The organism is Candidatus Clostridium eludens, assembly GCF_045310515.1.
GTDB lineage: Bacteria > Bacillota > Clostridia > Clostridiales > Clostridiaceae > Clostridium_B > Clostridium_B eludens.
In genome coordinates this window covers 173014-222860 of record NZ_JBJHZX010000002.1, presented here as the reverse complement: position 1 = coordinate 222860, position 49847 = coordinate 173014, and the positions used below count along the sequence as shown (strand labels likewise).

General features: G+C 27.9%; 48 protein-coding genes and 5 pseudogenes (1 of these 53 running past the window's edge). 46 read left to right on the top strand and 7 right to left on the bottom strand.

Features of this window, described 5'->3' with window-relative positions:
• The first annotated feature begins 1176 nt into the window (after positions 1-1176).
• Complete coding sequence (locus ACJDU8_RS02505; protein ID WP_406790568.1) at positions 1177-1563, top strand: metallophosphoesterase; 387 nt, start codon at positions 1177-1179, stop codon at positions 1561-1563.
• A gap of 333 nt (positions 1564-1896) precedes the next feature.
• Positions 1897-2259 carry a hypothetical protein gene (locus ACJDU8_RS02500; RefSeq protein WP_406790567.1) on the top strand — a complete coding sequence of 121 codons (363 nt, stop codon included), beginning with the start codon at positions 1897-1899 and terminating at the stop codon, positions 2257-2259.
• 74 nt (positions 2260-2333) lie between these two features.
• Here the strand turns inward: ACJDU8_RS02500 and ACJDU8_RS02495 are convergent, their stop codons facing one another.
• Positions 2334-2519, bottom strand: coding sequence for a hypothetical protein (locus ACJDU8_RS02495; RefSeq protein WP_406790566.1), 186 nt, complete (start codon positions 2517-2519; stop codon positions 2334-2336).
• Positions 2520-2723: 204 nt separating this feature from the next.
• Positions 2724-2969: a hypothetical protein gene (locus ACJDU8_RS02490; RefSeq protein WP_406790565.1), complete on the bottom strand. Its 246-nt coding sequence runs from the start codon at positions 2967-2969 to the stop codon at positions 2724-2726.
• Positions 2970-3545: 576 nt separating this feature from the next.
• Between ACJDU8_RS02490 and ACJDU8_RS02485 the strand changes: the two genes are divergently transcribed.
• The 4 genes from ACJDU8_RS02485 (at position 3546) to ACJDU8_RS02470 (ending at position 7626) form a co-directional block, all read left to right on the top strand.
• Positions 3546-3734 (top strand): hypothetical protein, encoded by a 189-nt coding sequence (locus tag ACJDU8_RS02485; RefSeq protein ID WP_406790564.1) that lies wholly within the window; start codon positions 3546-3548, stop codon positions 3732-3734.
• 110 nt (positions 3735-3844) lie between these two features.
• Positions 3845-5191, top strand: a complete 1347-nt coding sequence (locus ACJDU8_RS02480) for a radical SAM protein (RefSeq protein ID WP_406790563.1) — start codon at positions 3845-3847, stop codon at positions 5189-5191.
• Positions 5192-5224: 33 nt separating this feature from the next.
• On the top strand, positions 5225-6604 hold the full coding sequence (locus ACJDU8_RS02475; protein WP_406790562.1) for a FibroRumin system radical SAM peptide maturase: 1380 nt from the start codon (positions 5225-5227) through the stop codon (positions 6602-6604).
• Positions 6605-6669: 65 nt separating this feature from the next.
• A complete protein-coding gene (locus ACJDU8_RS02470) occupies positions 6670-7626 on the top strand; it encodes a phosphotransferase (protein ID WP_406790561.1) in 957 nt (318 codons plus the stop codon).
• Between the two features lie 235 nt (positions 7627-7861).
• Here the strand turns inward: ACJDU8_RS02470 and ACJDU8_RS02465 are convergent, their stop codons facing one another.
• Positions 7862-8098 (bottom strand): helix-turn-helix domain-containing protein, encoded by a 237-nt coding sequence (locus tag ACJDU8_RS02465; protein ID WP_406790560.1) that lies wholly within the window; start codon positions 8096-8098, stop codon positions 7862-7864.
• 279 nt (positions 8099-8377) lie between these two features.
• Between ACJDU8_RS02465 and ACJDU8_RS02460 the strand changes: the two genes are divergently transcribed.
• The 25 genes and pseudogenes from ACJDU8_RS02460 to ACJDU8_RS02340 all read left to right on the top strand — a co-directional run bounded on the left by ACJDU8_RS02460 (position 8378) and on the right by ACJDU8_RS02340 (position 36167).
• A complete protein-coding gene (locus ACJDU8_RS02460; protein WP_406790559.1) occupies positions 8378-8827 on the top strand; it encodes a hypothetical protein in 450 nt (149 codons plus the stop codon).
• Between the two features lie 696 nt (positions 8828-9523).
• Complete coding sequence (locus tag ACJDU8_RS02455; protein WP_406790558.1) at positions 9524-9727, top strand: hypothetical protein; 204 nt, start codon at positions 9524-9526, stop codon at positions 9725-9727.
• Positions 9728-10023: 296 nt separating this feature from the next.
• The gene (locus ACJDU8_RS02450) at positions 10024-11175 is read left to right on the top strand and encodes a ParB/RepB/Spo0J family partition protein (RefSeq protein ID WP_406790557.1); all 1152 of its coding nucleotides are present in this window, start codon (positions 10024-10026) and stop codon (positions 11173-11175) included.
• A gap of 3 nt (positions 11176-11178) precedes the next feature.
• The gene (locus ACJDU8_RS02445; protein ID WP_406790556.1) at positions 11179-11628 is read left to right on the top strand and encodes a hypothetical protein; all 450 of its coding nucleotides are present in this window, start codon (positions 11179-11181) and stop codon (positions 11626-11628) included.
• Between the two features lie 36 nt (positions 11629-11664).
• The gene (locus tag ACJDU8_RS02440; RefSeq protein WP_406790555.1) at positions 11665-11862 is read left to right on the top strand and encodes a hypothetical protein; all 198 of its coding nucleotides are present in this window, start codon (positions 11665-11667) and stop codon (positions 11860-11862) included.
• A 16-nt stretch (positions 11863-11878) separates the two neighbouring features.
• Entirely contained in the window at positions 11879-13771 is a 1893-nt protein-coding gene (locus ACJDU8_RS02435) for a hypothetical protein (RefSeq protein WP_406790554.1), read from the top strand.
• A gap of 411 nt (positions 13772-14182) precedes the next feature.
• The gene (locus ACJDU8_RS02430) at positions 14183-16858 is read left to right on the top strand and encodes a hypothetical protein (protein WP_406790553.1); all 2676 of its coding nucleotides are present in this window, start codon (positions 14183-14185) and stop codon (positions 16856-16858) included.
• Between the two features lie 194 nt (positions 16859-17052).
• Positions 17053-17238 (top strand): helix-turn-helix domain-containing protein, encoded by a 186-nt coding sequence (locus tag ACJDU8_RS02425; protein ID WP_406790552.1) that lies wholly within the window; start codon positions 17053-17055, stop codon positions 17236-17238.
• 13 nt (positions 17239-17251) lie between these two features.
• Positions 17252-17497, top strand: a complete 246-nt coding sequence (locus tag ACJDU8_RS02420; protein ID WP_406790551.1) for a hypothetical protein — start codon at positions 17252-17254, stop codon at positions 17495-17497.
• 399 nt (positions 17498-17896) lie between these two features.
• Positions 17897-18811: a hypothetical protein gene (locus tag ACJDU8_RS02415; protein ID WP_406790550.1), complete on the top strand. Its 915-nt coding sequence runs from the start codon at positions 17897-17899 to the stop codon at positions 18809-18811.
• A 26-nt stretch (positions 18812-18837) separates the two neighbouring features.
• Positions 18838-19092 carry an extracellular matrix/biofilm biosynthesis regulator RemA family protein gene (locus ACJDU8_RS02410; RefSeq protein WP_406790549.1) on the top strand — a complete coding sequence of 85 codons (255 nt, stop codon included), beginning with the start codon at positions 18838-18840 and terminating at the stop codon, positions 19090-19092.
• Positions 19093-19679: 587 nt separating this feature from the next.
• Positions 19680-20045 carry a hypothetical protein gene (locus ACJDU8_RS02405; RefSeq protein ID WP_406790548.1) on the top strand — a complete coding sequence of 122 codons (366 nt, stop codon included), beginning with the start codon at positions 19680-19682 and terminating at the stop codon, positions 20043-20045.
• A gap of 2 nt (positions 20046-20047) precedes the next feature.
• On the top strand, positions 20048-21667 hold the full coding sequence (locus ACJDU8_RS02400; protein WP_406790547.1) for an HD domain-containing protein: 1620 nt from the start codon (positions 20048-20050) through the stop codon (positions 21665-21667).
• Between the two features lie 285 nt (positions 21668-21952).
• Positions 21953-22528: a recombinase family protein gene (locus ACJDU8_RS02395; protein ID WP_406790546.1), complete on the top strand. Its 576-nt coding sequence runs from the start codon at positions 21953-21955 to the stop codon at positions 22526-22528.
• Positions 22529-22686: 158 nt separating this feature from the next.
• Entirely contained in the window at positions 22687-23094 is a 408-nt protein-coding gene (locus ACJDU8_RS02390; protein ID WP_406790545.1) for a PBECR3 domain-containing polyvalent protein, read from the top strand.
• 377 nt (positions 23095-23471) lie between these two features.
• Positions 23472-23705 carry a hypothetical protein gene (locus ACJDU8_RS02385; RefSeq protein ID WP_406790544.1) on the top strand — a complete coding sequence of 78 codons (234 nt, stop codon included), beginning with the start codon at positions 23472-23474 and terminating at the stop codon, positions 23703-23705.
• A gap of 195 nt (positions 23706-23900) precedes the next feature.
• A complete protein-coding gene (locus tag ACJDU8_RS02380) occupies positions 23901-29282 on the top strand; it encodes a phage tail domain-containing protein (protein ID WP_406790543.1) in 5382 nt (1793 codons plus the stop codon).
• A gap of 62 nt (positions 29283-29344) precedes the next feature.
• Positions 29345-29494 (top strand): hypothetical protein, encoded by a 150-nt coding sequence (locus ACJDU8_RS02375; protein ID WP_406790542.1) that lies wholly within the window; start codon positions 29345-29347, stop codon positions 29492-29494.
• Positions 29495-29696: 202 nt separating this feature from the next.
• Positions 29697-30308: a hypothetical protein gene (locus ACJDU8_RS02370; RefSeq protein ID WP_406790541.1), complete on the top strand. Its 612-nt coding sequence runs from the start codon at positions 29697-29699 to the stop codon at positions 30306-30308.
• A gap of 104 nt (positions 30309-30412) precedes the next feature.
• Positions 30413-30736 carry a hypothetical protein gene (locus ACJDU8_RS02365; RefSeq protein WP_406790540.1) on the top strand — a complete coding sequence of 108 codons (324 nt, stop codon included), beginning with the start codon at positions 30413-30415 and terminating at the stop codon, positions 30734-30736.
• A 290-nt stretch (positions 30737-31026) separates the two neighbouring features.
• Entirely contained in the window at positions 31027-31635 is a 609-nt protein-coding gene (locus ACJDU8_RS02360) for a hypothetical protein (RefSeq protein WP_406790539.1), read from the top strand.
• A 555-nt stretch (positions 31636-32190) separates the two neighbouring features.
• Entirely contained in the window at positions 32191-33735 is a 1545-nt protein-coding gene (locus ACJDU8_RS02355; RefSeq protein WP_406790538.1) for an MORN repeat-containing protein, read from the top strand.
• Positions 33736-34149: 414 nt separating this feature from the next.
• Entirely contained in the window at positions 34150-34806 is a 657-nt protein-coding gene (locus ACJDU8_RS02350) for a hypothetical protein (RefSeq protein WP_406790537.1), read from the top strand.
• 191 nt (positions 34807-34997) lie between these two features.
• Positions 34998-35168, top strand: a pseudogene (locus tag ACJDU8_RS02345) (YebC/PmpR family DNA-binding transcriptional regulator); the annotation flags it as partial.
• A 327-nt stretch (positions 35169-35495) separates the two neighbouring features.
• Complete coding sequence (locus ACJDU8_RS02340) at positions 35496-36167, top strand: hypothetical protein (RefSeq protein WP_406790536.1); 672 nt, start codon at positions 35496-35498, stop codon at positions 36165-36167.
• 364 nt (positions 36168-36531) lie between these two features.
• Here ACJDU8_RS02340 and ACJDU8_RS02335 read toward each other — a convergent pair whose 3' ends face one another.
• Positions 36532-37320 (bottom strand): hypothetical protein, encoded by a 789-nt coding sequence (locus ACJDU8_RS02335; RefSeq protein ID WP_406790535.1) that lies wholly within the window; start codon positions 37318-37320, stop codon positions 36532-36534.
• A gap of 375 nt (positions 37321-37695) precedes the next feature.
• On the opposite strand from ACJDU8_RS02335, the gene ACJDU8_RS02330 reads away from it, so the two are divergent.
• The 14 genes and pseudogenes from ACJDU8_RS02330 (at position 37696) to ACJDU8_RS02265 (ending at position 46640) form a co-directional block, all read left to right on the top strand.
• The gene (locus ACJDU8_RS02330; RefSeq protein WP_406790534.1) at positions 37696-38241 is read left to right on the top strand and encodes a hypothetical protein; all 546 of its coding nucleotides are present in this window, start codon (positions 37696-37698) and stop codon (positions 38239-38241) included.
• A gap of 91 nt (positions 38242-38332) precedes the next feature.
• Entirely contained in the window at positions 38333-39295 is a 963-nt protein-coding gene (locus ACJDU8_RS02325; protein WP_406790533.1) for a hypothetical protein, read from the top strand.
• A gap of 245 nt (positions 39296-39540) precedes the next feature.
• Positions 39541-39720: pseudogene (locus ACJDU8_RS02320) on the top strand (helix-turn-helix domain-containing protein); the annotation flags it as partial.
• Positions 39721-39856: 136 nt separating this feature from the next.
• Positions 39857-40165, top strand: a pseudogene (locus ACJDU8_RS02315) (IS630 family transposase); the annotation flags it as partial.
• Positions 40166-40315: 150 nt separating this feature from the next.
• Positions 40316-40627, top strand: coding sequence for a type II toxin-antitoxin system prevent-host-death family antitoxin (locus tag ACJDU8_RS02310; protein WP_406790532.1), 312 nt, complete (start codon positions 40316-40318; stop codon positions 40625-40627).
• On the top strand, positions 40627-40839 hold the full coding sequence (locus ACJDU8_RS02305; RefSeq protein WP_406790531.1) for a type II toxin-antitoxin system RelE family toxin: 213 nt from the start codon (positions 40627-40629) through the stop codon (positions 40837-40839). Before ACJDU8_RS02310 ends, ACJDU8_RS02305 begins: the two co-directional genes overlap by 1 nt.
• A 410-nt stretch (positions 40840-41249) precedes the next feature.
• Positions 41250-41513, top strand: a complete 264-nt coding sequence (locus ACJDU8_RS02300) for a type II toxin-antitoxin system HicB family antitoxin (RefSeq protein WP_406790530.1) — start codon at positions 41250-41252, stop codon at positions 41511-41513.
• Between the two features lie 665 nt (positions 41514-42178).
• Positions 42179-43543 carry a hypothetical protein gene (locus ACJDU8_RS02295; protein WP_406790529.1) on the top strand — a complete coding sequence of 455 codons (1365 nt, stop codon included), beginning with the start codon at positions 42179-42181 and terminating at the stop codon, positions 43541-43543.
• Between the two features lie 3 nt (positions 43544-43546).
• Entirely contained in the window at positions 43547-43726 is a 180-nt protein-coding gene (locus tag ACJDU8_RS02290; RefSeq protein WP_406790528.1) for a hypothetical protein, read from the top strand.
• Between the two features lie 411 nt (positions 43727-44137).
• The gene (locus ACJDU8_RS02285) at positions 44138-45079 is read left to right on the top strand and encodes a hypothetical protein (protein ID WP_406790527.1); all 942 of its coding nucleotides are present in this window, start codon (positions 44138-44140) and stop codon (positions 45077-45079) included.
• Between the two features lie 317 nt (positions 45080-45396).
• Positions 45397-45759: pseudogene (locus ACJDU8_RS02280) on the top strand (YebC/PmpR family DNA-binding transcriptional regulator); the annotation flags it as partial.
• A gap of 136 nt (positions 45760-45895) precedes the next feature.
• On the top strand, positions 45896-46240 hold the full coding sequence (locus ACJDU8_RS02275) for a hypothetical protein (protein ID WP_406790526.1): 345 nt from the start codon (positions 45896-45898) through the stop codon (positions 46238-46240).
• Positions 46241-46260: 20 nt separating this feature from the next.
• A pseudogene (locus tag ACJDU8_RS02270) lies at positions 46261-46383 on the top strand (hypothetical protein); the annotation flags it as partial.
• A 50-nt stretch (positions 46384-46433) separates the two neighbouring features.
• Positions 46434-46640: a hypothetical protein gene (locus ACJDU8_RS02265; RefSeq protein ID WP_406790525.1), complete on the top strand. Its 207-nt coding sequence runs from the start codon at positions 46434-46436 to the stop codon at positions 46638-46640.
• A gap of 236 nt (positions 46641-46876) precedes the next feature.
• On the opposite strand, the gene ACJDU8_RS02260 is transcribed toward ACJDU8_RS02265, so the two are convergent.
• Together ACJDU8_RS02260 and ACJDU8_RS02255 are read right to left on the bottom strand one after the other, a co-directional pair.
• A complete protein-coding gene (locus ACJDU8_RS02260) occupies positions 46877-47371 on the bottom strand; it encodes a hypothetical protein (RefSeq protein WP_406790524.1) in 495 nt (164 codons plus the stop codon).
• 387 nt (positions 47372-47758) lie between these two features.
• Positions 47759-48436 carry a hypothetical protein gene (locus ACJDU8_RS02255; RefSeq protein WP_406790523.1) on the bottom strand — a complete coding sequence of 226 codons (678 nt, stop codon included), beginning with the start codon at positions 48434-48436 and terminating at the stop codon, positions 47759-47761.
• A gap of 205 nt (positions 48437-48641) precedes the next feature.
• On the opposite strand from ACJDU8_RS02255, the gene ACJDU8_RS02250 reads away from it, so the two are divergent.
• Entirely contained in the window at positions 48642-49058 is a 417-nt protein-coding gene (locus ACJDU8_RS02250; protein ID WP_406790522.1) for a DEAD/DEAH box helicase family protein, read from the top strand.
• A gap of 567 nt (positions 49059-49625) precedes the next feature.
• On the opposite strand, the gene ACJDU8_RS02245 is transcribed toward ACJDU8_RS02250, so the two are convergent.
• Positions 49626-49847, bottom strand: the end of a protein-coding gene (locus tag ACJDU8_RS02245; RefSeq protein WP_406790521.1) for an AI-2E family transporter. It continues 930 nt past the right edge of the window; 222 of the gene's 1152 nt are visible here — the last part of the coding sequence; the start codon falls outside the window, past its right edge; its stop codon occupies positions 49626-49628.

The following is a 49847-nucleotide window of genomic DNA, read 5'->3' as shown; positions in this document are numbered from 1 at the left end:
TTTCCTACAACGTTATTGCTATTTTTATCATATTCTTCTCCTTTTCATTTTAGCATAAAATTATGTAAATCTAACATGGCTTTTCCCCTTTTTATTATATTTTACTCAGTTTTATTGCACATACTTGATAGCTCAAAGTCTAATCCATAAACAGATAGCAATCAAAGCACCAACATTAAAAGTCTAAATTACCTCCGATAATAATTATTTTGCTTAATCAGATCAGTTTTCAGGTGGAACGTATCCGTATTACTTTAAAATATTTAGTGTTATGTTTAGTTTAAATGCTAGGAAATAAATATACAAGTACCCACATTTTTGTGCCTTAAAAGGAAGGATTTTATGTCAGAGAATAAAGAAAGAGAACTCATTAATGAGAGAAATTGTGAGATGATATATTCTATAGGAATTATTGATGAAAAATAGAGAGCACCAACAATATGAATGCTATGAAAATGACTCTTTCCAATCTCATAAAAGAATTAAGCTATCCTATTTTAGCTAGTGTCGATGAACTAAATAGTATATTGTAAATATTCAGATCAATCCTCAATAGACTAGCTCAGAGGGAACATCTCCTGATGAAATAGGTTCTCAAATAGTATTAATTAAGAATGGTTTTCAATCTGTTGGACGTTATAATAAATATATTTATAAAAATGGAAAAAGGTGTGATAGTATATATTTTGAAAGAATCTTGATTGAATATATGCTGTCAAATAAAGTTAAGACGCATTATTCTTACAAGGTGTCATAAATTTTACTATTTTAAATGGTGTTACTTAACCTTTCTTATTTTTTGCAATAAATATTCATACTGATTTTTAATAAAATGAGAATTTTATCATTGAAAAAAAGTATCTTCTAATTGCATAGGTGATACTTTTTTTATTACCTTCAGTTAAATTGTATATTTTTATTATTTAAAATTTAGTCAAGATAGTTGCTAAGAAATCTTGTAGCTAATCATGAAGTGTAGTAAAATTTCAATAAATGTAAGAAAAATATAAGAGCTGAAAAAATATATATTCATACTGATAATCCAGTTGGTAGATTGAATATGCATCAGATATTAATAGGGGCGCAGAGAAGAGGATTTATAGATATAGATATAGATATTGAGATATATAATTACCCTTTTACTAAAAATAAGTATACTGAAAGGTAGACATAGATATGATTTATGTTACAGGAGATACCCACATACCATTAGATATAGAAAAGTTAGATGAGGATAATTTTAATTCACAGAAAAGTATGACAAAAGAGGATTATGTCATTATATGCGGTGACTTTGGAGGAATTTGGAATAATAGTACTGAGGAGCTAAACTGGCGAAAGTGGCTGGAAAAGAAAAATTTTGCGACTTTATGGATTGATGGCAACCATGAAAATTTTGAATTACTTGATAAATATCCGGTAACTAAATGGAATGGTGGTAAAATACATAGAATTTCTGATAGTGTAATTCATTTAATGCGAGGCCAAGTGTTTAACATAGCTGGGCTTAAATTCTTTGCTATGGGTGGGGGGGGGAATCTATTGACAAATATAATAGAGTAGAAGGGAAAACATGGTGGAAAGAAGAACTACCATCCAAAGATGAATATGAAGAAGCACTAGACAATCTGGATAAAAATAATTGGAACGTTGACTTTGTTATCACTCACACAGTATCGATAGAATTGATGGAACAAATGTGCTGGATTAAAGAGAATAATCCGCTCAATAGTTTTTTTAATATGTTGCAAATAGAATTAAAGTACGGGCATTGGTATTTCGGTCACTTTCATGCGGATATTAATATAGATGATAAGCATACTTTAGTGTATGAGAAAATTATTAGGATAAAGTGAAATTTAAGTATGTTAAAGTATTAGGAGGAAATAGCGATATATGGATTTAAAACAAGATAAAAAAGAAGGATATGAATATAAAACAGCCAAACAAATGAAAGAGTTAGCAGACCAAGAGAATATTAAAGTGCTAGATATTAAAAAAGAGACTGAAAAAACACTAAGAAAAATATTAGATACGATTGAAATAATGGCTGAAAAAGGAGACTATTCTACAAGTTACATGTGCAATAAAGCTGAATCCAGTATTATAGATAGTGTAACTCTAGAACTTCAAAAATTGGGATTTAGAACTGAGTTGGTGGAATTTGGTGGTACTAAAGCAATAAGTATTAAATGGGATTTAGGAGATAATGTTGGAATTAAAATATATGTTAAAGATGAAAAAGAGAATAACAATTAAATATTAATAGAAAAAAGTTAAAAGAGCTATTAACGAGCTATCATTGTTAATAAGCTCTCTTATTTTTTAAGAATTCATATAGCATCAGAGAGATGTCTCTTCATTACTTTCTTTTTAATTATAGGTGTATTGGATACTTCTAGGCTTATTTTAATATTTGATTCTTCATAAATCATTTTAAAACCATTTTTAGGTAGGTCATTAAGATGAGAATGAATCAATTTTTCTAGTTCTTCAAAAATTTCTGTCTTTAGTGACATATGCAACGTCTCCTTTCTAAGTTTGTTTTTTCCTTAAGATTTTTAGATATCATTAAAGATTGTCTCAGAATGTACCATCTTCAAACGCCTGAAGCTCTTCCTTGGATAATCTTGAAGAAGTATATTTTTTTCTGTTTTTTTTGCTGTCAAATTCTCTAAAAAGGTCTTCTTCCATTAATTTATCCATTGCTTTGTTTATGTTAATTATTTTTGTATTCTCTTCTTTATGAATTGTTTTTTTAGATCTATATCTAGTAATTTTGCAACATCACCTAAATCATAAGGAACTTGTCTATCTTTATTTAAGTTATGTATATAATTATTTAATGCATCAAGGTTCGAATGAGAATTAAAGCCTACATAAGCTAACTTTACATTACATTGTTTTTCAAACGTAAAAATAAAATCATGTAATTTCATTTCTCCTAAATTTTCTAAGGTTAATAACATAACTATCAACTACTTCTCTATGTATTGTTAATTTATGTATATTATACCATGCAGTGTAATGTAGTCAACAAATATTCTTCAAAGATGTATTCTGGAACTTGAAAGGATTTATGGAATTAGACATGGTGGAGATAGAAAATCAAATCCGAATAATTCGGACTTGAAAAAACAATCTGATTTGGTTAAAAGACAGGAAGCACAAGTAATATATTATAATATTTAAGATTATTAAATATTGGTAATATATGAAATGGATGAAAGTTAAATGGATAAACTATTGTTGTTTAAATTGGAGAATAAAGCATTAATTTGGAATGTAACAAAAAAGGTAAAAGATATAATTTTGAAGCTGGTGAGATAGGGTATAAGAAATTTATAGAAGTAAAACCAGCGAAGAAACTAAAAGATATTTTTAATAAGGTCTTTATTAATTAAAGTATATGTAATGTTAGGTGTTGAAAATAGTAGGTTTTAAATAGTTGTTATATTTTTATTGTAAAGTTTATTAAGAATAAAAGTGTTGATTCTATGTGAAAAAATTGTTAAAATAAAACAAAAACTAGGAGGTGCATAGTAATGGTAGCGAATAAAAAAATGTATTCAAAAATGTATGGTTCAAATGTCGACTGTATAAGAACAGTAGGTGGAAGATGCGTGGGAAATTGTAGAAAGACAGATGTTAATAGTGACTGTATAAGAACTATAGGTGGAAGATGCGTAGGAAATTGTAGAAAGACAGATGTTAAACCTCAGTCAAGTTGGTAAGTAATATTGCAAAGTGTGCATACGAGTTAGTAGTGGGTCTTTGATGTGGTATTTGCATGTCGAAGACCCTTTGATATGTGAAAAACACATTTTGAAGGGAAGGATATGCAATGTCAATAAAATTAAAATATTTGAATAAAGAATTAAAGGTTAGTAATGAGAAAATTTACGTAGTTCCATCTGATATTGAAACCGTTATTTATAAAGGTTTTCGATTGATTATTTCTCCTAGTAATGGTAATTGGATTGTTATAGAAAATCAATTACAAATGAATATTTTTTTAGATATAGAGTTGGGCTTATCTGTAGGTAAATTAATAGGAAAATATGCTAAAAGTCTTGAAGAATTAAAGAAAGTATTGGTACAAATTGAAGGAAAACATTTTGATGAAATTATTAATATTCAAGAGGAGAGTTTTCCACTACGATTATATTTAACAAATAATTGTAATCTGCGTTGTAAACATTGCTTTATGTATGCATCAAATGAATTGAAAAACGAGTTGTCAACAGATGAAATAAAGAGATTAATAGATAAATGTTATGAGTACGGGAGTGATAAAATTATATTTACAGGTGGAGAGGTTGCATTGAAGGAGGGTTTCATAGAAATTCTTAAATATGCAAAAATTATTGGGATGTATACCCAAGTACTAACAAATGGTACTTTGTGGACAACTCAGATGATAAATGAAGGAGCTAAATATATAGATGATTTGCAGGTAAGTGTAGATGGATATAATGAAATGAGTAATGCAAGAATAAGAGGAAGTGGAGTTTTTGATAAAGCATTGGAAACAGTAGATGAGTTTATTAAGATTGGAGGCTTGTCTGTTTCTGTAAGTGTAACTCCTTTATATGATTTTATTGATGAGTATTATGAAAAATATATAAAATTTGGTCGACAGTTAGTCGAAAAGTATAAAAATGATGATTTTCTTATTATATTTGGAAGAGAATTAATTGATGGACGAGATATTAATGCGTCCGAAGAAAAAAATAGACTTATGGCTGACAGAGTGGATAAGATAGCTGAGGATATTTATCCTAATAATGAATTAACAGCATTTGTGCGTAATCATGAACATAATAGAATTTTCCGTAATTGCGGGTATGGTGCTTTGACAGTAAATTCAAATGGAGATTTTTATTTCTGTGGAAGAGTAAATGATGTAAGAAAATATGGTAATATTAGGCAAGTACCAATTGAACATGTTTTAGAGATACGTAAAAAAGTTAGAGAAATTTCACAGGTTGATAATTTGTTACCATGTAAAAATTGTTTACTTAAATATATTTGTGGAGGAGGATGCAGAGTTACACAGTTTCCACAAATAACGCAATGTGACATTGAAAATATTGATTTTAGTAAAATTAAGGCGAGAGAGTGTTCTCAAAATTATATTAATAATTTTTATAGACTGATGATAGAATCGAATGACTTTTTATTATGGTAAGTAATGTATATAAAGTAGGAGGAAGTACAGTAAATGAGACAGTCTAAATTTGTTAAAATATACAAGGTGGAAGATGATTATGCATATTATCACAGCTTAAGAATGAAGCCGGTGTATTTAAGAAAAAGTGAACATGAAAAATTGCAAGGTATGTTAGAGGGTAGTACAGAATGTGAACTTTCTAAGGAATTGATAGATAGTTTGTGGAAATATAAAATAATAGTTAACAATGAAGATGAGGATGAAAAACTATTAAAAGCAGTAAAAAAATTTTTACCTAAACCATATATTAGTTTAGCTTATTTTGTGTTATCGGAACAGTGTAATTTAGCGTGTAAGTATTGTTTTTTGGGAAATGGAAAAGTTAATGTTAATTCCAAAGTAACGAATTATCCAATGAGTAAAGAAATCGCTGATAAAGCAATTAAGTTTTTTATAACCCAAATACAAATGAATAAAGATTATTTTGATAACGATAAGGAAATTATTTTTTATGGTGGAGAACCATTGATTAATTTTGAAACTTTGAAATATGTAATTGAAAGATGTAAGAAGTATCAAATTAAAGGGGTATTAACTCAGAACTTAAAATTTTCAATGGTTACTAATGGACTATTATTGGATGAATCAAAAATAGATTTTTTAATGAAAAATGATGTAAATGTATCAATATCAATAGATGGCGTTGATGAATATGCAAATTATGGCAGGATAAATAAAAATGGCAAAAATGTTTTTTCACAATTAATTGGTACTTTGGATTTGGTTAAAAATAAAAAAATGCCAATTGGTCTGTCAATTACTTTAACAGAACATACTTTACGCGATGTAAATGCAATATTTAAATTATTAGAGAAATATAGTATTAATCAAATTAGTTTTAATATTTTATATGATACAGAAGAATTTAAAGTTAATAATGATTATTATAATAATGCTACTGATTTTATAATAGAATTTTATAAAAAAGCAAGAGAAATGGGAATTTATGAAGATAGAATAATGAGAAAATTAAAAGCATTTACGGATTCGGAATTATATTTATCTGATTGTGCAGCTACATCGGGAAGTCAAATTGTAATAACACCGGATGGTGCTGTAGGAGTCTGTCATGGTTGTATGGAAAATAGGGATTATTTTATTACAGATGTACATCAAATAAATGTAAATTTGTCAATTGATAAAGTTTTTAATGAGTGGAGCCAATTAAGTCCAATAAACAATCAAGAATGTATTAGCTGTGAGGCATTAGGAATTTGTGGAGGAGGATGTCCTATTAATGCAATGAAAACTGCAAAAGTTAAAAGTATACATTTGGTTGATAGAAAGTTTTGTATTCATTCTAAAAAGATACTAGAGTTTATGATAAATGATTTGTATAGGATACTTATATCAGAGAATTCTATGATATGAATGAATTTTAATATTAAAAGTAATTTCAAATAATATAAGCTATTCTTATGCAAGGGTGGTGACATATGGATAACATGCTTGAAGAAACTTTGGAATTATATGACATGCAAAATGCTCAAGTTAAATTCATACGTTTTAGTGAAAATTTAATTTTTAAAGTAATCTATAATAATATGTCTTATGTTGCAAGAATACATAAATATGGTGAGGGTATAGACTTTTCCATATTTGGGGATGATATGCATTCAATAAAATTATTAGAGGCAGAAATGAAAATTTTAAATATATTTAGGAATGAATTGAGTTTCTATATTTCATCTGATAATAGGAGTATGGTAAAATATTGCGATGTTATACAAAAACCCATAAGCAATAAGTATGGTAAATTTGTTTCCATGTTAAGTAATGGAGTCCCTGTAACGATGTTATCATGGATAAATGGGATTGATTTTGGGCAAGAGAATATAGGGGATGTTGATTTGTTTAATATTGGAGTATTAGTAGGAAGAATGCATATAATATCCCGAAATAGATTAAAGAATTTAAAACTCTATAGAAAAAGTTATGATGCATCTATGGTGGAAAAATTATTATATTATATGCATAAAGGTTTGGAGAATAGTTCATATTCTGATGAACAGTATAAAAGTATGGAAGAAGCTGCAAGAGAGGTTCAACTTAGAATGAAAGAACTGGATTTAGCGGGTAATTCTTATGGAATAATTCATTCGGACTTAACTAGAACTAATCTAGTGAAAAACAATAATTGTATTGTACCTATAGATTTTTGTTTAAGTGCATATGGCTATTATTATCATGATTTAGGTACATTATTTTTGGATTTTTATGAAGAAGAACAACAAAAATTTATTATTCAAGGCTATGAAAGCATAACTAGAGAAAAGATAAATTATAGATATATTGAGACTTTCGAAGTATATCAAACATTACTTTATTTAGCAGCTAATGCTAGTAATTTTCCTGATATATCATGGCTACCAAATAAAATTTTTAAACAATAAGTTAGTATGTCTTACAATAAGAGCTGAAGATAACCAACATAAAAAGGCCACTGCATCATATAAAGTTTATGTCAAAAGTTACATCAAAAGAGCTTTATAATAAAAAAAGCAGCAGGATTAAAATTAAAGTGGTTCCCATGCCAAGGACATTTAAAAAAGACCCTACAAAATAGGTGGTTAAAAATAGTATTTCATACGTTTTTTTAACTGTCTATTTTATAGAGTCTTTTTTAAATTAGTCCTCTGCCTTTTCTTCATTATCCACATAATCAATTATATCACTAAATTTTAAATTTCTATCTAACTGTTTAAAAGCCTTATATAGGGCTTCTAACTGACTTAACTCTATTCTTTTAGCCTTTTCGTAGTAGAAACTACTTATGGTTGCAGGTCTTATGCCCGTTTCTGATGCTAGCCATGCCTGATTTTTTTTATATTTTCCCAGTAAATTACTTATATATATTTTAACCATTGAAAGTTCACTCCTATAAATAATAATGACTTCTTATACGGTATATTATACCGTATATTGCTGGCAAATCAACAGTCTCCGTAACAAAATTACCTCTATAGTAATAAAAATTGCTTGATTTATTACCGTAGTAGTAATATAATTATACTACAAGTAATAATATTACGCTTCAAAAATAAGAAAGCATCAAACCTAAAGGTAGGTACTTCATTTCTTAATTAAAATATAATACTTTTAAGTAGGGAAAACCAATACCATAGCGCATAGGAGGGGATATTAATGTCAATAAAAACGATAGAAAAAGTAATATTAGAAGACTATAAAAGAGGAGCTTCGGAAGAAAATGAAAAAGGATTAGATTATGAAATAATTGAAAGGGTTATTGAAGAAACATTAATACATAAAATTACATTGGAAGAACTTTTGGACAAAGTGAACCAGATAGCAAATAGTGACCATGGAACAATAGTGGCTGAAGTTATAGGAGTCCTTACAACTCCGGCAGTAATTTATGAGGATTTCAAGGCTGTTATTAGCCAAAAAGAAGTGGAAGACGGTGTGGAAGAAAGCTTTATTTTATTAGACTATACTGAAGAAGTGGGAAATTTAGAGTTTGATACTTTAGCAGCTAAAGGGGTTGTATGGGACAAGTGGGGTGAGTATTTTTTGATTAAGTTTCTGGAAGATAATATAGAGATTATGTTGAGCTACCATGATTATAAATTTTAACCATAACATACTATATTATGCATGTATGTAATTATTAAGAATGGACTGAAAACAACACAAATAAACGCAGATATATTAGAAATCTAAAAATAAACTCTTATAACTCCGTTACGTGGATAAAGTCATATTTTACAGTACAAAATAAACATGGTATTATTTGCATGGGATTAATTTGGCCATTAATCCTACTGCATATATTTTAGAATATGTTAAATATTAATAAATTTTATGTATTATAAATACCTTAATTTAATATATCATAAACAAAAAATAAAGTCAAATATTATGTTGCATTCGGCTGTATGCCCTATGGTTAGGCTATTTGTTGAGGTTACAACTGAAGAAAAAGGAGAAGAAATATATGAAAAAGGCTTAAAAAAAGAAAAAATAAAATGACAATTTCATAAATATGAGAGTCAGGAGGAATTAGTATGGTGTTATTGCATTTTACCGGTTTTCAGGAATTTTTTGAAACATTAGGAATAATGCTGGTCATAACTTTAGTATTAATTTTGTTAAGCAAAGTAATAGATAGTAGGACAAGCTAATAAATTAATATTTGGAGAATCTTATAAATAGTACAAGCCCTATTGGGCATACAAGTTTAGTAGAAGATATTATAAAGCAAAATGAACTGAATGAATTAAGTAAATTCATGTTCTAGCAATTAGGAAAGATTAATGGAGGGAAAAGATTATGAGGAAAATAGTGGTAAATGACATTAGAATAAAGCAAATAGGGGGTAATCCTTTTGAAATAAGGGCAGATGCAAAGGATGTGCTTGTATGGATAAAGTGTGTAAAGGACAAAGCACACCCATCTTATTTAATTACTCCCTATGATTTTACTCATGGAAAGAGATGTCCTTTATGCGAAGGAAGAGAGGTAATCAAAATATGAATAATATAATAGAGAAAAATAGAACTAGATTAAAAAACATAAAAAGAATGATGTAATCTTATGGAAACCCAATTTTGATTATAATAGCGTGACTAATGAAGAAACTTTAGTTAAGAACCGGAATAAATTATATTGTTACGAAGATGGATATTCTAAAGTATGAATTTATATTTATGTGGAAAGTAAAATAATTGATGGCTGTTAGAGATATATTTTTAGTCAACCTTTATTTATATAAAGTATATCTCTTATTTCATCTTTCTTAATAAAAATTAAAAAGGAGTGATAAGAAAAATATGCAAATGATTGAAGTGTCAAAATTAAAACCGCATCTTCGGAATCAAGAATTTTTCGATGATATTGAAGGTGAACAGTATGAAAAATTTAAAAAATCTATACAGGAGGATGGAATTATAACTCCTCTAATCGTAGCCCCTGATATGACTATAATTAGCGGGCATCAGAGACTGAAGGCCTCTAAGGACTTAGGCATTGAATTAGTACCTGTAATTATTAGAGAAGATTTAATTGATGAAAGTGAAAAATTAAAAAAACTTTTAGCAACTAATTTTGGAAGACTGAAGAATAGTCCAGTTAAACAGGGTAAGGTATATGAAGAATATGAGAGGTTATGTGGGGTGAGACAGGGAAGTATGAATTCAAAAGGTTTTAATGTGGGCGACAAATTGTCGCTGACACAAGAACAAATAGCCAAGGAATTAGGAACAGATGTAAGAACTATTCAAAGGCTTAAAAAACTCCGAACCTTATCACCGGAACTACAGCAACTTATAGATAATGGGACAGTTAAATATACTACAGCACTAAATGTATGGGCAAAATTATCAAATGAAGAACAACAAAAATTTATAGAGGAATTAGGAAAAGATAAGATTGCCGATATGACAAGAAAACAAACTGAAGAATATTTAAAGCAGAAAGAAGAACTTGAAGAGGAAAACAGTAAAATAAAGCAACTACTAGAGGAAGAAAAAAGCAAAGCTCCTGAAATAGTCCAGGTAGATAACACGGATTATACTATAGTGGATAAAAACAAAGAATTGGAGAAAAAAATTATTAAATTGGCCAGTGAAAAAAATGAACTGGAAATAGACTTGGATTTAATGACTAAAAAAGCAGATGCATTTGAACAAGATTCATTGGACTATAAAAAAATGAAAGAAGATATTACATATTTAACAAAACAAAAAGATGACTTAGGCAGGCAAATACAAGCAATAACAGATATCTCAGGATTAGTAGTTGAGATAGATGATTTAATAAAAAGTAAACTGGCACCGGTAAGATATTCAAGGTCGTTATTAGAAGCTAAAAATGATGATATAGTAATGAGAAATCTTACTGAAATAGTAGATGTTATAGAAGGATGGTGTTATGAAATGAAACAATACATACCAAATAAAATAAATTATGTGGAGGTAAAATAGTTAGTGGAAAATGCAAAAGAAAGGGAGTTTGTAATAAGAGGTTGGAATAAAGAAATTATAAAACTAACGGAAGAGGAACTTATGTTTCTTATAGATGTTACTGTAGAAGAGGAGTACTCATATATAAAAGAAAGAGAAGAAAAAATGCAAGGTTCTGCTAAAGAATATTTGATAAACATATTACAAAGCATATACATACACCATACCCATAAGGATGAACGGATAAAAAGATTATGTTTAATAGCTAAAAGTTTGTACATTAAAATAGATAACATAACAAATGAGGATGCGTTTTATATTATAAGGGAAATATGTATGTCGAAATCTTTTATACATAAGTTTGGATTGCTAGATTCCTTCTGGCAGGAAAACGAAGTAACAGAAATAAAAAATGAAGGAATAGAAACTGTGTCAAGGGCACGACATTTAAAGCTCTTAGAGTTGTCTATTTAGAACTAATAAAAATGAAGTATGTGAATGGAGGAAGTTATGGGAAGAAAAAAGATAATTATTAAGGGAGATGTATTTGTAGCTAAGACTAAAAGATTGTGCAAATATTTAACAGATAAAGGCTTTAAGATGAAGAGAGAAGATGTGGATGATTTAAATCCTAATTATAATGTATATATATTCAATAACTCAGCAGCAGTAAGGCAAGCTGTTGCTGAATACTTCCTAAAACAATGAGTTAGGAGGTAAATTATTGGTAACGAATAAAACAGAAAAATTAGAAGAGATAATAAACAAAAAAGATAAAGATTTAATGGAAATGGTGAATTATATATCAAACCCATTTATTGCACTTCGTAGTAAATATAAATTCAAGGTTTTTAGTCTTGAAACTTCACGTGGAAAAACAATAGGAACTGCTTATGCCATAGCTAAAGCTATTAAAGGTGGAAGTCAAATAAAATACGTATTTACTACACATACATTAGAGGAGTGCAGTAGGGTAGCAGAACTGATAAATCGAGAAGCAGGAGATAACATGGCCGTGCATTATAGTCCATCTCAAAGTAAACCTAGTGCAATAGCCAGTAATGACTTCTATGAATGTGCTAAGAAACAAGTATTAATAGTATCTCATGCAACTTATTTACATCTATGCCTTCCAAAGAATGAGTTCCATAAAGGTTATCAGAAGTATGTCAAAGAAAATTTTAACTTTCTAATAATTGATGAAGAAATAAATGCAGTAATAAATAACCTGTGTAGCTATAGTGATTATACATATAAAAATATATTAAAACTAATTGAATTTATTGATCATGTTAAAATATTGGACTTATTTGAAAAGTTATGTGAACAACCAAAGAGAACTATAAAATTTTATGAAGGCAGAGAGGATTTAAAAAATAAAATTATTGTGGCTGAAGAATTAGGTACAGGGAATATATTTACAGGTGAAGAATACAGTAAGCTCATAGATTTAATTACTTCTATTGATAATGAGATTATAAATGATTACAACGTAGACAATAAAACGGATATTACTAAAAATGACATTATTGAAGAGATTGAAAAAATAAATATATTATATAAAAATATAGCATTTGACAGAGTATTGTACTGGGATAAAACATTATACAGTTGTAATTTTGACTTTAAATTTCTAATGTTAGATAATAATGTAATATTAGATGCTTCAGCCAATTTCAATACATTATATACAATAGGTAAAATATTTGACGTTGTTAAATCTAAAAGAATTATAGACCACTCAAGGTGCCGTCTTATTTGGTATAACATGAATACATCTAAAAGTGCTAAGAAGAAAAGTAGCGATAACAACCAATTAACAGAATGGAGAAAATTTATTGTTGATGACATTAAGAAAAAAGCTAGAAAAGGTAGTAAGGTATTAATAATAACATATAAAGCTGAGTGTGATGCTTTAGATAAAAGATTTTTAGATGATGAATTTAAAGAGTATTTTAAAGAATATGGTTTTCTTAATTTTTTAAACATGAGGGGAGTAGATAAGTATGCTGAATATGAAGAGTGTTTTATCGTTCATACTCACCGATTCGCTTTCCCCATATATGTTTTGATGTATATGTATTATGAAAAAATAGACAATCCTTATGGTATTAATATGACCTGTGGCAAATACAGAGGAAATAATACTTTTGGTTTTGAGGATGGCATTCTTGATAGCTTATTGCTAAGTGATGAGATATCTTCACTATACCAAGCTTGTAAGCGAATATGCAGGATAAAACAACCTGTTGGAAATTTTCATATTTATCATAACAATTTAGAGGTTATAAAGCAAATACAAAAGGAACTATTAAATATAAAAGTGATTCCAGATAAAGACAATCCCAAAATGAAACTTACTGATAAGTTTTATTTTATAATAGATAAAATTCGTGAAGGAGCCTATAGTGAGTATAGAATTGTTGATGAAAAAACAGGTAAAAAAAAGAAGGCTGTTAAAAGAGGTAAGAAAAACTATTATGAAGTCCATAAGAAATTATTCTATGAGGTATTGGGTATAGATAATACACATTTTTCAAGGGATATCAAAAATAAGATTAATAAGAAAGAGCTAGGAGTTAAATTTAAAAATGATATCGTGATGGTGAATTTTTAAAATGGGGGGATTTTTTGAATCACAAAAATCATTAATATTATTTAATTTAATGATGATTTTTATTGCTTAAGGGTCTCCCATCTCTTTATTATATAATATATATAGACCTTGGAGACCCTTAAAGGCATATAATTTGATTTTTTTATTAGAAAAATAAAATGTTTTTGATGTTAAAAAAACCCCCCTTTTCAGATTAAGATAGGATGAGTTGTATAGAAGTAAAACAAAATATAATCATGCGTTTCTTTTGATTCTTTTCTTTTCGCATAGGTCTGTAGCATATTATAGGGATAGTAGGAACGATAGTGACGTACTAACCCTTATGCTATAGAGATGGTGGTAAAAGAAAAGAACATATGTACAATAATTAATAATGGTAATTACACAAAATAAATAAAGTTTGGAGGGACTATGAGAGATACTAACATTTACATAATGAATTTAGAAGCTAAATATATTCTGAAAGCTATGGAAAAAGACAAAGAACAAGGATATAAAACAGAAGGAAAGAAACTTATTCGATTATTTACTGGGAGTTTACCATATTCTTTAGAATCTATAATGTTGGAAGAAGAATTTAATGGCTCTATAGAAAAAAGTGAAAATGACGTGCAATTTACAAAAACACTAATTAATGTTACTTTTAGTGGCAGTTTGAAAGAGGCTGAGGTAGATGAAAATGGTGAGAAAAAGCTGGATGAAGATGGTTATGTAAAGACAAAAACTGTTAAAACAATAAAGGAAGTAAGAAAAGAATCATATAAAAATGGATTTGTAGTTGATGGTATAAAATACGTTTTATATAAAAGAAGCAGTAGTAAAGCAAGAAATGGTTCTGTTTTATTTATTAAGGAAGATATGTATAATACGATGATGGAAAAAACATGGCTAGGACTGAAGTGGGAAGAAAATGAAGAGTGTGATTTAGCAAGCATGAAGGCTTATGAAGCTCTGACTCTCAGTGGGATAGAAGATGTAGTAACCATACCTGTGGAGTCTATTTTTATTGTTAATGATATAAAAAAGAGTTTTACTACTATAGCAAGTAGAACATTTTTGAGTAATGGTAAGTTGGAAACTAGAACTGAAGAAATGGTTAGAAGCAATGATATATTTGATGGAGAATCTTTGTTAGATAGCAGTTTGTTTAAAAATGGAAAAGGTATGATGCTATTAAGACACTCGTTTTTCAAGAGCTGTGCATTTAATACAAACATTCAACAATTTTTTGAAGACAATAAAGATAAAATAAAAGATGCTAAAATTAAAGATATGTTTGGCAGGGAATATGATGTTTCAAAAATAAAATTGATTACAACTCCAAACAGCTTGAAATGGCTTAAATTCAGCTATAAATTTAAAGGTGACAAAGAATGCTATGAATATTGGCTAAATCATATAGATAATAGATTTGGAGTGTGTAAAAGTGAGAAATCTAGCCATTATTACAATTATAATCAGTTATCGTACCAGATGATTAATTCGATGCCGCTTTTTAAAGAGGATATAGAAGAAATTATGAAGGATGAATTAGATTATATAATGCAGCTAAAAAATGATATTCGAGTCTTTAGAAAACATATTTCGCTAAACAATATAAGCTATAGCCGAGATATGATTTCGAATTTGCTTGCAATTAATGATAATATACAATACACAAAAATGTACAAAAACTTTAAAAATGATACTGTTAATAAGTATAAGAATGTGTTAAGAAAAGGAAAAATCAAAATACCAAATACTGATTATGCTGTACTATGTGGGAATCCGTATGAATTACTTCTGCATTCAATAGGAGTAGAAATAACTGAAGAAAATACTTTACATAAAGGCAAAGAGATATATTGTAGTGCTTATAAAAATGGCGAAGAATTAGTTGGTTTTAGAAATCCCAATATTTGCAGTGGAAATGTACTTATAGCTAAAAATATATATAAGAAAGAATTCAAGTATTTTAATTTTACAAAGAATATTGTAATAATTAATTCTGCTGATAATGATATATTTGACAGGCTTCAGGGATGTGACCTTGATAGTGACACAGTGCTGTTGACCGATCATCCTATTATAAAAAAGAGAGCTAAGGAAGTAGAAAATGATGTTACTCCAATAAATAATATTGTATCACAGATTAAAAAAAGACCATACAATGAAATAGAAATGGCAGAAATAGATAATATAATAGCTAACAATGTTATAGGCAGAATTGTGAATCTATCACAGATTCTAAATAGTTACTATTGGGAGACCAAGAAAAATGCTGGAGATAAGGAATTGTTGGACATCCTATATAAAAATATCTCTTTACTGTCCAGTTTGAGTGGAACGGAAATAGATAAGGCAAAAAAGATGGTAGACTTAGGTGAAAGTATAGATGATATTTTAAATAGTATAAGTTTAATAAAATACAAGGGAGAATACATTCTTAAAACAGAAGGAACTGAAGTTAAAATTAAGAAAACTAATTCTAAAAAAGGTAAGATTAAAGGTAAAACAGAAATTAAGGATAAAATGGTGAAACCATATTTTTTTAAATATTGTGCGGAAGGCAAAGAATATTATTTTAGGAAATTCGATACAGGAATGGATTATGTAGAAGATATTCTGGACAAGTTACCTCATGCCAAACATACTAAAACGATACCTATAAAGGATGTGCTATTTGAAAATGATAAGAAAAAGGATGCTAATAGACATCAAATAAGTGCTATAAAACAATTGGTAAAAAATCTAGATACAGAAATAGACAAAGTTAGGTTATCGGAAGAGGATGGAAAGAATATAATTATAAAGAATTTGAAGAATGAAGTAATAGATAAAATCAGGAAAATGAAAGTAACTACAGCTACAGTGATGGCTTTACTTAAAAGAATTTATAAGGAAGAAGCAAAAATCAAGACAAAAGAAGATGAAGAAATAAAAAGATATGGAATGTTATTATTAGGATGCTTATATAAAGCTCAAACGCAGGTAGTTGTTGATTCTTTTAAAATTTTATCTAATAAAATAGAAGTCTTAAAAGAGGATGAAGATGGAGATGTTGTTTTATTTGGTAAGAAATATAAAGGGGTGAAAGCTCAAGAATAGCTTAGTAGGAGGGTTTAGATACTCTCCATATTTTTATTTTCACGCTTAAAAAATTTTTTCGTCAAAAAAATAATAAACTTCTTACGAAATTAATTTTGCCGAAGTTTGGATAATAGGGGATAGAAATTACTATCATCCAATAATATGGTTTGATTTAATTATAAAAATATAATGAGGGAGAGTGAGGCAAATTTATGACAAACGAAAATGTAAAAGAAAGGTTAAAAAATTATTTAAGGGAAAGAGGAGTAAGAAACAATTTTATTGCAGAAAAAGTTGGGTTATCGGATACAACTATTTGTTTATTTTTAAAAGGTAAACGTTTACTATCGGATAAAAAACTGAAACTAATTGAAGATTTAATAAATAAAACGGTTTAGGAGGAAAACCAATATGGGTAATGAAAACAAAATAGAAAAAATAATCTACAATCTACAGGATGAAGATGGCAGGTTGTATGGTCACAACTTTAATGTTACTGATGAACACATTATATATGACGAAAATGAAAATAAAGTAGATTTAAAAGAAATTATTTTTGGAGAAATATATGCAAATGAAATGATACTACATTTAGAAAACGAGGATAGGTATTTACTGGCTTACGAGGGTATAGAGAAGCTTACCGTGTCCTCATAATCGTAGATAAAACATGGATTTTATCAGCTTGAAATACGCAGCAAATGAAAGAATGAGGGAGAAAACGAGAGAATGAAAGGAGAAAATTTATGAAATTACAAGAAAAATTTATAACAAGGAAGGAAGTGGGTAGATGGTAGCTATTAATAATATGCCTACCTTGTAAATTGTGGACTGATAGGTGTTTGCAATTCTTAGGGATGAGAGTTAGCATGTACATATTGATTACAATAAATCGTTGGGACTTCAGTGGAAATACTTAAAATTAAAATAATACATAAAAATAAGTAGATAGAAGGAGATTAAAAATGCTTAATTATAAATACAAAACATAATAGGCAATAGACAGGTGTTTGGTGTAGTAATAATAGCTACATCATTTTTATGCAAAAAAATATAATGTCGAAAGAACTAAAAAATAAATTTCCGGATTGGTGTAAGTTTGAAAAATTAGAGAATAGCAAATATGACTTACTTATGACAGATGATTTAGATTCATGGGCAAGTTGTATAGTTTTAAAGCATTTATTTGGCTTTAAAGTTAAGTATTTTGTTGATTTTAATCAATATTATATGGATTCTAAAGGAAATAAAACTGAATGCCAGCAGGTGTATAAAGTGGATGAAGGTATAGATAACAATTTGATCTGTGTGGATTTTGCTAGTGAAAGTATGTGTCCTGGATTTGATAATCACGTAACTATGTTATCAAGTGAGGATATACCAGATAAAAATAAAAACTCTACCAACATAAATGATATCTATAACATTACTAATGTAAACTATTATGATAAATTCAGTGGAAGCACATTAATCCAGATCATGAGCCTTTACAACATAGATGTTAGTAAGTGGATAGAGGAACAGAAAATGGTTTTATGCTGTATAGATGGATTATACACAGCATTTGATGTATGGAGATGGGATTTTCGTCCTAAGCAACGTGAATATCTAAAGTTATTAGGGTATGAAGAGTTGATTGAACTTATGGAATTTCATGTGGCCAGGAATAGGAAGAGGGATTTTGAGGTACTAAAGAACAAGTATAGGCTGGATTCAAAAATTGAAATAAATATAGATGGCAAGCTTGAAACAGATATAGAACTGGTTGAATTAAGTGATTTATTTGGAATAGATTTATCACTACCTACGGACGGTTTTGGTGAGTTTAAAAGATATGATAAGATATTTAGAAATTTAAATAAGAATCCCATAACAGAAGATGAAGGGCTTTGCACTGATAATGAGAAATTATTCAATTTTGCTGTTACGGGCAAGGATAAAATTATATACTCTAAAAGTAAAGTTAGTTGACATATAGAGAGGAGTGAGGAAATTTTATGAAGATAATAGATATAGGGTTTAACAATCTAGTAGTTGCAGAAGAAATACAATTAATATTATCTGTGGATGGGGTAAGTATTAAAAGAAGAATAGCAGAAGCAAAAAAAAGAGAAATGTTAGTAGATATCACTAAAGGTAGAAATAGAAGAAGTGTAATATTGTTAAAAAGTGGTATTATAGTACTGAGTAGTGTAAATACAAAAACGCTTGTAAGGAGGATACTAAAAGAAGCCAATGAGGTAGGAGCTTAGGTGGAAGGGTAGGTGTGAGAGGGAATAAAAAGTGAGTTTTGAGTGTTTTAATCACATTTGGCTACATAAAATTGTTAAAAAACGCATAATTGAATATTCTGAATAGATATGCACTTGTTTGTGTACATATGATATGTGGCAGTAAATATAAAATAATATGATGAAGCTTACGTTAACTTATGAAAAAATCAACGGAAGGTTGAACTATTGAATATGTATCATACTCTTACTATTTAATCTAATTCATAAAAGCATTTCATAGAAATATATTGTGTAAAAATATATTGAAGTATATAAAAAAAACTATGTAATCGTATTTGATGATTTGATATAATAAAAGAAAAAAATATATACAATGCTTTTTACTTAAAAATTTAAATAAATTTTTTGGTAATTATATAAGAAAAATTAAAGAAAACATCAAGTTTAGGAATCAATAAGGTTGAAGAAGCATAAAATATATTGAGAAAATCTAATATTGAAAAGAATTGAAAGAAATGTTAAAATTATAAGATTACTTAAAAATATTTTTTGGTTGATTTGTTGCGAAAAAATAATATTTTTAAATATAAAATTGGGAGGATGATGTGAGAGTGTGTTTTTATATCGGTATTGAAGATTTAGCGGCTAATGCATTAATTGAAACATTAAAAAAAGGTAAAAAACGTTTTTTAACTTATAATGAAATCGAAAATTATGGTTCCAGAGTAATTCAATTTTTAAATAGAAATGGAGAAAAGGCTATACTAATTTTATCAAGAGAAAGTACAAATGAGTTATTTAGAAATTATTCTGAGTATTTTGAGGAACGAGAGGAAAGAGGTATCAAAGGTATTGCATTAAAAGAAAATAAAAAAATTGAAGATTTAATTGAACAATTTAGGGGATATCTTGCTTTGGATGTTTTGAAAGCTTTTATAGATGAAAAGTCGGTTCAAGTCTTAGTATCCTAAAAATGAGTGAAGTCAAAAGATTAAAAGACCCTATTTATGGGTATATTGATATTCCCACAAAATATATAAGTAATATTGTTGATATATCGGTTTTTCAAAGGCTAAGGAGGATAATTCAGACAAGTTATTCTCCACTTTATTCGTCAGCGGTACATAATAGATTTGTTCATTCAATAGGTGTATACCATCTTGGAGAGATAGCATTCAAAAAATTAAAAAAAGAAATTATCCATAAGTTTAAGAGTGAGTTGAAGTTAGAGAGAATTGGTGAGGTGTTCTTACTTGCATGTTTACTTCATGATGTGGGACATGCTCCTTTTTCACATACTGGTGAGGGATTTTACTTAGATAATGACAAAGGATATTTTTTATTACATAATAAGTTGGCAGAAGTGGTGGATTGTGAAAAATTTTTGCAAGATGTTCCGAAACAAAAAAGTGCAGCAGCAGCTCCACATGAGATAATAAGTGCTATTGTTGGTCTAAAAGAATATCCTGATTTTTTTATAGAACCTAGTGAAAGAGAATTTTTTGTAAGATGTATTACGGGATATAAATTCTCTCAAATTAATGAAGAAAATAGTTTGAAAAATTGTTTTATATCGTTATTAAATTCAAAAGTTATTGATGTAGATAAATTAGATTATTTAATTAGGGATGCATATATTACAGGATTCGATACAGTAAGTATTGATTATGAACGTTTATTATCATCTTTGACAGTTTCAAAAGTAGATGGACAATTTGAACTAGGATATTATAAAAATGCAATCAGTGTAATTGAAAATGTTGTTTATGCTCATGATTCAGAACGTAAATGGATTCAAAATCATCCTGTAGTATTATATGAAGCATATATTTTGCAACATGTAATGTCATATTTAAGTTCAAAAATAGATTCGGGAGATAAAAAGTTATTCTCATTAGAGTGTTTAAGTAAGAGTGGGCAAAGTTTTGATAATAATATAAAAGTAAAATTAATGTGTGATGATGATATTATTTATCTCATGAAGAATATTTATTCTAATGAATTAAGTGAAGAATATTTTGAACGAAAGAATAGAAGACATCCGATTTGGAAGTCAGAGGCAGAATATAAGGCGTTCTTCTTAGGATTTACTAAGGGGGGAGAATTACTAATTGAGTTTGAAAAGGCTATGGAAGCTACGGCAAATTATTTGATTAAAAGTACAGATTCATGGGTAATAGATGATAAACTTATTAAAAAAATTAAGAACGAATTAAAAGAGTTAGAAACTATTGAATTAGATGAAATGACTAAAAATGTTCAAAAAAGACAGAAGAAGGATATTCTAAAAATAATGAATTGTTTAAAAGAGTATTCAGAACAAAAAAATATAGAATACAACTTTATTATTTTAATGGCATCACAGTTCAACAGTGGATTTAGTAAACCAGACTTTTCGGCTATCAATATTATGTTTAAAACAGCCTGTAGTGAAAAGATAGCTAAGTTTGGGGATATAGCTTCTTCATTAAATGCAAAAGAAAAAGAGCGTAATAATTTCTTCTATCTGTTTTATAAGAGAAAAAATAGTGAAGACTCAGATATTGATAATGCTGAGATTTGCAAAAAATTATTTATGGAATTTTTATTGTAGATTTGAGCTAAACATCTTTGTCATTGAATGGATTAAAAGATTCTAAGTTATTTTAGAATCTTTTTTACTTTTATATTTATTAATATATTATATATAATAGTATAATGCATTGTGTGATTTTTACCTATAGTTCATTTAGGGTATACAACAAACATACTTGAACTCACTATCTCACAAATGGCTTGATTACATGCTTAAAGTTCAACAAAATCGTCCGTAAATATAATTGACTTCAAACGAACGATTTGGTATAATCAGTATATATAATGTTAATGAGGTGGCGGTATGAAAACATATTTTTACATAAGAGTTAGTTCGAGAGAACAGAATACAATAAGGCAAGAAATAAAAGCAAAGGAACATAGTATCCCTCTAGCGAATGTTTATATTGAAAAAGCCTCTGGTAAAAATATAACTGATAGACCAGTATTAAATAACTTAATGGCAGCTCTTAAAAGTGGCGATAAACTGATAGTTGATAGTATAAGTAGGTTTGCAAGAAATACAAAAGATTTACTTGCTTTGATAGACCAATTGAATAGTAAAGGCGTTATATTTGTATCCCTTAAAGAATCAATAGATACAACCACACCAACAGGAATTTTTATGTTAACAGTATTTGGAGCTGTAGCACAATTGGAGAGAGATTATATTAAAGAGCGTCAAATGGAAGGTATATTGGAAGCCAAGAAAGGGGGAAAATATAAAGGACGTAAAGCAATAGAATATCCCAAGCAGTGGGATAAATATTACAAAATGTGGAGATGTCATAGTATTAAAGCAGTAGATGTTATGAAAATATTAGATTTGAAGAAAACAACTTTTTATAAATTAGTTAAACAATTCGAAGTGGCGAAATAGTAACTATTTACAAATAATTTGAATTAGTATAAGTGTAACAAAATTAAAAAATGCCAATTATGTGTGTGAATAAATTTTATTATTTTGTTTAAGATTAGTTGCAACAATGATATAATGTAGGTGATTATAATATAGTAAATAATTCTAGGGGAAACATAATGGCAGAAAGATTTGATATTGATAATATTACTAAAAAAAATTATGATGTTGGGATATTAGGTGATGATGTTATAAGTCAATTTGATTTAAAAATATCAAAAAGAAAAATATATTTTAGTAATGATAAAATTTTATATACTAAAAAACATGCATATAAGTTTAAAAATATTAAAGAATATAAAAAATGTGTCGAGGCTACTCCAGATATAATAAAGAATCCTGATTATATTGCAATGCATCCTAATGGAAAAAGTATTGAATATATAAAGAAGATTGATTCAATAGTACTTGTTGCAGTAAGAATAAAGCCTTACGGGGATTTATGGGTTAAATCTGTATTTCCAATAACACAGGCTAAATTAGATCTATATATAAAATCTGGAACAGCAAAAAAATTCAAGAAATAATTGACTGGATAATTATTTTTATGTATAATTTAAATAGGAAACGAATAGATTATAAATAGGATTATTTGAGGATAGAACAGGCAGCTATCGCACCTAGAAATAGGTCTTTAAAAGAGATGTGGGGTACGCCTTCCCACTAAATAATCCGGTTTTTAGAGCATCTTCTTGATGGAAGGTGCTTTTATAATTCAAAGAATTAATTGACTTATGACTGATATGGTGGGGGTACATTTCCATTTTTAAATGACTTTGAATTTGAACAAATCGGCTGCACTGTTCAAACTACACACCACGTCTATTTTTTAGGGATAGACATATAGATATACATTAATATATACAGTAATAAACTAATTTATAGTGAAGAGAGGTGCAATATAATGGATAAAGAACTACAAAATATATTACAACAGCTTTTAGAAGGGCAAACAAATCTTAAAAATGAGGTTAAAAAAAATTCCATTAAACTTGAATCAATAGAAAGAGAGATAGATATTATTACAGAAGTGCAAACAGCCCATAAACAACAAACAGAATTTTGTTCTAAAAATACAAATGCGTTGATAGAGGATAAAACTAAATTTATTAGCAGGTGCATTAAAGAATGTCTCTAAAGATGTTTCGGAAATTAAAGAAAGTATTGAAGTTTTAAAGGAAATGGCTGGAAAACACGAAGTCGATATAAATATATTAAAAAGAATACCAGTTTAAATTTTGGTTTTTTATAAATTGTGATTACAAAGTATGCTAAAAGATTGCATACTTTTTTATTGCAAAAAAATTATTAATGAGAAGGAGATTTGATATAAATGATAAAAAGCAGTTTGAGGTTTCACTATAATGGAATAAATAGTGATGATATTGGAATTATAAATGTTAATGTAGATACCAATGGAATGTTACAAGAACCTTTTATAGCAAATAGAACTTTAAACAAAACAAGAATTAAAGGAAGGGACAGGGCTTATTTTCAAAATATACAGGAAGAAGGAAAAACTTTTGAATTAGAACTAGCATTTAGTGACGATGTTATAATGAATAATGCTAAACAGAGAGAAGTTATAAGGTGGTTATCTGATAAAAATGGCTATAAAGAATTATGGTTTGAAGAGGATTGTATTATGATAGATGATATGTATGATTTGACCAAGCCCAAACGAATTTACATGGCAACAATGGTAGGAGCCAGTAATCTAAATCATTTTGGGTTAAAAGAGGGTTTTTGCACAGTGAATTTTGAAACCCAAAGTCCTTATTGCTATTCATTAGAAAAAGGTAATTATGATTATGAAGTTAGTGAATCAGAACAAGTAGATGAGTATGATACTAATGATACAGGAAGTAAAATATATTTCTTTAATCACGCTGATTGGAATATTCTACCTCAAATAAAAATACAAGTAGGGCAAGTTCCGGGAAGCGATATTTATAATCAAGGTATAAAAATAATAGGTCAAAAAATTGATGACTCTGCACTTGGAGGAAATAGTGAAGCTAATGATGGGTTTCAAAGAAGCTATACTATTCCTGTTACAGATTTTTCTAATTTTCCTGTGTTTGAATTCTATGAAGGCAAAAAGGCTTCAGGATTTTTTCAGCTTCTTGGAACTGTTTATTATGGAGAAAAATTCATTTTGGGAAATAAAGGAACTTACGAATTCGATTTGGGTTATGGGAAGCCATACAATAAGCTTGAAACATCTAATATTTTGGTGCCTGTAACAGCTACAAAGGCACACAATACTTTAGTTTTTAATAAAAATAGTTGGGTCGATGATGGATCAACGGTGACTATTGGCGATATGTGCTTTGAATATGATTCAAATAACTTATGTTCATCCACCAATATACCAGTTGATATATCGAATTATGTAAAGCGTGCTGAAGGTATTTTATATTTAAATAGTAATTTATTACCTAATCAAAAAATTTCTGTAGGAGATACAAAATATACCTGTATTTCTGGAACAAATGAACTTATAGTGAAAATGACCGACCATCTATTGACAGATGGTAGTGAAATAAATTATTTAGTAAATACTGACAGGAGTGCTTTAGTTAATGATAATGTAAATATAAGTACAAAAAGTACAAAAAACATTTCTCAATGTTTACTGAGAAATATTACAAGAAATTCTAGCGATTTAGGAATTCGAATGATGAAGTACATCGATAAAGACTTTTTGATGTGTTTATGGGATGGTGAGTCTGGAGAAGATTACCAGCAGGAAATTGATAATCTTTCTGTAAATGGAAGGCTTGTAATAACATTTGATGACCAGGTAAATGAATCTACAGTTAATAATGATACAATTCAAGTACGAGATACAGAGGGAAATCAAATACAACAAACATTTGACATATCAAGCGATAAGAAAGTCATAGGTTCTACTCCAAAAACTGCTTATGCTTATGATACAGATTATTACTTATATGTTTCGAAAAGTGTAAAAGATATTAAAGGAAATACTTTTAAACAAATTAGGAAAATAAAGTTCCATACTATGAAAGAAGATAGTACAATTGAAACAAATAACTATATGGGAATAAGCACTGTAAAAGTCTTCAATATTTATTCATCAAAGAAAATAGACAGCTCAACAGTAACTGATAGCACTGTTTATGTAATAAAAAACGGAAGTGGTATACATGAAAATATAAATATAAATTTAATAGATGGTGGAAAAACAATTAGTGTAAATCCAAAAACCAGATATGAATATGGGGAAAGCTATAAACTTTATATTACAGGGGTAAAAGATACAGATGGTAATAATATATTATCAGCTACAAAAATAATTTCTTTTTCTATAGAATCAGATTTGAATGAAACAGTAATTGATGATGATTCTTTTACTTTAATAACCAATGCATTTATTGATAAATCATTGAAGATAGTATTTGATAAAAAATTAAGTAGTGAGTATATCAATGCTGGAAATACAGTAGTCCTAGAAAATGAAAGTGGAAGCAATATTCCAATATATGCAGAAATAGATTACAATACCAATACTTCCAACATATTATTGATAACACCAGTAAATTCTTTAAGTTATAATACAGTTTATTACTTATATGTATCGGGAGCTGTAACTTATGCTGATGGTTCAAACATTGAATCTCCTAAAAAATACAAGATTATAACTATGACACAAGAATATGCTGAAGGATATAATTCCTCAACAAATAATGTTGAAACTAGTGTTGTTGAAACAGGAGATTTGAATTTATTACATAATGATTATAATTTGGTAAATACCGACAAAGTTATAGTATACGACTTTGATAAAACTATTGATGAAAGTACCGTTACAACAGACAATATATATATCTTAGATGGATATGGCAATAAATTTACTAACTTTACACCTCAAATAGGCCTTGCCGGTGAAGGAATTAGATTTTCACCTAATACAGTTTGGGGTGCAGATGAAAGCTATTCTATTTATATAACTCCAAATGTTAAGACTACTAATAAACCAAGAGTTTTTGCTTCTTATGCTCCACCAGATACAAATGGAAATTTAGGGGATTACGATAACGCAGTGAATATCTTCCAAAATATGGGGTTCGAAGTAATAAAAACGAATGATTCTTATACGGTACAAGGTAATACTATAGTTGATAAAGATGGAAATATAGTCGTTTTTACAAATACAGATATAATAATTGGACAAGATGCAGGTTATGCAAGTACTGATTTTGATAGCCCTGGAAACATAAAAACAGGAGTAACAGTAATATCTATTCCGCATAATATCACAACTTATGGTGCGCACGTAATATGTGGAAAAGATAGAATTGAAACGAAACAAAGAATGCAAGAATGGGCTGATGAGATAAAAAATAGTGCGTGGTTGCAAGGTCAATTATATTTTAAGGATACGAAAATAGTAACATTTACAACTAAATCTCAAAATGAACATGTTTCAATAGATTTAGATAATACGATTGCACTAGATAGTGATGCATTATTAGCCACTGATATACCTAAAAAAATAGTAGACCAAACTGCTGGAGATACTATTGATTTATATGAGGATCGGTTAGATAAAATAGATTTTACGGTGGATTCAAATATGTTGGTTCCCAATACTGTTCCTCAAGGGGCTAAGGTTTATGCAGGCCGGGCAAGTGATGGCGAAAGTAATCCTAATAAAGATGATTTCTTAAACGCAAAAGATATTTTACAGCCACTCGGATATGAAATAGTGGATACAACTAACATGACATACAGCCAAAAATCTGCAATTGTATTTCATGATGGTGATCTGGTTATAGGTGGAGAGCTTGCCGGGAGTAAATCTTCAGATTTTGATGCTAACGGAAATTTAAAAACAACACCACCTCAAGCTGATGATCCTAACGATACAAGAATAGAAAGAATCTCTGGTATTCCTAGAGGTATAGTTTTCTATCCGGCACGAAGGCTTCAAGGTTCAGGGGATGACCAAGGACGTATAGGAACTAAAAAAGCTATGCAAGACTGGGCTAATTTAATAAAGCAAGCTCAAAGTGGTGATTCATTAGGCGAAGGATATGAAGGGAATTTAGCATTAAATGGTATTACAGTAAAATATAAAGTTCCTACTGATGCATGTATATATGGTACTGGGGCAGATTATTATAACGGAATTCGTTATTTAGGAGATATGGGATATACTTTTGTAAATGTTGGTTTAATGAGTACATCTGAAAAAATGGCAATTCCATATAAAGAAGAAGATTTAGTTTTGGGAGGAGTTTCAGCTTCTGATACAGTAACAACAAGTGGAACTACTACAACTGTAACAGGAATCCCGTCTATAAATATAGGTAAGGCCAAAAGAATAGGTGGAGCCGATAGATATGAAACAGAAAAGTTGATAAAAGATTATGCTTCTAGTTTAAAAGTAAGTGGAGTTGAAGCAGGTGATATAGTAAAGTTAAAAATTACTATAGATAATGCAGATAATAATACTATAATAAAGACAGATAGCATTAGTGGGGATGAAGGAAGTCAATCTTCTACATCTAGTAATATAGATGAAAATATAAGGATTGAATATCATATTGTAAAATCTATTAAGCAATTAAGCAGAAATAGGGTGTATATAGAATTCGAAGAAGATATACGCACTTTGTATTATATAAAAGAAATTGAAATAACTGATTTATACAAGTTATATGATACGAGAACTGCTGAAGACTATTTATTTAGTGATTCCTACCAAATTAAAATAGGTGATACTAAATTACAAACTATGATAGATATAGTAAAGGCTGTAAATAATACCGGAACTTATGGTGTTGAATACAGTCAATATACTTTTAAACATTCAATAGTATTAGCACAAATTTATTCTGATAATGAAATACAGTTTCAAGCAATTGAATATGGAAGTAAAGGTAATATTCCTGTTAGTCTTATAGATAAGCTAGATTCTAAAAATAGATTCTTAACTTCATCTTTAGAAGGAGGAGAGGATTGTACCCAGGATAATGCAATAAAAGCTTTGGCTGAGACAATATTAAAACAGAATGATGAAAAAGATAGATACAATAAAGACCAGTATGATGTTAGTTATACAAGTACAAAACTTACTGTGACACATAAGATGTGTGGTGAAAAATACAATAATATAATATGTTTGGCTAATGTAAATCAACAAATACAAACGCCATATATAATAAATAACACTGGTACTGGTGTAGACAATGGTAGTTTAGTTAATTTAGATGATTATTTAACAAGAGAAAAATCTATAGCTAAGTGGGATAATAATACATTAATAGATGGAGAAGACCCAACTATTGAAACTTGCATAGCTAAATTAAAATCAAAAATTACAACTAATCAACCTGAAGTGGTAGCAAGTTATATGAAGAATGACGATGGTACAGATGATGAAACGGGTTTAAATATTGAATATGCTACAATAGGAGAAGCCGGAAATATACCGTTAAATACTACCTGTGTAAATGGAAGATTGTCAGGTAAGAAGCTTACTGGAGGATTAGATGGGTTACAAACTGGAGAAGTAATAACCATGAGTTGTGAAGATGAAACTATAGTAAGTAGCTTAGGAAAGGACAGATATAAGAATTTTAATAATAATTGGCTAAGGATACCATTGGATGGCGTAATGTTGAGAGTTAAGAAAGGTAATTTTATAATAACATTTGCTTATAGAGAAAAGTATTATATTTAATAATAACTAAAAAGTCTTTTCTCTTTTAGGGTAAAATATAAAAGAAAAAGGTGTGATGTTATATGAATGATACACGTATAGAAAGATATTGTACTCCATTAGAATCATTAGAAGAATCATTGGTTGAAATGCAAGAAATGAGAAAAAGCAAAGCACCTGGCAAAACATGGAGACAGTTAAGAGAAGAATTAAAGGGACAAAAGGACAATTAAAAAATCTGATAAAGATGATACTAGAATTCCAGCAGATTCAGAGATAGTGAAAATGATAAAGACATATTGCGAATAGATATTTATAATATAATGGTTATTATGTAAAATATGTAAAAGTACAAGCTTGAAACAGGCATTGTACTTTTTTATATTTATAAAAAAATTTTATGTATAAAAAATAAATTTTAAAGGAGACGATAAAATGATAAATAACGAAGAATTAGAAAAAACATGGGAAGAAATATGGAAAGAACATGAAGAGGATATGAATAAAAATATTTCAATAATTGTAGAAGATGATTTAAGGGAAAAACTGATAGGTATATTTGGAGTTTTTGATAGAATTACTTATGAAATAGATTGGGAGTTAACAGAAGTCAGATATGGGAGGAAGATATGTAGTGAGGATGAAAATATATTCTTTTCTTATAAAAATAAAGTTTTTGAAGGAATAGTATACTTATTTGATTACATGTCGGATTGTCACATAGAGGGAAATTTTGTAAAAGGGTTAGTAGAATCTTTTAAATATTTTTATAAGAAATTAACTGAAAGTAAGAATATAGGGACAAAGGAAATTTTTATACCTAGTCAACAAGCCACTGATATGTATATTTTAATAGAAAAGATGTTTGATAAAGATGTTAAACGAGGATTTAAGAATAATGTCTTAGATTATTTATTTGTTTCACAAGGACAAGAAATTGGTAAGAAGGTGTTTATAGGTAATCTAGATGCGTTAAGCTATGTATACAATAAAATTGCAAATGCAAGGGAAATTCCTAAAAAGTTTAGAATAAAGATAAGTTTATAGGATATTTAGCATTAAAACGTCAAAAATGTGAAAAATATGTTATAATTTTCATATAAGTTGTGTTGTAATTATAAAATATAATTTACATAAGGTAGGTGATTTATATGAAATACAAGAATTTTTTTTGTGATGATAAATATAAAACAACTGATGATAAGATTAAGATGTTGATTAATAATTTAATTAAAACTTTTAGAGAAGAATGTATTAGAAAATTTTATCCCAAATGGCGTGGTAATGAGGGTGATACACAAGTTTTTGTATTTAAATTAGAAAAAAAGCTTCTTAGTAAATACGGTAAAAAAAGAGAGAATATTATTACTGTTAGATTACAAATGGAACAATTGGATGTTGAAGTACTTAATAGTACTATTGTAATGGAAAAGAATTTCATTATACCTCAAATGCCACAGATAGCAGTCTTATAACGTTATATGAAGATATTAACAGCGTATTTATTCCTCAAATTATAAATGGATAATATACTTAAATATTGATATATTATCACTGAATCGTTAACTAGAAAATTAATATAATGTTACAGAAAATACCCTTTTAATGATATGTGTAGCAAAAGTGTTGTTAATAGAATATACGAAAACCTCTGAAGAGGATAATCAAATCAGGGGTTTTTATATTATTTTGGTTGAAAATATTTTAGCATGGGATATATAAATGTTGTGTATAAGTAAATAATTAAAGCAAAGGAAGTTAGCGTATGATTGGAATTCTAGGAATAATATATTTTATTGGTTTTTTAGGAACAATAATATCGTGTATCTCAATTACACTAAGTAAAGCAAGGAATAATAAGAGATTAAAAAAAATTTGGACTAGATTACTAATACTTTTTATATTTATGCTTGTAATTGGAATAGTAGGAGATAAATATTTTGCCCCCAAAAGTAGCAATCAGGTCAATGCTAATGTACAACAAGAAATAACCAGTGGAAATAGTACCGACCCTGTAGTTATAACAGTAAAAGATTTTTTTGTTAATGATATTACCGGTAATAGCTTTATTCAATGTGATATATCCATAAAGAACAATACAAAATATAATTTAATTGTTGGAATGACTCTCGATTATGATGACTGTTATATGGATGGCGGAGGTGAAATACATTTATCATCTAAATCTGCTGTAGGCTCTAATTACACCACACCATTTATGACCTATTACAGCAGTGAAAGTGATATTGATAAAAAATTAGTAATACATAATTTAACTAAGGCAACTGTTGATTACTGCATAGTTAAAATTAATGGTGGAGATAAACAACTATCAATGGATGAATTGAAACAGTTGGTAAACAGCAATAAATAAAGTACAAGCTTTAATATTAAATTACAATGTGTAAGTTATTATGCTAGTATATTCCAAAAGTTCAATAGTTAGTATGAGAGCTTTTTTATAGGACATAAGATCTAAGTAAGTAATATCATGAGGTGGTAAAAATGAAAAATATATAATCCATTTATGAAATGGAAATAGTAACGAGTAAAAATGCATAAAAATCATATATATTAAGGTAATGCAATAATTGATTGTTATGAAAGGCATAGAGAGGTACCTTTATGTGTAAAGAATAAGGAAGATAACTAGGCATTGATTTTTTTTATTTACAATTGAAGACTAGTGTTATATGGAAACATTAATAGTAGTTATTTGCAGGAGTCTGGTGTTTTATGCACAATAATGATTTTTTTGGAATAGATAAAGATAATTTATAACTGGAGGATAACTAAGAGTATTATGGATTTTATAAAGAAATATTTTAGAAGACATTTAAGGGTATTATGCATGATAATAATATTATTAATGCCTATTATTTTTACATTAGTATTTTCGACATATGTTCTAGGAGGAATGGGTTCATTAATGAAAAATATACAAAACTTTAATGGCAAACTAATACTTGACCAAAATGATTTTCCAAAGTTATCAGAGACAATATATTATCTCATTTGTACCTATACACTTATTGTTACAGCTATATTTAGTTGGGCTATTTTACAATCTAGTATTGAGAGTAACAAATTAGCAAAAGAAATAAAAAATAAGGAAGATAATAAAGAGAATGAAGTAATAAGGGAAAATGCTTTAATTGTATATTATGATTTAATTTTAGGCATAAAGGATTTGAGAAAACTATATGTGAGTAGAATAATAAATCAAAAATCGGCTGTTCCTAAAAAGTTATTTTTCAGTAATGAATGGATAAAAAATGTAGCTGTTCTAAAAAATCACTTATCATCGGATGAAATGAGTTGCATATATAACTTATATGGTAGATTTTTAACAATAGCGGCATTATTAGATGAAAGACAAACTAAGAAAGATTATTTTGAATCATTAGATGAAGAAATTAATAATTTGAGCTATGAAATATATTCTTCAATATTTCCCAAAGAATTTCTTAAAAGTTACGAGGATGACGAAGTTAAATTATTAAATCGGAAATATTATGCCTTATTAGGAAGGTTACGATATTTAACATATAAAAAAGAAGAAATTAAAATGTTAACAGATAGTGATAACGTGTTTACTGTTTATTTAGGAGAGAATATTTCATATAAAGGTGAGTTAAAGAATGAAAAATATAATGGAAGAGGGTGCTATTATTCAATTGATAGTAAAAATCTTAAATATGAAGGCTTATTTGAAAATGGTTACTTTGTTTCAGGAGTAACTAAGGAATTTTATGATAATGGTAATAGAATGTATGAAGTTGAATATAAAAATAGTAATAAAATTAAAGGAAAGCTTTTTTATAAGAATAACGATAAATTGTGTTATGATGGTGAATTTGATGGTGATGGAATAAAAAATGGTTTTGTGGAAACATACTATACTAATCACAATATACATTATAGAGGCGATGTAAAGGACAATAAACATGAAGGATATGGTGTAGAGCATTATAATAATAAGTCTAATAGTGTTAGATATGACGGTAATTGGATACAAGGCATCATACAAAGTGGTAAATATTTTGGTAAAGGTGAAAGAGATATAAAACATTTTGAAGGAGAATTTAGAAATTCAAAGCCATATAATGGACAAATCAAATATGGAAATTTATATTTCGAAAAAACCATAAACGGATTTGAGGGTGAAATTAAAGAAGGTGAGCCATATGAAGGAAAAGGAATGGTATTTTTTCGCGATTATTTAGATAGAGATTATGAAACATATAGTTATATATGTGAGGAGGAGGAAAATAGTTACGCTGAATTTGATGAGGATTATGACTTAGATATTGAAAGACAATATAGAGAGTCTAGATTTAAAAATACTAAGGATAGATTTTCAAGATGGGAGGAATATATAGAAGCAGAATGGAAAAATGGTCAATTTGAAATTAAAGATGTTAATGATATTCTTAATAAAGAAATATTTACTTATGAAAATGAAAATCAATAGGTTACTAAGATTTAGAGTTATAAAAAGTTCAAAAGTATAGTATAGCTTATATATTTATATATGTTAAGGCTATATGTACTACACATCAGGGCAATCGCATGATAAAAATTTAATTTTAAAATCAAGGAATATTTTTTAATTATATTTCTCAAATTCAAAATATATACAGAATTAAATAGGCATTCTATACTTTCATTTACTTATTTATTAAACAATTTTCTGTAAAATCATTCAATAATATTCCAACTCAATACCTAAAATGGAATTTGTTTTTCGTATGCGATTACCCTTTACCACACCAGAAAATCGGTAGTAGAAGTATAGTTTTAAATTAAAAGATATAATTGTTTATTTAGTGAATAATATTTAAGTTTTATACAAATACAGCAAAGTAATATATGGGAGACTAAATATATGAATGAAATTTTATTAAAATCTAAGGATAGTATAAATACTTTTTTAGGAAGTATAGATTTACTTATTAAGGATAATCTTACTACAATTAAGTGTTGTGATATGTATGAGTTATATTTTCACTTGTTCAATCAATTAAAGATTTATAGAGGAACCTCATCGGGTTTTATGGGATACTCAGAATTGTTATTATTTAGGTTTTTATATAATATGTTTAGTGAAGAATTTAGTGTTATACCATTTACTAAAGATGTTAATATCTTTAAAATTAAAGACAAAAGAGAAGTGTTTTTATCACAAGGTGCAGAAAGATATAAAGTTAGTACTAATAAGAAAATTGTGCCCGATATTTCAGTTAAATGCAAAAGTAAACTTATAGCGGTATGTGAAATTAAAGTTTTTTTGACCAATGGAGTAAGAACTATTAATGATGTATTTTTAAAGTTAAAAGAACTACAATATATTTATCCTGATGTTTATACTGTATTGATAATTTATATTAATCCTGGGAAAATGGGTAGTCAAATAAAATTATTGGAGGAATATAGTAGACAATATTTGTGGTTTAACTATATAATTCTCCAAGATAATAATCAATATTTATATGATTTGATAAAAGATAAACTAAATCTTACAGAGTATTTAATCAATTCCTAGCTTTATTTAAATGTGGATAGGGGTGAATTAAGAAAGTTAAACATACATCATAACCTAGACCCTCATTCTAGGCGATTTGGAATGATATACTCTTATTAAGATATGGAAGATGTCTAAATTTTGTTATGGTATATACTAATATAAATAGGGAAAAACATATATCAACTAATAATAGAAAAAGGATGAAATAGAAAAAGGATGATATGGATGAAGATGAAATTATGATGCAGGCATTAGGTGCCGATGCAGAAGATTTTGAAGCTCAAAAAGGAGTATTTTGAATAACTACTATTCCAGAAGACTTTGGTACAGTTAGAGAAAAATTAGAAAAGCAAGGTTTTGATTTTCTGTCCGCAGACATTACAATACCTTTATAACTATTTTTAAGTAGAATTTTTTATGATTTTTATAAGTACATTCTATTATTGTTGTTACAGATGTTAAGAAAAAAGTATAAATGTACTTGATTTATAATTACAGTAAATATGCAATTAGATTGTAAAGGAAATAAATTTAGAAATTATAATTATTATAAAGGTTTTGCATGGGAAATAAGCTAGCTTGTTTTCATTTGAAAATTTACTTTGTTGAATATGGTATATGAGAGGCTATAAATAAAGATAAATTATCCTTCTTAAATGAAGTAAAGATGTTCTGATGAGGAGAAAATAAAATAGCGGGTGTTTATAATGAAAGCAGTAGAAATAGGTAAATTGATAGTAGAAAACAACTCACACACAATTACAAGTGATGAATTGAGTAAATGTATAAAGCTTCTTCCAATAGAATACAGGAATGTTGAATCAAAAGTATTTATTCATGAAAATTGTAGAGAATATTTTCATCTTTGTATAAAGAACATGAGATTATTGGATTTGATTGGTACAATGGAAGAAAAGGTATTTGAAAAAATAAAAAGAGATAGCATAATTGAAGGTATTTATAAGCGTAATAAGAATGAAATTCATATTTTTGAAGACAAAATACGTAATTCTATTTTAGTAAAGAAAAAACAATTTGAAAAATTAGATGAGTGGCAATATGTTAATAATGATATTTGGAAGAAATATGAGAATATGTGGACTAAATATAAAATAATTTATGACTTAATTCACGAAATGACTCATGCTATTCAATTTAGCAAAAATAAGTTTACTATAAGCTTTAAGGATATGATAAGAAAATGGGACGATAAAAAGTATGAAATAGATGCTGTGAGGAGAAGTGAGGCTATTTATAAAAAATTAGATAAAAACTTTATTGAGATACTAAAGGCAGAGGGGATACATGTGTACCATCAATATGAAAATGAATTGTATATAGGATTTAAGTATAATATAAAATATAAACGCACTGATTAATAATGTTATGGCCTACATAAAAATGGCCAAATTTTATCTGATATAGTACTAGTGAATTTTTATTTTTTGACTTCTTATTTAACTAGATATATAATCTAATTGCAAATTAAAGTTAATAACTTGAATTTTATAAAATACTTCATGATACAGATAAGCTAGTTTGCGACCTAGCTTATTTTGTTTTTTGAGATTATAAAAGACATTTCAAACTTGTCCTATATACCACTCACAAGTAATACTGAATTTGTGAGTGGGTTATTTTGGATTCTGAAGTGTAGATGGCCAGCGATGAACTTGTTAAAATGATTATTGACATATCTGAGAAACAGCTATAAAGGTAGTATATAGTTTAAATAAGTTTGATTTAAGAGTTTTTAGGCCTAAATTTTTCGTAGTGATTTTTAATTTCTTCTATAGTTCCAGTTACCTCAATATGTGCATGTGTGATATCTTTGAAAAAGCTAGCCACATACTTTTTAAGTATATCTTGTTTTGGTGTAGCAGGAATTCTTTCTGTATGGATGTTAAAAAATCTCTTTATAGAATTTTCTGAAGATAAATCTATAATATCACATATTCTATCAATCACTTTAATTATACCATAATTGATTTTATTATTGTTAATATTAGTTTCATTAAAGTTTAATCCAAAATTGGGAAACTTTTGTTCTAGTATTGTATGTAATTTAGTTGATATTTTGTTAATTACTTCCCTATTATTATAATTAAATATGCAATACCCCATAATACTAGGAAGTTCTCCTAATTCGTCAGGTTTAAAGCAGTAATGTAGGTCTTCTTCTTTTAGTGCCTCATTTACGATTCCTGTACAGGAAGCACAAATAATCCTATATTGCTTTGATATGTTATTAATTAATGTTTCTAAATCCTTCAAAATTTTCTCGTTATCCTTAAAAAACTTGGGAGACTTTAGTGAGTCTATTTTCTCAGATAGGTTAATATTAATTTTGTCTATTTCTATATACTGTAGTCCTCTTTTTACTCTTAAAAGGTCATTGTATACAGGTTCAATAAAATCAGTTACTTCATTTTCTGATAACTTGCCAGGAAATTTTATTTTTGTATAGATATTCGTTGCTGTTACGACAGTTGATATTGTTCTAATGATTAATGAAATGTTTTCAATAAGCATAATTTTCACTCCTTTAGTTAAGAAATATAAACTTATAGTACTATTATAATGAAGTTTAGTTAAATGAATCAATAAAATATCAGTTTTATCTAGATAAAAACAAAGAAAATAAGTTAAATTTTTACAACCTTCAGACTTGACTTTTTTGTAAAGCTATACTAAAATAAGATTAAAGTTAAGTTGTTGTCCGAGAGTAACGGAAGTAAAGAATCTTACTCAATTTTAAGTTTGTTCCCGAAGGTAACGGAAACGTAAAATATAGAATCTTACCTAATTTTAAGTTTTTCTTCTGAGAGTAACGGAAGTAAAGAATCTTACTCAATTTTAAGTAAAACCTCCTGAAACTAGGAGGTTTTGTTGCTAGGAGAATTTTTAATGAGACTGAAAGTCGTAAATATAAAAGAAGAATTTTTTAATATATTTGATTTTTCAACTGAAATAATGACCAATGAGGATAACGATAATAATAGACCTTTTTTATTAATTTTGTCTCTAAGATATAAAAGTAAGAAACAGTCTTTTGCAATTCCATTTCGGTCAAATATTCAAGTAAATAAATCAACGAAAGGTTTGTATTTTCCTCTACCTAGAAGATATACAACTAGGCCACACCATGCACATGGGCTACATTACATAAAAATTTTTCCCGTTTTAACTAAATATTGTGATAAGTTTGTGATGAATGAAAGTGACTATACTGCTAAACTTATGCAATATATAGAAAAAAATATTTCAAAAATAGTTGGACAAGCACAAGAGTATTTAAAAAAATATGAAGAGGGTTTCAGGGCTAATTATTGCACTAATATAGATAGATTATTAGATACCATAAATAACTATGAGGTGGCAAAATACTCTGAACAAAGTATACAAACTCAGGAACAAATTGCATTTGACAAGGAAGCAAAGAAAAGTAGTTAAATTGAAATAAAAAAGATTATTAAACTTAAGGCAGGGGGAATCCTGCTTTTTTAGTATAAAATTTACATATAATATTTATGGAGTATTTAACATGTTAAAGATAATAATAGATATTTTCAAAGATTTCAAAATAAAAGTTTTTTATTTTATTGCTGGCATCATGGTTATACTATATACGTTAGTAAAATATGGAGAAGTTACAGAAAAAACATATAAAGTTTTAATCAGTACACTACATATTATTTTGTTACATTGGGTATCAGTGATAATTATTGTAGGATTTATAATAGGAGTCGTAAAAATATTAAAATATAGTGATGAAAAATCTAATGAGAGAATTAAGAAGTATAATAAACCTTGTGTAATTGAATCTCATAAGAATAATTATATAGATGTAAAATTAATAGAAAAAAAAGAAACAATGGAAGGAAAGTGGGGAGAAACATTAGAGATATTGCTTAAAAACGTATTAGATACTACCATTAATGAGCTTCAAGGGTCAATACATTTGTATATTAAGCAGAAGAGAATAAAGAAAATAGATTTTAAAATTGAAAATCTAAGGGCAAGTTATGTTGAAAGAGTGTTCTATGAGTTAATTAGTTTCAAAGAAAGAAATTGGGATGAATTTGATGTTTTTATTCAAAAGATTAAAATCTCAGAAAAAATAGAAGAAAACTTTTTTATCTATGGTAAAATAATGATTAGAACTTATTATATGATATTGAATTTTGAACAGTTCTTTGACTATAAGTGTATTGGCATAAGAACAAAATATAATTTAGTTGTGTTGAAAGAAATCCTAAGAAAGGCTTGTTCATATATAATGTTTTTTTCTTTGAGGAAAAGGAAGGTGTATTTTAATGAGAAGCATTCACTATATTTAGCATTCAAGGATTTAATTTGGAGATTTGTGAAATTCTTAATAGTTATAGCTATATTGTTTTTAATGTTTTTACCAATTTTATATTCAGGTGTAGAAATCTTTAAAGTGACTGTTTCATTATATTATATTTGGAAAGATTATTTTCAACAAATTGTTAAAGTTATTTAAATGTATATGGATTAATTCTGATATTGCTAAATTATCCAAAATATTTAAATTTTCTTATGGTATATATCAATTAAATATTAACGCATTGTGCTAGGTTTTATATTGAAAAACATTAAAATTGAAAAAAGCACAAAATATCCCTAGTGAAAAATTAACATTCTTTTGAAATTCAAGTCATCTACAAATAATTAATAGGTCAAAAATAATAAGTTAGTTTTGGATATCGAAAAAACTGGAATTCCAATGTAGCACGAAAATGGATTAGGGATAATTTCAATGTTGAGTATAGTAGTAGAGGTATGCTACAGGTATTACACAGGTTAAATCTTAGTTATACAAGACCAACATATACACTGGCAAAAGCAGACTCTGAAAAGCAAGAAACCTTTAAGCAAGAATTTGAGGTTTTAAAAAAATCTGATTGATGGTAATATTGACCACATTCTTTTTGAAGATGAGTCAATGATTAGATATTATCAAGCAATATGTAAAACATGGTTTCCTAAAGGTCAGCAAAGAATAATTCCAACCTATGGAAAACATGAATGAGTAAAGCTTTTAGGAATTATCAACTATGAAACTGGGAAAGTTTATTGTGAAGAACATAGTAAATATAATGCTGAGATATTTTTAGAATTTCTTAAAAATGTACTTGAACAATATCCAGAAGGTAAAATAGTTATGATTCTTGATAATTCTAAAGTTCACTATGCAAGTTTGCTTGAACAATTTTTAGATCATAATAGTTATCGTATTACATTAATTTTTCTTCCTATATATAGTCCCCAAATGAATATCATAGAAGGTTTATGGGGCTGGATGAAAGACGAGATCATTAGTAATGCTTTTTTTAAGCGTAAAAGAAATTAGGACTGCTGTTCAATGGTTCGTTAACTGGGTTAATCAAGTTCCAGAAACTACAATTAATAGATTGCGTTTACGCATGTAATTTATTTTGTGCGTTATATATAGCACAATGCGTTATACTAAGCTTAATATGTAACAAAGAGGTGTAATTTAATGCGAGATATGCTAAATTGTATAGTTCCTATTTCGAGATTTAATAAAGGTGAAGCTAGTAAAATTTTTGAAGAAGTAAATAAAACAGGATATAAGATAGTCGTGAAAAATAATAAACCTGCTTGTGTTCTCATAACTCCTAAACAATATCAAGAAATGGTAGAAACTATTGAGGATTATGAGTTAATGATTGAGACAAAAAAAAGATTAAAAAATGAAAGTAATATGAAATGTTCTATAGAAGAGGTCATGAAACAACATGAAATAACACAAGAAGAATTAGATAATATACAAGATGTAGAAATAGAGTAATGAGTTGGACGGTTGAATTTACTGAATTAGCAAACAGAGATTTAAATTCGTTTGACAAATCTCAAAAGATAGAAATAACAAAGGCAATACAAAAAGTATCTCAAAATCCATTACCTAATTCAGAGGGAGGTTATGGCAAACTTTTAGGACACAAGACAAATAATAATCTTACAGGTTGTTGTATAAACTTTTTTAAGATTGATATAATATAAATAATAAACCGCTGATGGTTTATGGTTACATAAATTTAAATGAGTTTTAGTAGTTTGGGTGCTTTGGGTAGAAGCGTCCTTTGACTTTTTATTTAATTAGATATATAATCTAACTACAAATTAAAGTTAACAATTTAAATTTAATAAAGTGTTTCATGACAATAAATAAGCTAGTCGTTACCTAGCTTATTTATTTTTTATATATTTTATTAGGATATAAAGGACATTTCAATTTGTCCTACATACCACTCACAAGTAATACTAATTTTGTGAGCGTGGCATTTTTATTTTAATTCATTTTAATAAGGGGGATAAAGAATGGTATAATGAAAAAGGATTTTTACAGTATGAATTTCAATGCATTAGTGGATATTTAAGTTAGGTATAAAATTATAAATGAGGTGGTAAAAATGAAAAGAGTAAATTTGCAATTTTTATTTACACCATGTAAAAAAGGATATGTTGCACTATGTCCAAATTTAGATGGATGTTACACTCAAGGAACAACAAAAGAAGAAGCTTATAAAATGCTTATGGAACTTGTTCGATCAGCCATAACAAAGTTGTCTAAAGATAACGAAGAACTTGATTTTTTTATTGAAGCTAACAGTACACCCGCAGAGTTGGAAAATGTTGAGGTAAATATAGATGATGTCATTACAAGAACAAATTAAAAATAGAATATAAATAATAAGTGGTATTTTTTAAAATATAAAAATTGGCGGATATATTTATGAAGATTATAACTTGGTTAAAATATTTTGTCTATACTCTTATTATCATTTCATTTATGTGTTTAGTAGAATATGTTTTAATTTACTTAAAAAAATTGCAGGAAGTAACATTTAGGTTGCGTATTTATCAATACGATTTAATAACATTTATTCTCTATGCAGCAATTGGTTTCCTCATTGGTTTAGAATACTTTTTAAAACAAAAGAGAAAATAAGGAAGATGAAAAATAAATCTGTGTAAGTTAGTACTAATGGGTTTGTCAAGCCTATACTTCTCACTTTATACTTTTATATTCTATTTTCCAATACTATTCATAAGAAACATATTATCTCAACCAATTGAGTTCTTTTTAAGAATTAATGTAAATTTGATAGCTATATTTCAGTTATTATTTGGGTATGTAGTTATTACAAGTTTATATAAAGTGTCTGAAGAATATTTACAAATCTGAGAGTAATGGAAGTAAAGAATCTTACTCAATTTTAAGCGAAAACATTTTTAATTTAGGATGTTATTGTAGTGAATTTATTGTAAATGAATTCTAAATATTATATAATAAAAGTGATTCATAATAAAATTTCTTGACAGTTTATAAGGTGATAAAATGATAACTCTTAATGAAATTAACATAAATAAGATTGAAGATTATGAGAGTTTAGCAAAATATATTGATAAGCAATATATTCACATAAGATTCATTAAAGAATTAAAAGGCAGAATTGGCTGCAATTGTAATAAAATATATATTGAATATCCTTACTATGATAGTGATTATCTAAGTACATATTATTCTTTTTATATAAAAAAACATAGAGAATACTCAAAAAAGTGTTATAGATTACATTTGTTAAAAGATGATGAATACCTTGGATATGTAACGTTAAGACCCACGATTTCCAATACAAAAGTTGGTAAGTCTTACATTTCTCCGCAATTATTATTAAATACAAAAGCTTATTTAATCCTAGCAGATTTCAAATTACATTTATTAGGCCTAAAATCATTTGTGAAAGCTTTTCCTTGGATGTATCAAGAAACTGATATTTCTGTGTGTGCACATGTTGCAACATGGTCAATAGTAAGATATTTTGGGAATAAATATAAAAATTATATAGATATTCGGATGAGTGATATAATAGAAAGTACACCTGATTATATTAATCGAAAAATTCCATCAAAAGGACTAAATTTAGTGCAAATAACTGATATACTAAGAGAATATGGATTTTATCCTTTGCTAATACAAAAAAATCCATTAAATAAAAATGAGTTTTATGATGAACTAATAGCATATATTGAATCAGGCATACCTTTAGTAGCAGCAATGACAGGTAAAGGCCATGCAATATCAATTTCGGGTCATGGACAAGTCGATTATGCTAAAATAAGTAGTATTAACGATGATACGATATTAAGCGCTAGATTAATAAATTCTATTTTTGTTAATGATGATAATTATTTTCCATATGTTGAGATATTTAAAAGTAATTCAAGCAATATAGTAAAGTATTCTATGGAAGATATTGATTATGTAATTGCACCTTTGTATGATAGAATGCAATTAGGATATAGGTCTGTTGTTAGAAGGATTACTGACTTGATTAAATACACAAACTATGATTTTAAAGGTAAAAAAGTGGTTAGAATATATATGACATCTAGTAATTCATTAAAGAAAAATGCGTTAACATCCAATAATATGAATGATGATTTAAAGGCAATTATTATAAATCTTTGTATGCCAAAGTTTATTTGGTGTGTTGATATATCCACTGAGGATGAATATATAAATGGATTAACTTCGGGTAGAATAATAATTGATACAACTGCTGGTACTTATGAAGAAGAACCGTGGTTACTGATTCATGATACTAAAAAAATAGTATATTTAGATGAAGAATTTTGGAAAAGTAAAAGTGTTAACGTATCTGCATATGATATGTATATAAATAATTTAGTGGAGGTGTAAAAAATGCCAGTACTATCATTAAATAAGATTCAATTTAGAAAAATTGATAATTCAAAACGCATAAATACCCCAACTAGTGAAGAGTATATTGTAGAAACCCAAAAAAACAATGAATTATTAAGGGAAAAGATTTATGAATATACTGAAGCTTATAAAAATGCAAGTCAATACTATGTAAAGTAGTAATTCTGTTAGTATACGTTTTAATAATTTACTAGTGTTTTATGACAATGTTATTGCTTATATTAGTGTTTATGGTAAGTTTACACTTATGAGTAGAAAAAGCAAACCTTTTTAGATGAACTTGACTTTTGTCTATCAATTCAAATGACGATGAAAGAGGTTTTAGACATGATTATTATACTGATATAAGATAGATTACGAGATGTAAAATACTTTGAACAAAGTATAGAAGTTTAGAAATAAATTTTATCCGACAATAAGATGAAGAAAATTAGTTAAATTGAAATAAAAAGGACTATTAAACTTAAAGCAGGAGGAATCCTGCTTTTTTTGGTGAACTTTATGTTTATATGAGGTATACTTTAATCAAGTGGATTTTCAATGATGGCTACTACGGGGGAGGAAAGTTATATGATAGCTGTTAAAATAGCTTTAAGTATTATATGTCTTATTATAATGGCTTTTTGTATTAGGCTATCTGGGGAACTGATTATTAAAAAGGTATTTATCAAATTTAGTTCTATAGTATCAGTAGTAAAAGTAACACCTAAAGTTATCAAATATATAATTAATGAATGGTATAAGTATTTTACTGGCTTACGAAAGGATTATAAAAGTTGTCTTAACAAAGGTATCTTATTTTTTAAGAAAGACTATCTTAATGTTTTGATAGCTTTTTCAATATCTGGTTACTTTTTTTTAATCTTGTTAAAGGATATAGCAAATACATATAATTATAGAAATCATATCATGGATAATTGGATAAATTTAGTGATAATAATTACATCTTTGATATTTTTTACATGTATGCTAATAAAGTATTTTAGGCGAGATAATGTTATTGATTATATTGTTAGAATAATTGCAATATACTTGATTTTGCTTCTTATTGGTATGATAGCAATTCTTGTATTTGTAAATTTAAATAGAACTAAAATTGAGCTGTATTCTATTCCAATTAGCTTATCTGTGTTCATAGTAATATCTGTTGCTGGAATATATTTTTCAACAATATTTTTTAAAAGTAAAATATTAATGCTTGTTTTCACTATAACAATATACATATTTATAATATGCTGTTCTGGGATAATATTTGGGATGTTTTACTGTATTTTTTATGGAATAGATTCTCGTGAAATCATAGCTTTATCTAAATCAGGTCAGAGGTGTATGGTTTTAATAAAGTGTATTAGAATAAGTATAGGATATTTCTATAGCTATCCCGATAGTAAGGTTTTAGGATTTGTTTCAGTATTCCAATATTTCTTAGGTAAGTTTTTGGATGCATTTATGTTGGGATATATATTATACAAGTTCACAGATGATAGGAAAGGTCTAATTACAAATAAATAATACTAAATTTAATCTAATGAAAGCCAGTGAGGATATAAGAGAAAAAATATATGGTATAAGGAAGATATTAAGTAAGATATGATATGGAATTAATGAATAATAATTAGATTTGTAAAATCTTATACAGTATAGTTTTATTTTATAAGAACCTATCTTTAAAGTAGATAATATTAACATTTTATAGTATAATAGTTTTTAAACAAAAGTAGTATGTATATAATAATTCAGTATTTAATTCTAGTAAAATGATAATGATATACCATACTAGTATATATTAAGGAAGAAATAAATTTAATAATGATATATGTTACATGAAAAGTGGATGCGTATCCTGGATGTTTCAAAGTAAAGGAGAACTAATAATAGAAAAAAAAGATGATATGGATGAAGATGAAATTATGATGCAGGCATTGGATGCCGGTGCAGAAGATTTTAATGTTCAGGATGAGGTGTTTCAAATAACTACAACGGTAGAAGACTTTGGTATCGTAAGGGAAAATCTGGAAAATCAGGACTTTGAATTTCTATCATCAGAAATTACAATGATACCCGATAATACAGTATCCGTTGATGTGGCTACTGCAGGAAAAGTTCAAAAGCTCATAGATAAGCTGGAAGATGACGATGATGTCCAGGATGTTTACCACAACGCTGATTTTCCTGATGAGTTTGAAGAATAGTAGGAAAATCAATAGGTTACATAGGTTTGTAAATTGGGAACATAGTGATATACGTTGTGTTTTCCAATTTATGACGATATATAACACCTTTAAATGTATGTATGAAATTACGCACATTCGGGGGTGTTTTTTTATTATGCAATTAGAAGATATATTAAATGAATTTATTTTTGACTGCGAAATCAGAAATTTTTCTAAAAGAACATTAAAATCTTATAGAAATAATAATGCTTTGTTTCATAATTTTTTAAAGAATGAATTTAAGATTACTAAATTGGAACAGATAAAGGCGATCCATATAAAGAAGTATTCTAAATTTATTATGGCAACAGGAGCAAGAAATAATGAGACATGTACTTTATTAAAAGAGGATGTAAAAGATAGAGTTATTTTATTGCTAGGTAAAGGTAATAAGCAAAGACAAGTAGCTATAAGTCCATTATTAAAAAAACATATGATTAGATATGAGCATACCAGGTAAATGTTACAGCACTAAAGGTATATCTTTGCCTAAGTTCTATGTGTTTCGGACAAAAGGATTACTGCTACCCATCACAAGGTTATATCTCTCAAAAGCTCCATATAAGTGTTAGAACGGTACAAAGGAAGCCTTATATCGATTAGCAATTAATAATACCGAATTAACTCATATTACATCTAATATCACCCGAAAGGTGCAATCAGGTGCAGAAAATACTAAAAAGGCTGAGAAGGTATCAGAAAGTAGAAATGAGTTACAAAGTGTAGCTGTTAGTAACAAAGAGGAAGATAAAGGTATTAATAATAGCAATGAAATGCAGAGTCATACTGTAAGTAACAATAAAGAAGGTATAGGAGCTAGAAGTTCCGATGAGGCTAATAAAGATAATAAACTTACCTGATAAAATTAGGCAACCCTTTTAAAAGGGGATCTAATAAATTCCTTATGGAATCTTACTTAGAAATATAATAAGCATATGTTAATTGGCTCAAGCTTGAACGAATCCAGAATTATCCTGGTTGTTTGAAACGGCGTGATTAAAATATGATATTTAGAACTATATAAGTTAAATAAAAATAGGAATAACCGTATAAGATTATTCCTATTAAAAATATTAAAAATGAAATACTACAAATCTTAGAGACCATGCTGTCCAGAACCGTTAGGTGCTCCGTTGCCTTGTCCAGAACCGTTAGGTGCTCCGTTGCCTTGTCCAAAACTGTTAGGTGCTCCATTGCCTTGTCCAAATTGATCAGATGGTGCTGGTAATTCCCAACTAGAGCCCCAACTTGTAAATACATTTAATATTGAATATTCTTGGCTTTGAGTTATAGTACCTACTGTTACTAAAACATCCAGTTGAGCTTTAAAAGTTGAATATGAACCTATTTTGTCACTATAATACAGATTTAATATTATTGATTCTTGAGCTTGAGTTATAGTCCCTGCTGATACTAAGGAATCCAGTTTAGTTTGGAAATTTGTAAAAGTGTAATAATATGAAGTATAACTTACAGGGGCTGGATTTGCATATCTAGGATTCGCATGGACTGTTGTAGCAATTCCTGTATTTATTAATAGTGGTGCTGCGATCATTACAGCTGAAATTATTTTATATTTGTTCTTTAGCATTTTTGTACCTCCAATTATACATAGTATATGTTGTTTTTAGACGACTTTTGTCTCTATACAAGTATGATACTTAAAAAACATGACTGTTTAGTGACGAATCGATGTGAAACATATGTAATTCCTGTAGAAAAAAATATAAATTTTGTGAAAAACCATAAAATATAAGATTTTAAATTGATAGAGCCGTTTTAAGGTGTGTTGAATTTTGGGGTATGCAATTTGTACCTTTTGGATTTTAAAGTACCTTAAATAAGATATTTTTGATTATAGTAATTTAGAAACCCAGTAAAATTAACATATCTAGAATATAAAAATGGAGATAAACATATGAGATTATCTCCATTTAAAAGGTATTAAAAATGTTAACGATAAGCTATCCAATGAAGTTTATTTTCCACAATTATTGGTTGAAGTACTAGGTGGAGTGACTGCTGCTGGAGTATTAACTTTTTGGTTAGTTTGATTTGAGTCACTAGGTTTTGAAGTATTAGTTTTTGAATCTCCAGGTTTTGAGTCACTAGCTTTTGGAGCATTCTGTTTTGAATCATTAGGTTTTGAAGCATTTTGTTTGGTTCCACCAGGTACTGAGGCATTAGTTTTTGAACCACTAGGTTTGGAGTTATTCTTATCAGGGTTTGTTGCATTAGGTTGAGGAGTATTATGGTTTATTGGTGTTGGAGTATTATGTCCTCCACTATTAGGTACTGATATATACCAATTAGAACCCCAACCAGTAAATCCATTTAATATTGGTGCTTTTTTACTGTGAGGTATAACTCCTGATGAGATTAAAGCATCTAGTTCAGCGTCTAAATTCGCTCTAGAACCTATTTTACCATTATAGTACTGATCCAATATTGATTTTTCTTGAGCTTTGGATATAACTCCTGCTTTTACTAAAGAATCTAACTTAGCTTGAAAACTTGTAAAAGAGTAACGAGTTTGACTATAGCTTATAGGTTGTGTATTAGCACATGCATGGACTGTTGTGGCAATTCCTGTATTTGCCAATAGTGGTGCTGCAAGCATTACAGCTGAAATTAATTTGTACTTCATTTTTATCATTTTGATTACCTCCTAGAATTTTTATTATATGATAGTTTTTTTGTTTGATTTACTCTGTAAGAAAATAATACTTGGAAATCATGACCATTAGATGACGTAGTGATGTGAAACTCATGTAATAAATATTTTAGATTTTGTGAAAAACGATAAAATGTGGAATTCTTAATACAATTTTTGTGAGAAATTAGATGAATGGGGGAGTTTAATGAATAAAAGAATTAGTGAAATTATACAAGTCGATGATATTAAGCAATGGAATAAGGGAGATATCATTACAATTACTGCTGGAACTGGGGTAGGTAAAAGTTACTTTGTAAAGAATATACTATATACATTTGCTAGAGGCAATAACAAGAAAATATTAATGCTAATACATAGAAAAAACTGCATAGAACAATTTAAACAAGAAATTACAGAGGATGGCAAAGATGATGTTATTGATATACAAACATATCAGAAGCTAGAAACAATAGATTATAAAATACCCATACAATATGATTTTATTAATACTCTTACATTTTTTAATAAAGATAATACATTAGAATTCTTTGCTAAACAAACAATGAAAACTAAAAATAAAACAATTACATGTAATAAGGAATCTAATTTACCACATATGTGAGGTAATATTATAGCTGAATAGTCACGGAAAGTTTAATATAAATAGCAACATAGATGCTAAAAATATAATAAAAGCAAATACATCTATTTGATGTAGGGATTCTTATATAAAATTTAATCGTGAAGTAGGTCAGGAAAATGGCTTGCTTTTTTATTTTTGAATAGTTTATATAATTAAATAAGAGTGTAACAAAATTAAAAACCACCAATTAGCTAAATGACACTAGCTGGTGGTTAAGTAAATCCTACTTCATCACTCGATTCTATTCGAATACAATTCACCCTTTTAAATTTGCCCATTATATTTATGGGGTATTACACATTACTTTCATTAATTGTAGATTTGTGAAAATCATTCTCCGTGACCCAAGATTTACTATAATAGGGTCTTTATTACTTATTATATTCATAATAGCATAATAGGAATTAAAATACAATAGTATTATTCTGAATATTTCAAGTATTATGATTAAAAATTAGAAATCAAGATGAAGTTTATGCTGCCTTTTTAGTAATAGGAGGGTGTTATGTGTTTGTAGGTGATGTCTTAAAAGAATTTGTGTATATTTTAGTTTATTTTTAAGGCTTTTTTCTCCAATCTAATATTAACTTCTTTACGTAGCAAGACATAAGCTACTGAAAATAAAGGAATAAATAGTATCATCCCCGGAACACCAAAGGTTTTACCTCCTAAAGTTATTGCAAATATGACCCATATGGATGGCAAACCTATAGAATTTCCAACTATTTTCGGATAAATTAAATTATCTTCCAATTGTTTAATTGCTAG

What these genes read in the sequence shown, in the direction of transcription:
- ACJDU8_RS02505 (WP_406790568.1), top strand. Translation starts at nt 1,177, where the DNA reads ATGATTTATGTTACAGGAGATACCCACATACCATTAGATATAGAAAAG.
- ACJDU8_RS02500 (WP_406790567.1), top strand. Translation starts at nt 1,897, where the DNA reads ATGGATTTAAAACAAGATAAAAAAGAAGGATATGAATATAAAACAGCC.
- ACJDU8_RS02495 (WP_406790566.1), bottom strand. Translation starts at nt 2,519, where the DNA reads ATGTCACTAAAGACAGAAATTTTTGAAGAACTAGAAAAATTGATTCAT.
- ACJDU8_RS02490 (WP_406790565.1), bottom strand. Translation starts at nt 2,969, where the DNA reads ATGTTATTAACCTTAGAAAATTTAGGAGAAATGAAATTACATGATTTT.
- ACJDU8_RS02485 (WP_406790564.1), top strand. Translation starts at nt 3,546, where the DNA reads ATGGTAGCGAATAAAAAAATGTATTCAAAAATGTATGGTTCAAATGTC.
- ACJDU8_RS02480 (WP_406790563.1), top strand. Translation starts at nt 3,845, where the DNA reads ATGTCAATAAAATTAAAATATTTGAATAAAGAATTAAAGGTTAGTAAT.
- ACJDU8_RS02475 (WP_406790562.1), top strand. Translation starts at nt 5,225, where the DNA reads ATGAGACAGTCTAAATTTGTTAAAATATACAAGGTGGAAGATGATTAT.
- ACJDU8_RS02470 (WP_406790561.1), top strand. Translation starts at nt 6,670, where the DNA reads ATGGATAACATGCTTGAAGAAACTTTGGAATTATATGACATGCAAAAT.
- ACJDU8_RS02465 (WP_406790560.1), bottom strand. Translation starts at nt 8,098, where the DNA reads ATGGTTAAAATATATATAAGTAATTTACTGGGAAAATATAAAAAAAAT.
- ACJDU8_RS02460 (WP_406790559.1), top strand. Translation starts at nt 8,378, where the DNA reads ATGTCAATAAAAACGATAGAAAAAGTAATATTAGAAGACTATAAAAGA.
- ACJDU8_RS02455 (WP_406790558.1), top strand. Translation starts at nt 9,524, where the DNA reads ATGAGGAAAATAGTGGTAAATGACATTAGAATAAAGCAAATAGGGGGT.
- ACJDU8_RS02450 (WP_406790557.1), top strand. Translation starts at nt 10,024, where the DNA reads ATGCAAATGATTGAAGTGTCAAAATTAAAACCGCATCTTCGGAATCAA.
- ACJDU8_RS02440 (WP_406790555.1), top strand. Translation starts at nt 11,665, where the DNA reads ATGGGAAGAAAAAAGATAATTATTAAGGGAGATGTATTTGTAGCTAAG.
- ACJDU8_RS02430 (WP_406790553.1), top strand. Translation starts at nt 14,183, where the DNA reads ATGAGAGATACTAACATTTACATAATGAATTTAGAAGCTAAATATATT.
- ACJDU8_RS02425 (WP_406790552.1), top strand. Translation starts at nt 17,053, where the DNA reads ATGACAAACGAAAATGTAAAAGAAAGGTTAAAAAATTATTTAAGGGAA.
- ACJDU8_RS02420 (WP_406790551.1), top strand. Translation starts at nt 17,252, where the DNA reads ATGGGTAATGAAAACAAAATAGAAAAAATAATCTACAATCTACAGGAT.
- ACJDU8_RS02415 (WP_406790550.1), top strand. Translation starts at nt 17,897, where the DNA reads ATGTCGAAAGAACTAAAAAATAAATTTCCGGATTGGTGTAAGTTTGAA.
- ACJDU8_RS02410 (WP_406790549.1), top strand. Translation starts at nt 18,838, where the DNA reads ATGAAGATAATAGATATAGGGTTTAACAATCTAGTAGTTGCAGAAGAA.
- ACJDU8_RS02400 (WP_406790547.1), top strand. Translation starts at nt 20,048, where the DNA reads ATGAGTGAAGTCAAAAGATTAAAAGACCCTATTTATGGGTATATTGAT.
- ACJDU8_RS02395 (WP_406790546.1), top strand. Translation starts at nt 21,953, where the DNA reads ATGAAAACATATTTTTACATAAGAGTTAGTTCGAGAGAACAGAATACA.
- ACJDU8_RS02390 (WP_406790545.1), top strand. Translation starts at nt 22,687, where the DNA reads ATGGCAGAAAGATTTGATATTGATAATATTACTAAAAAAAATTATGAT.
- ACJDU8_RS02385 (WP_406790544.1), top strand. Translation starts at nt 23,472, where the DNA reads ATGGATAAAGAACTACAAAATATATTACAACAGCTTTTAGAAGGGCAA.
- ACJDU8_RS02380 (WP_406790543.1), top strand. Translation starts at nt 23,901, where the DNA reads ATGATAAAAAGCAGTTTGAGGTTTCACTATAATGGAATAAATAGTGAT.
- ACJDU8_RS02375 (WP_406790542.1), top strand. Translation starts at nt 29,345, where the DNA reads ATGAATGATACACGTATAGAAAGATATTGTACTCCATTAGAATCATTA.
- ACJDU8_RS02370 (WP_406790541.1), top strand. Translation starts at nt 29,697, where the DNA reads ATGATAAATAACGAAGAATTAGAAAAAACATGGGAAGAAATATGGAAA.
- ACJDU8_RS02365 (WP_406790540.1), top strand. Translation starts at nt 30,413, where the DNA reads ATGAAATACAAGAATTTTTTTTGTGATGATAAATATAAAACAACTGAT.
- ACJDU8_RS02360 (WP_406790539.1), top strand. Translation starts at nt 31,027, where the DNA reads ATGATTGGAATTCTAGGAATAATATATTTTATTGGTTTTTTAGGAACA.
- ACJDU8_RS02355 (WP_406790538.1), top strand. Translation starts at nt 32,191, where the DNA reads ATGAAAAATATACAAAACTTTAATGGCAAACTAATACTTGACCAAAAT.
- ACJDU8_RS02350 (WP_406790537.1), top strand. Translation starts at nt 34,150, where the DNA reads ATGAATGAAATTTTATTAAAATCTAAGGATAGTATAAATACTTTTTTA.
- ACJDU8_RS02340 (WP_406790536.1), top strand. Translation starts at nt 35,496, where the DNA reads ATGAAAGCAGTAGAAATAGGTAAATTGATAGTAGAAAACAACTCACAC.
- ACJDU8_RS02335 (WP_406790535.1), bottom strand. Translation starts at nt 37,320, where the DNA reads ATGCTTATTGAAAACATTTCATTAATCATTAGAACAATATCAACTGTC.
- ACJDU8_RS02330 (WP_406790534.1), top strand. Translation starts at nt 37,696, where the DNA reads ATGAGACTGAAAGTCGTAAATATAAAAGAAGAATTTTTTAATATATTT.
- ACJDU8_RS02325 (WP_406790533.1), top strand. Translation starts at nt 38,333, where the DNA reads ATGTTAAAGATAATAATAGATATTTTCAAAGATTTCAAAATAAAAGTT.
- ACJDU8_RS02310 (WP_406790532.1), top strand. Translation starts at nt 40,316, where the DNA reads ATGCGAGATATGCTAAATTGTATAGTTCCTATTTCGAGATTTAATAAA.
- ACJDU8_RS02305 (WP_406790531.1), top strand. Translation starts at nt 40,627, where the DNA reads ATGAGTTGGACGGTTGAATTTACTGAATTAGCAAACAGAGATTTAAAT.
- ACJDU8_RS02300 (WP_406790530.1), top strand. Translation starts at nt 41,250, where the DNA reads ATGAAAAGAGTAAATTTGCAATTTTTATTTACACCATGTAAAAAAGGA.
- ACJDU8_RS02295 (WP_406790529.1), top strand. Translation starts at nt 42,179, where the DNA reads ATGATAACTCTTAATGAAATTAACATAAATAAGATTGAAGATTATGAG.
- ACJDU8_RS02290 (WP_406790528.1), top strand. Translation starts at nt 43,547, where the DNA reads ATGCCAGTACTATCATTAAATAAGATTCAATTTAGAAAAATTGATAAT.
- ACJDU8_RS02285 (WP_406790527.1), top strand. Translation starts at nt 44,138, where the DNA reads ATGATAGCTGTTAAAATAGCTTTAAGTATTATATGTCTTATTATAATG.
- ACJDU8_RS02275 (WP_406790526.1), top strand. Translation starts at nt 45,896, where the DNA reads ATGCAATTAGAAGATATATTAAATGAATTTATTTTTGACTGCGAAATC.
- ACJDU8_RS02260 (WP_406790524.1), bottom strand. Translation starts at nt 47,371, where the DNA reads ATGCTAAAGAACAAATATAAAATAATTTCAGCTGTAATGATCGCAGCA.
- ACJDU8_RS02255 (WP_406790523.1), bottom strand. Translation starts at nt 48,436, where the DNA reads ATGATAAAAATGAAGTACAAATTAATTTCAGCTGTAATGCTTGCAGCA.
- ACJDU8_RS02250 (WP_406790522.1), top strand. Translation starts at nt 48,642, where the DNA reads ATGAATAAAAGAATTAGTGAAATTATACAAGTCGATGATATTAAGCAA.